Raw genomic sequence first — 49,887 nt, 5'->3', positions numbered from 1 at the left:
TTGCAGTTGACCATCACGGTCTCGTAGCCCGCGTCGCTCAGGGCGAAGGAGGCGTGGACGCAGGAGTAGTCGAGGGCCCCTCGTACACCGTGCCGTCCCGGACCCCACCCGGGACGGCACGGCCGTCAGGCCCCGGTCACCGCGATGGCGGCCACCGGGCAGGCCCGGGCCGCCTCGCGCACCAAGGGGCCCCGGCCGCCGGCGGCCTCCGGGAGCAGGGCGCTGAAGCCGTCGTCGTCCTGGGTGAACACCCCGGGCGCGGTCAGGGCGCACTGGCCGGCGCCGATGCACCGGTCGCGGTCGATCTCGATGTCCATCGCAGCAGACTCCTTCTCACCAGGTGGCGGGGAGTTCGAGCATCCCCTGGATCGTGTCCCCCGGCTTGAAGGCGATCTCCTCCGGCGGCGCCGCCAGCCGCAGCCCGGGCAGCCGCGCGAAGAGGGTGCCCAGCGCGATCTCCATCTCGGCCCGGGCGAGGTTCTGCCCGAGGCACTGGTGGATGCCGAAGCCGAAGGCGACGTGGTGGCGGGCCGGCCGGTGCCAGTCCAGGACGTCGGGGTCGGGGTAGACGGCGTCGTCCCGGTTGATCACCGAGGTGGCGAAGACCACCCCGTCGTCGGGCCGCACCACCACCCCGCCGACCTCGACCGGCTCCCGGGCCACCCGCAGCATCCCGTCCGCGATGGACAGGTAGCGCATCAGCTCCTCGACGGCGGCCGGCAGCAGCGCGGGGTCCGCCCGCAGCTCGGCCAGCTGCTCCGGGTGGTTGAGCAGGGTGAAGGTACCGAGGGAGATCATGTTGGCGGTGGTCTCGTGGCCGGCGATCAGCAGGATCGCGGCCAGCGACACCAGCTCCTCGACGTCCAGCTCGCCGGTGGCCAGCCGCTGCTGCACCAGCTCGTCCAGCAGCCCCTCGCCCGGCTCGGCGCGCTTGCGCAGGATCAGCTCCCGCAGGTAGCCGTTGATCAGGTCGCGGGCCTCCTCCACGTCGGAGGCGTCCGGACCGCGCAGCAGGCGGCGCGACTGCGCCTCGAAGAACTCGTGGTCCGCGTACGGCACTCCGAGCAGCGCGCAGATCACCATCGAGGGCAGCGGCAGCGCGAAGGCCGAGACGAGCTCGGCGCCGGGCCCCCGGGCCACCATGTCGTCGATCAGCCGGTCCACGGTCTCCTGGATGCGGGGCCGGAGCGCCGCGGTCCTCTTGAGGGTGAAGGCCGGGATCAGCATCCGCCGCTGCACGGCGTGTTCGGGGTCGTCGGCGCCCAGCAGGGCGGTGCGCCGGTTCGCGAGCCCCCGGAAGCGGGCCGTCGGCATCGGGAAGGCCGCCCGGGTGCGGTCCGCGGAGAGCCGGTCGTCGGCGAGCAGGGCGCGCGCCTCGGCATGGCCGGTCACCACCCAGACGGACCGGCCGTCGAAGAGGGTGACCCGGGAGAGCGGCCGGTCCTCGCGGAGCGGCTGGTAGGCGGTGGGCGGGTGGTAGGGGCAGGTGCGGTCCTGAGGGAAGGAGACGGGTTCCGGCATCGTGGCACCTCGCTGACGCTGACTTGGTTGCCTTCCGCCATTACATGCCTCAGGCACCTATCTGGCCCATAGCGCATTCGGCCAAACCGACCGAGTTCCCCCGAGCGGCCGCAAAGCACCCGTCCGCGCAGCCCGGACGGCGGGGCGCACGCGGGCGGAAAGGGGCGCGTACGCGAGGAGGTGCGCCAGCTTCCGGAGAAAAGCGAAAGACGCCCCGCACCGAAGGGGAGGTTTCCGGTTGGCTAGTACGTGAGAGCACAGCCACTCACCGGCTGCCGGACCTGGGGCCAGGCACGCCCGGCCATCGCACGCACCACCGGAAGGATTCGCGTCGTCGTGGATCTCCTCGAGAATGCCGCGTCCGTGCCCATAGCCGAACCCAGGGTCCGCTCGTTCGTCAGAGAGGTAGCCGCCGCGTCGGCCGGCGGTGACAGTGGTCAGCCGTGGGGGTGCGCATGAGCGAAGGCGAGTTCGACCCTTTCGGAGACCAGACGGTCTCCAACGAACTGTCGGGAGTCCTGCCGGTGGAGTACACCGCGTTCCACTCGCAGCACCACCGCGCCTACCTCTGCTACGCCCACCTCCAGTTGGGAACCCGGCAGGACGCCGTCGACGTCGTCGACGACGTGTTCACCTTCCTCCTCAAGGTCTGGCCCCAGGCCCTCCGGGAGTCCAGCCTGCACGGGTTCGCCTGGTCGGTCCTGCGCGAGCACGTCGAGCGCCGGCTCGCCCTGCTGTGCAGAACCCCGGCCATGGTGGAGACCGCCTGGCTGGCGGCGCTGCGCCGCTCCAAGCGGCAGCGGCTGGAACTGCACGGCGCCAGACTCGCCTTGTACGCGGCCATCGCCGAACTGCCTGAACGCGACTACGACATCGCCCTGCTCGCCTTCCTCGGCGGCTACAGCGAGGAGCGGGTGGCGCAGATGATGGGCATCAGCACCGCCGCGGTCCGTTCCAAGATCCGGGGCGCCCGCCGCGCCCTGTCCAGGAAACTCGGGCTCGACTGGGCCGCCGGAGAGGAGAAGGACCAGTGACGGACCAGACACGGGACCTGACGACCGTGCTGTGGGAAGTGACCGTGGCCCTTCAGGACGCCGAGGCCCTTGCCGACGAGTACGCCGGGTACGACGAGGACGCGGCGCGCCGCCGGATCGCCCGCCGGGTGGTGGCCGACCGCATCCGGGCCGCCTCCGGCGGCACCCCGCGCACCACCGGCCGCCCGCTGCCCGCCCGGCGCCGCTCCGGCGCCCCCCGCGGCGGCCGGCCCGCCACCGGGCCCGACCCGGACACCCTGGTCCTCGACGCCGCCTGCCACGTCCGGGCCGCCCGGGGGCTGGACGCGCTCGCCGGGCACATCGTCGACAGCCCGGAGTTCGTCGAGCTGGCCCTGGGCGCCGGCTGCTGGCCGCACGGCCAGGAGTCGGCCCTGCTGCTGGGCTCCCTGCTGCACCTGGGCGGGCGCCTCGAAGGCGCCCAGTTCTGGTTCCAGTACGCGGCCGGCGCCGGCTCGGGCACCGCCGCCCGATGTCTGTACCTCCTGCACCTCTCCCGGGCCGAGATCGGCACCGCCCGGCACTGGATGAGCCAGGCGCTGCTGCTGCCCCCCGACTCGGGCCTGCCGGCGCTGCCGGCGCTGCCCGACGGACTGGAGGAGGCCCTGGGCGCCTCGGTGATCTGGACCTCACCCCCCATCACCACCCAGGACCTCACCTTCCTGCCCTTAGACCTCGCCCCCACCGCCGCCGAGCGGCCCCGGCGGGAGCGGCCGCGGCTGCCGCTCGCGCTGCGCCGCGCGGTGGCCGCCCTGGTGCCCGAGGAGGACCCGGACCTCGGCGAGATCGTGCTGCCCGGTCCCGCGCTGGCCGTCGCCCTCGCCCGGCACGCCGGGCTCAACCCCCGGCACCTGACCGAGGAGGCCAGCGTCTGGGCGCCCGGCCCGCTGCGGGCCCCCGGCCTCACCCACGACGCCCAACAGGTCCCGGCCGCCGGCCCGGAGCCGACGGCCCTGGTCTCCGTCCACCGCGCGCTGCGCGTCCTGGAGGTCGTCCACCGCTTCTCGGGCGGCGTCAGCCAGGTGCAGATCGCCCGGCAGACCGGGCTGTCCTCGCTGCTGCTGGCCACCGTCCTGGGGCAGTTGGTGCGGGCCGACCTGGTCACCCCGCTCGGCCCGGACGCGTACGTCGCCGGCTCCGCGCTGCGGCTGACCGGGGCGGTCGCGGGTACCGGCATGGGACAGCTCCAGGACACGCTGGCCTGGGTCCGGGACGCGGTCGGCGCCGCCGTCTACGTCAGCCGGTACACCGACGGCGAGATCACCATCACCCAGTACGCCGACGGCCCCGCCGCGCCCGTGGTCGAGGAGTGGGTGGACTTCCGCGAGGCCGGACACGCCTCGGCGGTCGGCAAGGCCCTGCTCACCCAGCTCGACTACGACAGCCGGATGGACCACCTCACCCGGCACCGGATCGCCCGGCTGACCGCGCACACCATCACCAACGAGCGGGTGCTCTTCCACCAGCTCGACGACCGGATGCCCGGCGAGGCCCTGCTCGACCTGCAGGAGTACCGGCTGGGCACGGTCTGCGCGGCGGTGCCGATCACCTCGGGACCGAACGCCGAATGCGTGGCGCTGTCCCTGCCGGCGCCCGATCCGGAGCGGTTGCGCCAGGCCGCCCGGACGCTCCAGAGCGAGGCGGCGACGGTCCTGCTGGCCCTGCTGGTGACGGGCAGCGCGCCCACCGCCCCGGCCGGCGCCGCGGCCGGGCCCCGGGAGCACGAGCGGATCGTGCTGAGCGGCACCGGCCGGGGCTGAGCGCGCGGGCCGCCGGCCCCGGGTCAGTCCCGGAGCCGGCGGCCCAGTGTGTCCACCGCGGCGATCAGCCGGTCCCAGAAGAGTTCCGTCTCCAGGGTGACCGCCACCTGTGCGTTGACCGGCCGGCCGAGCACCCCGTGCAGGTCGACCACGGTCGCCCCGCGGGTCTGCGTCCCGTGCAGTTCCACCGCGACCGGCGCCGGTACGCAGTGCACGATCCCGGGGTCGATCACCCGCGCCACCGCCACCGGGTCGTGCACCGGCGGGGCCGCGAAGCCGAACACCCGCCGGTAGCGGGCGGTGAAGAAGGTCAGCAACTCCACGCACAGTGAGCCGAGCGGGGTGCCCAGGGCCTCGAGCCGGGCCAGCACCTCGGGGGTGGCCAGCGCCTGGTGTGTGACGTTCAGCCCGCACATGGTCAGCGGTACCCCGCTGCGGAAGACCACGTCCGCGGCCTCCGGGTCCACGTGGACGTTGAACTCGGCGGCCGGGGTGGTGTTGCCGCGCTCGGTGGAGCCGCCCATCAGGACGATCTCCCGGATCCGCGGGGCGACCTCGGGATAACGCGTCAGCAGCAGCGCGATGTTGGTGAGCGGGGCGGTCGGCACCAGCGTCACCGGCTCCGGATGCTCCGTCAGGATCCGGTGCATCAGCTCGACCGCGTGCTCCGGCGCCGCCGGTACCGTCGGTTCCGGGAAGCGGGGCCCGTCCAGCCCCGACTCCCCGTGCACCTCCGCGGCCACCCGCAGCGGCTCGATCAGCGGCCGGTCGCAGCCCGCCGCGACCGGCACGTCCCGGATCCCGGCGACCGTGCACACCCGGCGGGCGTTGAGGGTGGTCTTCGCCAGCGTCTGGTTCCCGGCGACCGTGGTGATCGCCAGCAGGTCCACCGCGGGATCCCCGGCGGCCAGCATGATCGCCAGTGCGTCGTCGTGCCCGGGATCGCAGTCGATGATGACCGGACGCGCCATGCCCCACTCCTCGCCGCCGGGTTCAGGAGCCCCAGTCTCACATCCGGGCGGGCCCGCCCGGCAGACAACCGCGCAGGAACTCCGGGTCCACCCGGTCCAGTCCGGCGGCGAAGGTACGGCCCGGCGATTCCGGTACCGCCATCATCGAGGGCACCACCAGCACCCCGCACCCGGCCGCCTCGGCGGAGGCCGCGCCGTCGGGGGAGTCCTCCACCGCGACGCACTCGGCCGGGGCCAGTCCGAACCGCTCGGCGGCGGCCCGGTACGGGTCCGGGTGCGGCTTGGTGAGCGCGGTGTCGTCGGCGGAGAGCGTGAAGGCGAACGGCACATGGGCCAGGGCGCCGCCGACGACGCTGTCCACCACCACCCGGGGCGAGGCGCTGACCAGCGCGAAGGGCACGCCGTCCCGCTCCAGCGCGGTCAGCAGCCGCTGGGCGCCGGGCCGCAGCGGGGCGCCGGCCTCGACCCGGCCGAAGAAGGCGGCCGTCAGGGCCTCGCCGACCGCGGCCACGTCCCCGCCCCCGGTGACCGAGACCAGGTGCGCGGCGGTGTCCGGGACGGCCCGCCCCACCACCTCGCCGGCGTCCGCCTCGGTCAGCGCGTACCCCAGTCCGGCGGCGATCTCCTCGGTGGTGCGCCACCACAGGACCTCGGTGTCGACCAGGGTGCCGTCCATGTCGAACAGGACGGCGCCGAGCCCGCTCATGCGGCCGTCCCCGCGGTCACGGCCGCCTCGGCGGCGACCACCAGGACCGGCCGCTGGGCCAGGGACATGGTGGCGCGGCTGCCCGGGGTCAGCGCCCCGGCGTCGCGGGACGGCAGGTCGGCCTTGATCCGGGTACCGCCGGGCAGTTCGAGCAGGACGCGGGTGACCGGGCCGAAGAAGGAGGTGCCGGCCACGGTCGCGGTGCCCTGCGGGTCCGCGGTGGCGGTGACGTTCTCCGGCCGGACCAGGACCTCCACGGTCCGGGTCGCGGGGACCGGGCCGTCCACGGGCAGCCGGGCGCCGGCCACCTCGACCTCGGCGCCGCCGTCCGCGGTGAGCCGGCCGGGCAGCCGGTTCATGGAGCCGATGAACTCGGCGACGAAGGGCGTGGCGGGCCGCTCGTACAGCTCGGCCGGGGCCGCGCACTGCTCCAGGCGGCCGGCGTTGAGCACCGCGACCCGGTCGGCCATGGACAGCGCCTCCTCCTGGTCGTGGGTGACGAAGATGGTGGTGATGCCCAGCGACAGCTGGAGGCGGCGGATCTCCTCGCGGAGGTTGGCGCGGACCTTGGCGTCCAGGGCGGACAGCGGCTCGTCGAGCAGCAGGACCCGGGGCCGCAGGGCCAGGGCGCGGGCGAGCGCGACGCGCTGCTGCTGGCCGCCGGACATCTGGTGCGGGTAGCGGTCGCCGTGCTCGGGCAGGCCGACCAGGTCCAGCAGCTCGGCGGCCCGCTCGCGGCGCCGGCCGGCCGGGACCTTGCGGACCCGCAGGCCGAAGGCGACGTTCTCGCGGGCGTTCAGGTTGGGGAAGAGGCTGTACGACTGGAAGACCATGCCCGCGTCCCGGCGGTTGGCCGGGACGCCGGTGATGTCCCGGCCGTCGACCAGCACCTCGCCGGAGTCGGGCTGCTCGAAACCGGCGAGCACCCGCAGGGCGGTGGTCTTGCCGCAGCCCGAGGGGCCCAGCAGCGCGATGAGCTCGCCCGGCTCCACGGTCAGGTCGAGGCCGTCGAGGGCCACGGTCTTGCCGAAGGCCCGGCGCAGCCCGCGGAACTCGACCCGCGCGCCGGGGGCGTCCGTCTCGGGCTTGCGGGCCGCGGGAAGGGTGGTGGACATCAGGACTGGCTCTCCTTGCGGGAGGTGGGGGTGGGGGTGCCGACGGCGGCCTGCGGGGCGGTCCCCGCCCGCGACAGCAGGAGCAGCAGCCCCCAGGTGATGACGAGGCTGAGGATCGAGACGGCCACCGACATACGGGCCTGGGCCCCGGAGATGGAGACGATCCAGACGGCGAAGGGCTGGAAGCCGAGCAGCGAGGCGATGGTGAACTCGCCCAGGACCAGGGCCAGGGTGAGGAAGGCCGCGCCGGCCAGGGCGGTGCGCAGGTTGGGCAGCAGCACCCGCAGGACGACGTACGGCCAGCTCGCGCCGCAGCTGCGGGCGGCCTCGACGAGGGTCGGTACGTCCACCGCGCGCAGGCCCGCGTCCAGCGACCGGTGGACGAAGGGCAGCGCCAGCACCGTGTACGCGAGGACCAGGACGATCGGGAAGTCCTCGTTCTGGATGGCGATGAAGGTCTGGTAGAGCGGGGTCTTCGACAGGTGCTCCGGCCCCCAGCGCAGGACCGTGCTCAGTCCGGTGACCAGCGCGATCGGCGGGACCACCAGCGGCAGCAGGCAGACCACCTCGACCACCGGGCGGAGCCGGGGGGAGCCGAGCCGGACGGCGAGCAGCGCGGGTACCGTCAGCAGCAGCGACAGCGCGATGGTGGCGGCGGCAAGTCCGAGGGAGAGCAGCAGGCTCTGGCTGAAGCCGTCGGCGGACAGCAGCTCGGTGTAGGCCTCGAAGGAGACGCCCTGGCCGGGCACGTGCACGGTGAAGACGAAGGAGGCGACCAGCGGCAGCAGGAAGTAGCCGCCGGCCAGGCCCAGCACCAGCCCGCGCCAGACGCGGGGCCGGCGCCGGGTCCGGCGGACCCGGCCGGTCCCGGCCGCGGCGGGTGCCGGGCCGGCGGTCGGGGCCGCCTCCGGGGCGGTCGGGGTCATCGCAGCCATCGGGCGCTCCGTCGCTGAAGGGGCAGGTAGACCGCCATGACCAGGCCGGCGATCAGGATCATGTCGAGGCCGAGGGCCAGCGCGACGTTCTCCTGGCCGGTCAGCACGTTGCCGGAGAGCGCGTCGGCGATCTTCAGGGTGACCAGCGGGACCGAGCCGCCGACCAGCGCCGCGGCGGTCGCATGGGCGGCGAAGGCGGTGCCGAAGAGCAGCACGAACCCGCCGAGCAGCGACGGGGCGAGGACCGGCAGGCCCACGTGGCGCCAGAACTGCCAGCTGCTCGCGCCGTTGTTGGCCGCCGCCTCGCGCCACTGGGGGCGCAGTCCGTCCAGCGCCGGGGTGATCACCAGGACCATCAGCGGGATCAGGAAGTACAGGTAGACCACGGCCAGTCCGGTGAAGGAGTACAGGCTCCAGCCCAGGTCCTCGAGGGAGGCGAGCTGGGTGACGACGCCGGAGATGCCGAGGGTCGCGATGAACGCGAAGGCCAGCGGGACGCCGCCGAAGTTGGCCAGCACGCCCGAGGCGGTCAGCGTGGCCTCGCGCAGGGTCCGGGACCGGGAGGTGACCACGGCCTGGGCGATCAGCACCCCGAGCACCCCGCCGATCAGTGCGGTGAGGGCGGAGAGCTTGACGCTGCCGACCAGGGAGTCGGCGTACGGGCCCTGGAGCGAGCGGGCCAGGTGCTCGGTGGTGAACCGGGTGGCCCCGGCCGGGTCGGTCTGGGTGACCGCGCCGTAGGCGATGGCGCCCAGCGGGACCCCGAAGCACAGGGCCGTGAAGACGAGGAGGGGGAGGGCGGCCGGCCAGGTGCGGGGGCCGCGCCGCCGACGGCCGGTGCCGTCGGCGGCTCCCCGGTGAGGGGTGGTGGTGGCGGACATCAGGAGAGGGCCTTGTCCCACTTCTGCGCGAGGGCGGCCTTGGCGTTGTCGAGCTGGGCCGAGGCCGGGAAGGACGGGGTGCCGGCGACCTGCGGGAGCTTGGCGACGAAGCCCTGGTCGGCGGTCTTGTCCTGGGTCATGACCGGGAGCAGGACCGGGCGGGCGTAGCCCTTGAGCCACAGGTTCTGGCCCTCGGCGCTGTACAGGAACTCCATCCACAGGCGGGCGGCGGCCGGGTTCGGCGCCTCCTTGTTGATGGCCTGGGAGTAGAACTGGGCGTAGACGCCGTCCGTGGGGACGGCGACCTTCCAGTCGACGCCCTTGTCCTTGAACTGGTCGGCGTAGCCGGCGTTCAGGTAGTCCCAGTCGATGCTGATGGGCGTCTCGCCCTTCTCGACGGTGGCCGGGGTGGACTCGACCGGGATGAAGTTGCCGGACTTCTTCAGCTTGGCGAAGAAGTCGATGCCGGGCTGGATGTCGTCGAAGGAGCCCTTGTTGGCGAGGGCCGCCGCGTAGACGCCGCCGAAGGCCGAGCCGGACTTGGTCGGGTTGCCGTTGAGCGCGACCTTGCCCTTGTACTCGGGCTTGAGCAGGTCGGCGAAGGTGGTCGGGCAGGTCTTGATGCGCTTGGCGTCGCAGCCGATGGAGACGTAGCCGCCGTAGTCGTTGTACCAGCGGCGGGCGGTGTCCTTCTGGCCGGCCGGGATCTTGTTCCAGGCGGCGACCTCGTACGGGGCGAACAGGCCCTCGGCCGCGCCGCTGCGGGCGAAGGCGATGCCCAGGTCCAGGACGTCGGGGGCGCGCTTCTGGCCCTTGCGGGACTTGACGGCCGCGATCTCGTCGGCGCTGGAGGCGTCCGGGTTCTCGCTCTTGACCTTGACCTTGTACTTGGCCTCGAAGGCCTTGATGACCTCGCCGTAGTTCGCCCAGTCGGCCGGGAGGCCGATGACGTTCAGCGTGCCTTCCTTCTGCGCGGCCTTGACCAGCGCGTCCAGCCCGCCGAGGTCGGCGGCGGAGGTGGCGGCGCCCGGCTGCACCTTGCCCTTGCCGTCGGCGCTGTCGTCGGGGGCGGCACCGCAGGCGGTGAGGGAGGTGAGGACGGCGGCGCCGAGCAGCGCGGCCACGCCGAGGCGAGCGGAGGAACGGAACACGGTCTCTCCCGGAGACGATGACTGGGGGGAATCAACTTGTCTGAACAAGTCGCCCTCAGTTCGCCCGGGCCCGCTATACGGATGGTGAACGGCGCATGTCATACGCGGCACGGCTCGAAGAAGACGCAGGGGTGGCCGAAACCGACCGTGACAGGGGGCCTCCGGGCCGGGACCGGACGTACTCTTCGAGCGTCGGCGGGAGGTTAGGGTGACGCCGGAACGATCTTCGAACGAGGGGTGAGGGGGCGTACGGATGGGGTCCACCCGGTACGTGGAGATCGCTGAGGAACTGCGCCGGGCGATCGTCGCCGGGCAGTACCCGGTGGGCGCGCAGCTGCCGTCGGAGAGCGCGCTGGGGGCCCGTTGGTCGGTCTCCCGGGGTACCGTCCGCGAGGCGCTGGCGCTGCTCGCGACCGAGGGCCTGATCGGCTCCCGGCAGGGCGCGCGGCGGATCGTGCTGCGGCAGGAACGGCGGCACAGTTTCGCCGAGTTGAACAGCTTCGCCCAGTGGGCGCAGGGCATGGGGCACCGGGTCACCAGCCGGTTCCTCAGCCGGGTCCGGCGACCGGCGGGGCCGGAGGAGGCCGAGCGGCTGGGGCTGGCGCCGGGTACCGGGATCCTCGTCGTGCTGCGGCTGCGCGACCTGGACGGGGAGCCCACCATGGTCGAGCGCACCGCGTACGCGGACTGGGTCGCGGAGGCCGTGGAGGCCCTGCCGGAGGACTGCCGGTCGGTGATGGACAGCCTCGCCGAGGAGGCGGGCATCGTGGCCCACTACGGCGAGCACCTGATCGACGCGCTGGCCGCCGGCAGCGAGGACGCCCGCCTGCTGGGCGTCCGGCGGGGTACCCCGCTTTTGCGCCAACGGCACGTCTCCAGCACCGCCGCCGGCCGCCCGATCGAGTGGACGGACGACCGCTACCGGGCCGGCAGCGTCACCTTCAGTGTGAGCAACTCGTCGGTAGCCGCGCCGCTGGAGCGGCATGCGGGGGAGGACCTGCCGCCGCGCCGGGGTGGCGGGGCGGGGTGAACGGGGCTCGATCCGGAGCGAGTTGGTCCGGATCGTCGGCCCGTCCTCGGGCGTGCCGCCGGGGTCCGGCCCTGGACCTGATCGCGGGGATCGGCCGTGCACCTGATCCCGGTAATCAGCCCTGGGCCTGATCCCGGGGGTTCAGCCGTGGATGTGAGCCCGCGGGTTCAGCCTTGCACGGACGTCTTGCGGTAGAGGTCCCGGTCCAGCTCGCGCACGTCCCACGACAGGTGCAGCAGGCCGCCCGGCGGCGGTGCGGCGTGCTCGGCCAGCAGGTCCAGCAGCGCCTCGCTCAACCGCGTGCGCAGCGCCGCAGGCCGGCCGGCCAGCAGCTCGATCACGCCGGCCGCCAGGGCCTGCCCCGGGGCGCCGTCCCCGACGTGGACGTCCTCGGCCCGCCGGAAGCGCGTCTTGCAGTCCTCCGGGGCGGCGTCGACCAGGGCGACGGTCAGCGCGTGGGCGGCGGCGGCGAAGGCCGGCCGGTCCAGGACCACCCCGTCCGAGAGGTCGACGATCAGCTGCGGCATGGGGGGATCCTTCCGGTGTCAACTGCGGCCGATCCTAGGATGACCGGGTCATACGCTTGTACCCGGGCCACAGGGGCCCCGCACGGCACGGAGGAGTCCCGATGAGCGACAAGGCGCGCAAGCTGTTCGACGCGCTGGACCTGAACCACGACGGCGTGCTGACCCGGGCGGAGGTGATCTCCGCCCTGCGCACCAAGGGCCCGACCCTGGCGGCCAGTGGCGACCTGCCCTTCTGGGGCCTGGGCGACGCAGACGCGTCCTCGGCGCTCTTCGACGCCGCGGACCTCAATGGCGACGCCGTGCTCAGCTTCGAGGAGTTCTCCCGCGAGGTCGACCGCCGCTTCGGCTGGTGACGGCGGCCGCTCGCGTACGCCCCGGATCCGTGCCCGGTCCCCTCAGACCACCGCCAGCGGGACGAGGAGGGCGTAGGCCACGTCCGCCTCGACCGCGTAGCCGTACATGTCGGGGTGCTGGATCGGGGCGGTGAGCAGGACCACGCTCTCGCTGGCCCGGGCCGCGGCCACCCACTCCTCGGTCGCGCCGAGCGAGCCCTGGTACCAGGCGGCGCAGCTGCCGGGGCCGCTGACGACGAGCATGTCGTCCTCGCAGCGGTAGGCCGCGCCCCAGGTCTCCGCGGGCACCGCCCAGGCGTCGTAGTCGGTGAACCGATGCCAGCCGCCCTCGCGTATCGCCTCGTGGAACGGCCAGCGGGCCAGCCCCTCGGGGTCGAGCGCGACCTCCTGGTCGTCGGTGGTGAAGTGCACCATCGCCAACGCGTCGGGCCCGTCGGCGGTCCCCGCCCACGCATAGAGCGCCGTGAGCGCCGGGCCCTCGTCTTCGGCCTCCGCGGTCTCCGGGTGGGGGTACGACGCGTCGTCGACGGGGGCGTACGGGTCCTGGGGGTACGGGGTGGGTCCCGCGGGGTCGTGCGCGTACGGGGTGGACCCTGCCGGGCCGTGGGCGTACGGGGCCGGGTGGGCCGGGAGCGGGCCGTCGAGGAAGGGGTCCGCGGGGAGCGGGCCGTCCAGGTACGGGTCCGCGGCGTACGGGGCCTGGTGCGGGGCCGCCGGGTGCTGGTCCGGGTGGGGGACGTGAGTGCTCATGCCCCGATTGTGGTCCATGGCCCTCGGGGTGCCGGAAAGGCCCCCTTGGTCGGGAAGGCCGGGGGTGCCTCGGGCTTGGTCGCGGGTGGCTCGGACCTGACCGCCCGTCGGCGGGTGCGGCCCGGGCCCTCCCTGACCGCCCGTCGGCTCGCTCCCGGGCAGGGCGGCCTCGCGGTGCGGCCCGGCCATCCCAGCCGCGCGGCGATTGAGCGCACCGGCGCGGAGCGTCGGTACGGGGTCCGGGGCTTGCCCCGGTTTCGGGAAGGGGCGGGGAGGGGACAGCTCCGCGCAGCGGCCAGGCTCCGCCCCGGCCCCCCCGCGCCTCAAGCGCCGGCGGGGCTGGGATGGCCACTCCCCGGCGGGGCGGGAGCGCAAAGGGTGGGCGCGGCCCAGGTTTCGGGGCGCTGCCCCGGACCCCGCGCCTCAATCGCCGGCGGGGCTGGATTTGCCGGGTCCCCGGGCCGGGATGCCAGGGGGCGGGCGGGAGATGCCCGGGGGTTACGGGGAGAACGTGCCGTGGCGGCCGGCGCCGGCGGTGAAGGCGGCGGCACCGGCTCGGGTCTCGCCGGAGGTCAGGGGGACCAGGCCGTGGCGGTGTTCGGCGGCCAGGGCGTCCGCCTCGGACAGGCCCGCCTGGTCGAGGACCGAGAGGCGGTCGTGCCGCAGGCACAGTTGGGGGAAGGCGGCGATCTCGCGGGCCAGCCGCTCGGCGGCCTCGCGGGCCGCCCCCGGCGGCACCAGCCGGTTGGCGAGGCCCATGGAGTGGGCCTCCGCGGCCCCGACGGGACGCCCCGTCAGGATCAGGTCCATGGCCCGGCTCTCGCCGATCAGCCGCGGCAGCCGGACCGTGCCGCCGTCGATCAGCGGCACGCCCCAGCGGCGGCAGAACACGCCGAAGACGGCGTCCTCCTCCACCACCCGCAGGTCGCACCAGAGCGCCAGTTCCAGACCGCCCGCCACCGCGTGCCCCGACACCGCCGCGATCACCGGCTTGGTGAGCCGGAGCCGGGTCGGCCCCATCGGGCCGTCGGCCCCCTCCTCCGGCGGCAGGACCGTGTTGCCCCGCTCGCCGCCGACCGCCTTGAGGTCGGCGCCGGCGCAGAAGGTGCCGCCGGCTCCCCACAGGACCGCCACCGCCGCCGCGTCGTCCGCCTCGAACTCCCGGAAGGCGGCGGCCAGCAGGGCGGCCGTGGGCCCGTCGACGGCGTTGCGCACCCCGGGCCGGTCGAGGACGACGGTGAACACCGGGCCGTCCCGCTCGATCCGCACCGCAGCTTCCTTCTCGCTCACCACGCACCCCTCCTGGCCGGTCGGATGCCCATTGTGCGGGGCGGCGGCGGCCGGCGCCATCACGTCTCGTGACGACGGGAATTCGCGAGGTGAAGGAAAAGGTGAACCCTTGACTGAATTCATGTCAGCAACGAATTCCGTAGATCTCGATATGGTAACGACGTCGCCCTGAAGGCCTGGACCATTCTGGGCTCGGATTGCCAACATGCGTACGGCATAAGGAAATTGACGGATCATCAAATTGAACCGCTTGGTAACGGATCGGAATATCCGCGCAGTTCCGGGGTGGTCTCCGCTTTGTCCGAATTTCTGGGCGGCCGGTATCTGGCAGGCTGCGGCGCACCCGGTTTCCGGACCCAAGATTGAGGTGTGCATGACCAGCCATCGCCGTGTGAGAGAGCAGCGCAATCGCCATCGCCGCCGACGCGGGCTCATATTCGGCTCCGGCGCCGCCGTGGCCGCGGCCGCCGTGATCGCCGCGACCTTCGTCTACGACGGGGGTCTCGAAGGCGCCCAGGCCACACCGCTGGCACAGCCCGTCCCGGGGGCGGTGTCGGGCCCCGCGGCGGCCCCCGCCCGCGACCGGGAGCCCGCCCCGCTGACCGTGGCCCCCGCCGACCAGCCGGCCCGCGGCATGGTCTACGACGGACTCAAGGTGGCGCCCAAGGGCGACCGCTGCGCCGGCGTCTACCGCACCGACGCCGGACTGTGCACGCACGGCCCGGACGCCCCGCCCGCCGGGGTGGACATCCACAAGGACACCCCGCCGGCCGTCCCCGCCCGGGCCCGCGCCGTCGATCCGGCCCGCAGTGCCAACACCCCCGCCGGCAGCGGTCGTTCTCAGGACGCGCCCGCCGCCGAGGCCAGGGCCGACGCCCGGTCCGCCACCTCCACCGCGCCCAAGGCCCCGGCCGCGACGACGGCCGGCGGTCAGGCCGCCGCGGGGCCGGCCGCCGCCGGACCGGCCGGCCAGACCGTGGCCTGTGACGGCGACGGCACCAGCGGCAACCGCGTGCAGGTGGTCTACGCGCACGGACCCGGTCGCGACCGGTACGCGAGCTACCTGGAGTCCTTCCGCAAGTGGGCCGCAGACGCCGACCTCATCTACTCGGCCAGCGCCAAGGAGACCGGCGGGGTCCGGCACATCCGCTACGTGACCGCCGCGGACTGCACGCCCAGCGTGCTGAACGTCGAGCTCTCCGACTCGGCCCTCGCGGAGTTCAGCGCCACCAACTCCGCCCTCGCCGCCAAGGGCCTGGGCCGGCGCGACCGCAAGTACATGATCTTCGCCGACACGCAGGTGTACTGCGGCATCGGCACCTTCAACGGTGACGAGCGGCCCGGCCAGGACAACCTCAGCAACTTCGGCCCCTCGTACGGGCGCTCCGACACCGGCTGCTGGGGCGGTCACACCGCGGCCCACGAACTGGGCCACAACCTCGGCGCCGTGAACAATAGCGCCCCCAACTCCAGCAAGGGTGCGCACTGCACGGACGAGTGGGACGTCATGTGCTACTCGGACACCCCGTACTACCCGAAGATGCGCAACGTCTGCACCGATCAGGCGAGCGAGAACATCCTCGACTGCAACCACGACGACTACTTCAACACCGCTCCGAAGCCGGGTAGTTACCTCACCACGCACTGGAACATCGCCGACAACCAGTTCCTGATGCGGGGCAAGGGCGACGGCGGCGGCACCGGCCCGACCCCGACGCCCACCCCGACCACCCGGCCGGGCGCCGGACCGGACGTGACGGTGGGCCAGATCCGCTCGGACTCGGCCGTGGCCAGCTGGCCCAAGGTCGCCGGGGCGTTCTGGTACCAGGTCCTGCTCGACGGCCGGCACCTCACCTGGACGCAGTCGACCGTGCTGCGGATCTACCACCTGGCCCCCGGGACCGCCCACAAGGTCGCCGTCTCGGTGCGCGACCGGGCCGGCAAGGACAGCGGCCCGGGCCGGGCCGCCTCCTTCCGCACCACCGCGGCGGGCGGCGGCACCACCCCGGGCGCCCGCTACCTGCTCGGCAACGGCAGCACCGGCACCGCCGCGGAGATCTGGGGCGGCCGCACCGCCGACAACACCGTGCTGGTCGGCGCCCAGGCCACCGGGTACGCCCAGCAGCAGTGGTACTTCGACGACGCGGGCAGCGGCACCGTCCGGATCCGGTCCGCCGTCTCCGGCAAGTGCCTGCAGCCCGGCGGGGCGCCGCGCGCCACCATGTGGGTGGCCCAGCAGCCCTGCGGTTCGGCCGCCGGCCAGCGCTGGCGGGTACGGTCCCGCTCCGGCGCGGTGACCGTGACCGACCGCAGCGGCGCCTTCGCCCTGTCCGTCAGCAACCGGCCGTACTACGGCGCCTGGCTGCTGGAGCTCCAGCCCGCGGACGGCCGGGCCGTCCAGACCTGGGCCCTCCAGAAGGCCTGACCCGCACTCCGGCCGGTCCTCCTCCCGGCCGGTCCCGGCCCGGCGGGCGGCACTTCCCCAGCCGCCGCCCGCCGGCCACCGGGCGAGAGGGGCCCGGCGTCCGCGACCACCGCCGGCGCGTCCGTCGCACGCGGGCGCACCCGTCCGGCGGGTACGGCTCACGCCGACCCGTACCGGTCCGACGTCGGGCCCCTTCCGCCACACCAGAACCTCCCGCACCATCCCGGAGCACCGCACCATGCAGATACGAAGAACCGGCCGCGCCCCCCTCACGGCCCTGGCCGCCGTCTCCCTCGCCCTGGCCCTGCCGGGCACCGCGCAGGCCCACGGCGACACCCTGAAGGTGGTGGTCACCGGCCATCGGCAGGGGCACGTCACCACCACCGTCACCTGGGAGAACGACGGCGACCCGGTCGGTTCGGAGGAGCCGCTGGCCGCCATGGTCAACGCCGTCAGCGCCGACGGCAGCCGGGTCGCCGGGCCCTGGCGGCTGGTCCACGACGGGACCGATCCCGCGGCCTGGACCACAGAGCAGGCCCTGCCGGCGGGGACCTGGCGGGTGACCGTCGAGGCCGGCTACCCGGCGCTGGGCCGGGCCGAGACCCGCCTGACCGTGGCCGCGCCGGCCGCAGGTTCAGGTCCGTCCGCCGGCCCGGGCGCGGCCACCCCTGCGGGTGCGTCCGCCGCCCCCGCGCTCCCGTCCGCCGCCGCCTCGCAGCGGGCGGTCCGTACGCCCGTCCCGCCGCCCGGGCGGCGGGAGGTGGTGACCGAGTCCCACGACCGGGCCTGGTGGACCACCGCGGGGGTGGCCGTGGCGGCCCTGCTGGGCGCCGGCGCCGGCGCGGCCTGGCGGCGCCGCCGGGGCGGCTCCCGCTGACCACCGGCAACGGCGCGAAAGCGAGCCGGAGTCGAGCACCGGGGGAGAGGATGTAACCACCACAGGTGCGACAAAGAGGGGTGCGATGAAGCTCACGGTATTAGGAGCCAGCGGCGGGGTCGGTCAGGAGATCGTCCTGCAGGCCCTGGCGGCCGGACACGAGGTCACGGCCGTGGTGCGCGATCCGGGCCGGCTCCGGGTGCAGGGCCCTGCGCTGCGGGTGCACCGCTCGGACCTGTCCGACCCCGGCCAGTTGGCCGAGGCGCTCACCGGCCGGGACGCGGTGCTCTCCGGGCTCGGCGCCCGGGGGCGGGCCGCGGCGGTCGCCGGGATGGCGGCCACCCTGACCCGGGCGGTGCTCGCCGGGATGGAACGCGCCGACGTCACGCGGCTGTTGGTGGTCAGCGCGGCGCCGCTGGGCACCGCGCCGCCGGGCGAACCCCTCTTCGACCGGATCTACATGGCCACCGTCAAGTCCGTGCTGGCCCCGGTCTACACCGACCTGGCCGCGATGGAACGCGACCTGGCGCGCAGCACGGCCGAGTGGACCGCGGTGCGCCCGCCGATGCTCCGCAACTCCCCGCTGACCGCCCGCTACCGCACCGCCGTCGGCGGCAACCCGCGCAGCGCCCGCTCCGTCTCCCGCGCCGACGTGGCCCACGCCATGCTCACCCTCATAGAAGACCGCTCCACCTACCGCCAACCGGTGGGCATAGCCACCTGACCCCCGGCCCGACCCCCCGCCCCGGGGCGGTCGGGCCTTCTTCCCGCCCCTCGCCCAGGCCGGCGATGACCTAGGCTTCGGCACAGTCACAGGGAGCCGGGGAGCGGGATGCACGGGGAAGTCGCCGGAGACCAGGTCCGGTTCAGGAGGCCCTGCCCGGCCTGCGGCGCGGCGGCTGTGGCGGACGGCGGCCAGGCCCTGATCGGCGGGCGGCTGGAGTGGAGCATCGAGACCGACTGCCCTGCCTGCGGCCCGGTCCTCGCCTGCGGGCGGGCCGGGATGCCCGCCGAGCTCCGTCGCCGGCTGCTCGCCGAGGGCGCGCACGGTCCGGTGCGACTCGAACTCGACGGTGCGGTGCGGCCGGCCGTGGTCATGAAGGTGCTGCGCGCCGAGCTGGCGCTGGACCTGGCCGGGGCGCGGGCGGCGCTGGCGGAGCTCCGCGCCGGGCGGTACACCGGCACGCTCGCCGAGGTGGCGTACCTCGTGGCGGCGTTCGGCGCGGTCGGCGCCGGGGCGCGGGCGGTGCGGGCGCGGGACTGCGGCTCCCGCCACGGCGTCGGCGAGCGGGGTGCGGTGGCTGAGGGCCTGTCCGGCGGATCAGGGGCGGACCGGCCCTAAGGGGTTCCGATGGGCTCCTTAAGGGGGGCTCAAGATCTCGGGGTGGGGAGTGGAAGCGGGCATTTGTCCGGATCGGGGTCGCTAGCGTCTGGCGGGTTCCCTCCCCGCACCCCAGAGGCAGGCACGTCATGGCTCGAAACACCCACCGTCGCAGGGCGAGCGGCACGGCGAAGGCGGTCGGGGCGGTCGCCGTCGCGGCGGCCGTCGGCGGCACCGCGGTCGTGCTGACCGGTACCGCCCAGGCCGCCGGAGTCGGCGCCGCCTTCACCCGGACCAGCAGCTGGGCCACCGGCTACACCGGCCAGTACGTCATCACCAACAGCGGGGACGCACCGCTGACGGACTGGAAGCTCGAGTTCGACCTGCCGGCCGGCACCGCGCTCGCCTCCCTGTGGAACGCCGAGCGGGCGGTCAGCGGCCGGCACGTCACGGTGACCCCGCCCCGCTGGGACACCGCGGGGCTCGCCCCCGGCGCCTCCCTGACCGTCGGCTTCGTGACCAGCGCCGCAAGCGCCCCCGGCGCCCCCACCGGCTGCCTGATCAACCGGCACAGGTGTTCCGTGGACGGCGGCGCCACCCCGCAGCCCACCGGCCGCCCGACCGGCCGCCCCACCACCGCGCCCACCCCCACCGCGAAGCCCACCGTGAAGCCCACGGCCACCGCCAAGCCGACCGCCAAGCCGACCGCGACGCCCAGGCCCACCGCGACCAGCACCCGCCCGCCGGGCGGCGGCAGCGGCCGTACCGGCTTCGCCCCGTACGTGGACACCTCGCTCTACCCCACGTACGACCTGCTCGACACCGCCGCGCGGACCGGGACCAAGGAGTTCACCCTGGCCTTCGTCACCTCCGGCGGCGGCTGCACCCCGCTGTGGGGCGGCACCACCGCGCTGTCGCAGGACCGGGTGGCCGCCCAGATATCCGCGCTGCGCGCCAAGGGCGGGGACGTCCGGGTCTCCTTCGGCGGCGCCGCCGGCTCCGAGCTCGCCCTGGCCTGCTCCTCCGTGGACGCGCTGGCCGCCGCGTACGGCAAGGTGATCGACGCGTACGGGCTGACCAAGGCCGACTTCGACATCGAGGGTGCGGCCCTGCCCGACACCGCCGCCAACACCCGGCGCGCCCAGGCCGTCGCCCGGCTCCAGCAGCGGCACCCGGGGCTCGACGTCTCCTTCACGCTGCCCGTGATGCCCGAGGGCCTGACCCAGCCCGGCGTGGACCTGCTCGCCAACGCCAAGCGCAACGGCGTCGCGGTCGGCGCCGTGAACATCATGGCCATGGACTACGGCCCGGCCTACAGCGGCGACATGGGCGGCTACGCGATCAGTGCCGCCACCGCCACCCAGGCGCAGATCAAGGGCGTCCTGGGCCGGTCGGACGCGGCGGCCTGGAAGACCGTCGCCGTCACGCCGATGATCGGCGTCAACGACGTGAGCAGCGAGGTCTTCACCCTCCAGGACGCCACCCAGCTCGCGTCCTTCGCCCGCGGCAAGGGCCTGGCCTGGCTGGCGATGTGGTCCGGCGCCCGGGACCGCGCCTGCCCGGGCGGCCCCAAGTCCTCGGCCGACCCGACCTGTTCCTCCATCGCCCAGTCCCCGCTGGCCTTCACCAAGGCCTTCACGGCGGGCTGAGCCCCGGGTCGTACGACCGCGGGGGACGGGCCGGCACCGGTCCCGTCCCCCGCGGACGGTCACGGCTTGGGCAGCACGCAGCCCGGACGGCTGAGGTCGATCTTGTTGCCGGCGCCGACGCAGGCGACGATCTGGTAGGTCTCCTCGGCGTAGTTGATGCCCGGGTGGATCGTCACGTGGCCGGCCTCGTCCACCTCGCACGGGTTGTTGACCGTGCAGGTCTCGCCGTCCTCGTTGCCGGTGTTGTTGACCGCGACCACCTTGCCGGTGGTGGTGTCGATGACCGGGGAGCCCGAGGTGCCGCCGATGGTGTTGCAGGACGAGGTGTAGCGGAGCGAGTCCTTCCAGGTCCAGTCGCCCTCCTTGAGCCGGTAGGCGAAGGCGTCCACGTTGCAGCTGTAGGTGCGCTTCCAGTACCCCGACACCACCTTGATCGCGGACCCCTGGACGGGGTGCGTGTCGTTCAGGGTGAGGGCGGCGATCCCGTACTGGCTCTGGATCTGCGCGTACGTCTTGGTCAGCTGGTAGATCGAGACGTCCGTGTCGGTCATCGTGCCGTACGCGATCTTGCTCGCGCGTACCGTTCCGGCCCGCGCCCCGGAGGCGGTGAGCAGGGTGAACGACCGGCTGGACGGGTAGTCCTTGACCACTTCCCCCGGCTCGGGGAAGCCGGTCTCGAGGCAGTGGCCGTTGGAGAGCACCAGCGCCGGGTCGCTCGCGAGCGAGTTCGGTACGCGCACCAGCGAGCCGGAGCAGTTGCTGAGCGCGACCGTGCCGGCGTAGGTGATCGTGACGGCCTTGGCGGCCGGGGTGCGGGGGGCGGCCGCCCGGGCGCGGGCCTGCGGGGCCGCGTCCTGGGGTACGGAGGCCATGGCCGGCGCCGCCGCCGCTCCGGTCAGGAGCAGGGCGAACAGCGCGCTGGCGAGAGGCTTGTTCATGTGGGGGTTCCCCTCTGATGGCGGAGCAACCGAACGATCCTTCGGTTGTCATGCGCATTGTTGGGGTGCGCACGTCAACTGACAAGAGGGCGTGTGGAGTTGACGGGCGGGGTGGGTGGGGTGCGAGTGACGGCCGCACCCCCGGGGTGCGGCCGTCGGGCGGGTGGGCCGGGGTCTCCCGGCCCGGCTCAGGAGCGCCGCGCGCCGGTCCCCGGCAGCCCGGCCCGCCGCAGCTCGCGCTCGAACACGTGGTCCGGTACGTACTCGGAGGGGCCGGTCCACGGCGGCCGGCCGGCCGCGTCGGCCAGCTGCAGGGCCGGCTCCTGCGGGGCCTCGCCGAGCTGCCCGGCCACCTCCTCGCGCAGCCGCGGCAGCAGTGCGTACAGCCGGTCGCCCGGGCAGTCGGTCTGGTTGAAGTCCCGGTGCCCGTAGATCTCCGCCGGGGAGAGCCCGTACTGGCGGCAGATGTGCGCGCAGAGCGCCACCAGGCCGGCGAACTGCGCGGCCGGCGGCGCCACCTTCATGTAGGTGCCCTCGTTCTCGATGCCGATCGCGCTGCTGTTCTGGCCGACGCAGTGCGCCGCGCGGACCATCCGGGCACCGCCCTCCAGCTCCTCCAGGCTGGCGTGCCGGCCCTCCGTCACGAAGGCGCCCCGGCTGACCGTGAAGTGCTGGCCGGTGTCGATCCAGCCGTGGGTGTCCATGTGGTAGTTCTGGATCGCCCGGGACAGGGCGAGGGCGCGCTGCCGGGAGTAGTCCGTCACGTTGGCCGTCGCCGTGTGGTGGACGACGATCCGCTGCGGGGGAGCGTCGAGCACCACCACCGGCTCCAGGGGCGGGCGGGCGCCCCACTCCCCGCAACCGATGATCTCCAGGTCGGTCCCGCGCGTCCGCAGCCGGACGCCCCGCGCCCCCGGCCCGGCTCCGGTCGCCGCGCGGGCCGGGGCGGCGAGCGCCCCGGTGGCGGCCGTCACCCCGATCCCTAGCGCGCCCGCCAGGAGCCTGCGCCGGTCGAAGGTCGGGTGGGTGTACGACGCCATGGATGCGCCCCGTTTCCGTCGGGTGTAGGGGGCTCCCTGGATATGCGCGCCGTGCGCGCCGGGCGCGCAGCCACTCCGCGGCCGCTGAGTAGATCAACCGTTTCGTACGATCCGCGCCCGGCCGATCGGGGGGTGCCGGCGACCGGCCGGGACGGCGCCCCGGCGGCCCGATGGTTCGGTCGGGCGACCATCGGCCTCGAGGACGGTTCAAGTGGACGAACATTTACTTGACTAAGTGAACTATCTGCCGCTACCTTCGTCCAAGTAGTTAAGGCCATGAAACATTCGTGTCTTGAAGCAAGTCTTGAAGCAATGAGAAGGTCCTGCCTCCCATGAGTCACCCCACCACCCCGGCCACCGCGTCCGGCTCCCGGAACGAGACGGTCATCGTCTTCGCCCTGAGCCTGGCCGCCATGGTCGTGTCGATGATGCAGACGCTGCCCGTGCCGATCCTGGGTCTGATCCGCAACGATCTCGGCACCACCACCGCCAACGTGAGCTGGGTGACCACCGCCACCCTGCTGTCGGCGGCCGTCTTCACCCCGCTGCTCGGCCGCTTCGGCGACCAGCACGGCAAGAAGCCCACCCTCGTCGCCGTCCTCGGCGTGATGGTCGCCGGCTCCGTGATCGCCGCGCTGGCCACCTCGCTGCCCCTGCTGATCCTCGGCCGGGTCCTCCAGGGCGCCGCCACCGCGATCTTCCCGCTGGCCCTCTCGGTGCTCCGCGAAGAGGTCCGCCCGCAGAAGCTGCCCGGGGCGATGGCGCTGGTCAGCGGCACCCTGGCGTTCGGCAGCGGCCTGGCCCTGGTGGCCACCGGCCTGCTGACCTCCGGCTCCGACGCGGACTACCGCAACGCCTTCTGGATGGCCACCGGCTTCGCCGTGCTCGCCCTCCTCGCGGTGCTGTTCCTGGTCCCCGCCACCCGCACCAAGACCGGCGGCCGCACCGACGTGCTCGGCGCGCTCACCCTGGGTCTGACCCTCCTGCTCCTCCTGCTGCCGATCTCGCAGGGCCATGAGTGGGGCTGGTCCTCCGCCCGCACCCTGGGTTCCTTCGCCGGCGCGGCCGTGATGACCGCCGTCTGGGTCCTGGTCGAGCTGAAGGTCAAGGAGCCGCTGGTGGACATGCGGATGTTCGTCCACCGCCCGGTGCTGATGGCCAACCTGGCCGGCATCCTCGTCGGCTTCGGGATGTTCGCGAACTTCCTGGGCGTCTCGTACCTGGTGCAGATGCCGAAGGCGCTGACCGGCTACGGCTTCGACGCCTCGATCCTGCGGGCCTCCGTCGAGTTCCTGCTGCCCGGCGCGATCGTCTCGCTGCTCGCCTCGCCCATCGGCGGCCAGCTGGTCCGCCACCGCGGCCCGCGCATCACCCTGGGCCTCGCGGCCGCGCTCGGCACGCTCGGCTTCGGCTGGCTGGCCCTGGACCACTCGCACGCCGCCTCCGTCATCGGCGCCGGCCTGATCGTCGGCGCAGCGGTGAGCTTCGGCTACGCGGCCATGCCCGCCGTGATCATGTCCAGCGTCCCGCCCCACCAGAGCGGCATCGCCAACGGCATCAACTCGATCTCGCGCTCCACCGGCAGCGCCATCGGCAGCGCCGTGGTCACCACGATCCTGGCCTCCAAGACCATCGAGCACCTGCCCCCGGGCGTGCCCGCACTGCCCGCGGAGTCCGGCTTCACCGTCACGTTCACCGTGGCCGCCGTCTCCTTCGCGCTGGTCGCCCTGATCGGCTGGCTCGGCCTGCGCACCCACGGCCACCCGGCCGCCGCCGTGGCCGGCGGCACCCCCGCCCCGGCCGCGGAGACCGCCGCGACCGAGGCCCCGGCCGTCACCGCGGACGCGGCGAAGACCGCCTGACCGACCCGTACGCACACACCGGTGGCGCCCCGCTCCCCACGGAGCGGGGCGCCACCGTCGTCTCCGCCCCTCCGGCCCCCTCCGGGCCCGGCCTCACCAGGGGATCGGCCCGTCCTCGGACAGGAAGGCGCCGGTCGGGCCGTCCGCGCCCACGGTCGCCAGGCCGACCGCCACGGCCGCGCCCTCCTGCGGCGTCCGCACCCCGGTGCGGCGGTTGAGGTCGGTCGCGCAGTAGCCCGGGCTCACCGCGTTGACCAGGATCCCCTCGGCGCGCAGCTCCTCGGCGTAGAGCACGGTGAGCGCGTTGAGCGCGCTCTTCGAGGAGCAGTAGGGCAGCAGGACCGAGGAGTAGGGCGACCACGGGCTGTCCGGGTCGGCCAGGTGGGCCAGCGAGCCGAGTTCGCTGGACATGTTGACGATCCGGGCGGCCCCGGAGTGGCGGAGCAGGGGGAGCATGGCGTTCGTCACCGCGATCACGCCGAACACGTTCGTCTCGTAGACCTGCCGGACGGTGGCTGCCGGGGCCTCGCTCGGCTTCTGCGGTGCGGCGGCGACCGCGGCGTTGTTCACGAGGATGTCGAGGCGGCCGAACGCGGCGTCGATGTGGCGGGCGGCGGCCCGGACCGAGAGCTCGTCGGTGACGTCCAGGGCCACGAAGTGCGCGTCGGCGCCCTCGGCGCGCAGCTCCTCGGCCGCGGCCCCGCCGCGCCCGGCGTCGCGGGCGCCGATCAGGACGGTGATGCCGAGGGCCCCGAGCCGGCGCGCCGTCTCCTTGCCGATGCCCTTGTTGGCGCCGGTCACCAGAGCGGTCTTCTGTGAAGTCGTCATGGCCCCCACCCTCGCCCCGCCCACGGGCGGCGGGGAAAGACCGGATCCCTCTGGATCTATAGTCCACGGATATGAGTGAGCTGGAAGTGCGGGAGTTGCGGTACTTCATCGCGGTCGCCGAGGAGCTGAACTTCAGCCGCGCCGCGCAACGCCTGGGGATGGCGCAGCCCCCGCTGTCCAAGGCGATCGCGCAGATGGAGTCCCGGCTCGGGGTACGCCTGCTGGAGCGCACCACCCGCCAGGTGAGGATGACCGACGCCGGCCGGGTCCTCCTCGACCAGGCCCGGATCGCGGTCGACGCGGTGCACGCGGCCGCCCTGCGTACCCGCCGGGCCGGGCAGCCCGCACCCCGGCTCGTGGTGGCGGTCAAGCCCGGGGGCGATGCCGGGCTGCTGGGGGAGATCCTTGCCGCCTACCGGGAGACCGATCCGCAACCGCCGCCGCCCGAGGTCGTCGTCGGCGGCAGCGGCGAGCCGATCGCCATGCTCCGGGACGGCCGGGCCGACGTGGCGCTGTTGCGCAGCCCGTTCGACGGCCGGGGCCTGGACTCCGAGACGCTGGTGGTCGAGCCGCGCCTGGCGGTCCTGCCCGCCGGGCACCGGCTGGCCGGCCGCGACCGGCTGGGGCCGGCCGACCTCGACGGCGAACCGGTCCCGCGCTGGCTGGGCGCCGACCCCACCGACGCCGACCCCGACGACCCCACCGGACGCGACGGAGCGGACGCGGACGCCGGCCGGCCGGGCCCGGCGCCGGCCGGCACCCCCGGGGGCCCGCTCGTGGCCAGTGTCGAGCAGCTGCTGGAGGTGGTCGCGCTGGGCCAGGCCGTCGGCTTCCTGGCCCTGTCCACCACCGAGCGACACCGGCGCCCCGACCTCGTCTACCGGCCGGTCACCGGCCTGCGCCCCAGCGCGGTCGTGGTCGCCTGGCCGGAGACCTCCCGCTCGGCGGCCGTCGCCGCCTTCGTCCGGGCCGCCCACGACGTCGCCGACCGGCACCCCGGCCGGATCACCGCACTGGCCCGCTGACCGGGGGCGCCCACCCCCGCCGGGAGCGTCCGCCCCCTCCGCGCCCCCCGCCCGCCTCCGGACGCCCCGAGCGCCCCTGCGAGGGCACTGGCACGCGGGGTCCCCGGCGCCAAGAGTGGGCGCCATGGACGATCAGGGCACGGTGAGCGACACCCGCGAACCCCACGGATCCCACGAACCCCACGGATCCCACGACCGGACGCAGCGACCGCACGACGACCCACCACCGGATCCCCCTCCCGCCCCCAACGCCCCTCCCGCCCCTGCGAAGGTCTCCGAGCGCGACCACGCCGTGGTGCTCGGCGCCGGCATGGCCGGGCTGCTGGCCGCCCGGGTGCTGGCCGGCCGTTTCTCCCGGGTGACCCTCGTCGAGCGCGACGCGCTGGGCGAGCCGGCGCCCGCCCTCCGGCCCGGCCTGCCGCAGTCCCGGCACGCCCACGTGCTGTGGTCCAAGGGCCTGGCCCTGATGGAGGGGCTGCTGCCGGGCGTCCGGGCCGACCTCGAGGCCGCCGGGGCCCGGGTGCTGGAGACCCCGCGGGACTTCCTGTGGCTGAGCCCCGCCGACTGGTTCGGGCAGGTCCCCGGGGACCACGTCCTGATCGGCAGCCGGGAGCTGCTGGACTGGACCGTCCGGCAGGCCGTGCTGCGGCACCCCCGGATCCGGCTGCTGGCCGGTGCCGAGGCCACCGGGCTGCTCGGCACCTCCGACGGCCGGGCCGTCCGCGGGGTGACCCTGCGCGCCCGCTCCGGCGCCGGCCCCGACGCGGTGCCCGAGACGCTGTCCGCGGCCCTGGTCGTGGACGCCGGCGGGCGGACCTCCCGCGCCCCCGCCTGGCTGGAAGCGCTCGGCTTCCCGGCCCCCGAGGTGACCCGGTACGACTCCAAACTCGGCTACGCCAGCCGGTACTACGGCCCGCTGCCCTCGGCCGGCCGCGCCTGGCAGGGCATGTACGTGCAGGGCCGGCCGGACGCGCCCCGGGGCGGGGTGCTGCTGCCGCTGGAGGACGGCCGGTGGATGGCCACCCTCATCGGCAACGGCCGGCACGCCCCGCCGGTCGGGGACGCGGAGTTCCTGGCCTTCGCCAAGGAGCTGCGCAGCCCGGCCCTGTACGAGGCGCTGTGCGCGGCCGAGCCGGTCTCGCCGGCCACGGCCTTCCGCAGTACGGCCAACGAGTGGCGGCACTACGAGAAGCTGGACCGGCGGCCGGACGGCTTCGTGGTGGTGGGCGACGCCACCTGCCGCTTCAACCCGGTCTACGGGCACGGCATGACGGTCGCCGCCGCTGCCGCCGAGGCGCTGGGGGAGGCGATCCGGGCGCTGCCGGTGCACGCCGTGCCGGCCGCGGTCGGGGAGATCCAGCGGCGGATCGCCGGGTCGGCCGAGGTGGCCTGGCAGATCGCCACCAGCGAGGACCTGCGCTACCCGGAGACGGAGGGGCCCCCGCCGGGCCGGGCGACCAGGGTCATGCAGGGCTTCATGTCCCGGGTGATGGCCGCCGCCAACCGCGATCCGGCGATCGCCCGCCGGTTCTTCGGCGTGCTGTCGCTGACCGCCCCGCCCAACACCCTGCTCAGCCCCGCGGTGCTGGTCCGCGTCCTCTCCCACCGCCGCCTCCCCACCGCCCCGGTGGCCCCGGCCTACCCCGCCCACCACGGCCCGCTGCCGGGCGGGTCCTGAGCCGGGTACGGCGGAGGGCCGGTCCGCGGAGGTTCCCGCGGACCGGCCCTCCCGGTCATCCGGTGCCGGGTATGGCTACCCGTTGATGCCGGGGATCTTGAAGAGCGACCAGAAGACGTCGGACTGGGTCATCGGGCGCTGGACGTAGTCCCTCAGCCGGTTGCCCATGAGCCACCACGAGTAGTCCGCGATCCCTCCCTTCACGCCGGCGAATATCAGGGGGTTCGACCCGGTGGAGTCCCCCCGTTGCTGCATGAACAGGTGGCCGTCCTTCTCCGAGGCCGTGAAGGTGATCACCGAACCGGGGTCGTCGAAGTAGCTCTCGGAGACGACGACGAAGGCGACGCTGGTCGATGTGGTGTGCACCTTGACCACCCCGTTCCCGCCGGCGAGCATGCCGCCCGGCAGGAGCTCACCCGGCTTGAGCCGGCATTCGGCTCCCTCGACCAGGGCCGAGCAGTTTTCCACGGGGAAGGGGAAGAAGCGCGTCGGGTCCGACTTGAACGTGTCCATGAGCTTCTCCGGCGTCAGCCCGTATCCCTTGCCGAGGTCTTCCTTGTGCGTGTAGCCGTGGTCGAGCGTGATCCACTTGTTGCTCGGCGGGATCGAGTCTCCGTACGGCCCCGGCTTGGGCCCGGGGGCCGTTCCTGGTTCCAGCCCGGCGGGCGGTTGCGGTTTGGCCCCGGGGGACGGCTTGGGTGTGGGGGTCGGCTTCGGCGTGGGTGACGGTGCCGGCTTGGCCTGGGGGTTGGCCGGGCCGTACGGCTTGAGCGAGTGCCAGTAGCCGTTGTAGTCGGTGATGCCGCCGCCGTCCGAGTCGTAGCAGCCCGAGTTGGTGCAGCCCGGGCCGCTGCCCTCGCCCCAGGCGGAGCCGGGGTTGTCCATCGAGCAGCTGTCGCAGTAGAGGCCGCTGGGGTCGCTGCCGTTGACGGGGTCGTTGTCGCTGTAGGCGTAGCCGTTCCAGGACTGCGGGTCGTCCGGGTCCAGGAGCGGGTCGGGGCTGATGAAGCGGGCCGTGGCGGGCAGGTACTCGCGGGCGCCGAGCAGGGTGAGCCCGGTGCCGGGGTCGAGCTGGCCGCCGACGAAGCCCTTGTCACCGGCCCAGGCGGCGGGCCGGGTGCCGCGCGGGTCCCCGAAGGGGTCCTGGGTCCGCCGGTCCACGGCCCCCGAGTTGAGGTCGACGCCGAGGGTGGCGGTGCCGTGCTGGTCGCCGCCCTGGACCACGAAGGCGCCGGGGGCGGTGCCCGCCCCGGTGCGGACGACGGTCAGGCCGCCGGGGATCGGGTAGTACCGGGTGCCGGTCTTCACCCCCGTGGCGTTGTCCACGGTGATCACGTCGTCGCCGAGGTTCAGCGTGGTCCTGTCCGCCGTGCGGCGGACCAGCAGCTTGCCCTCGGGGTCGTAGACGTACGTGGTCGTGGTGTCCGGGACGGTCCACTTCTGGCCGGCCGGCACCGTCAGGGTGCAGTCGGCCAGGGCCAGCCTGGTGCCGTCGGCGGTGGCGTTGCCCGGTACCGCGAGGCAGCGCGCGGACGCCGGGTTGTACAGGGTGCCGTCGACCCGGGGCGTCCAGGTCTGGCCGGCCGAGCCCGTGCAGGCGCGCAGCTCCACGGCGGACCCCGCGAGGGTGCCCGCGGCGGTGACGCACTTGCCGTCCTGGGTCAGCTTGTTGCCGGCCGCCAGGTACTTCTGGGTGGCCGCGCCGCCGCAGCCGGCGATCTGCAGGGCCGTCCCGTCGGCGGTCGAACCACCGGCCAGGTCCAGGCACTTGCCGGAGCCGCCCTTGATCTGGGCGGCGGCGGTGACCGTGGCCGGCTTGCCCTCGCTGTTCCAGGTCAGGCTGGTGCTGCCGGAGCCGCCGGCCCGGTACGCCGTGGTGTTGCCCGCGGCGTCGTACTGGTAGGCGTCGGTGCCGGTGAGGGTGGTGCCGGTCCTGGTCTCGGCGGACAGCAGCGCGTGCGGTCCGCCGGTGCCGCCGTCCGTGCCGGCGGCGCCGGTCGGGGCGTTCTGCGTGCCCGGGGTGCCGAAGGCCTGGGTGAGGGTGACGTCCTTGGAGGTGTCGCCCGCCGGGTCGTGCCGGACCAGCTTGGTGCGGTTGCCGGTCGGGTCGAAGGAGTAGTCGTGCCAGTAGGGGGCGGGGCCGCCGACCGTCGCCGCGGACGGCGTCCGGTTCGCGCACTCGCCCTGGTCGAGGGTCTGGTACGCGGTGGCCGGCTGGGTGCTGATGCCCCCGGTGTCCGTCCAGGCCGACCCCAGCCGGCCCAGCCAGTCGTACGTGAAGCACTGCCGGTCCCGCAGCGCGGGCTTGTTGTCCGGCAGGTTGGTGATCGAGGTGATGTCGCCGGACGGGGCGTAGGTGTAGTCGGTCTGCTGGAGCGAGCCGGTCAGCGCGGTCTGCTGGTCGGTGAAGACCGACCGGACCCGTCCGGTGGCCTGGTCGTAGACCGTGGACTGGACGACCTGCTTGCCCCACGGGTTGACGGTGGAGCGGAGCACCCGGCCGAAGGCGTCGTACTCGGTCTGCACGTCGTAGGTGGTGGCACCGGCGTACCGGAACATCTGGCCGTAGTCGTTGAGCATGTACGCGATGTCGTCGCGCGGCAGCCCGCCGACCGCGGGGAGCCCGATACCGACCGGCTGCCCGGTCAGGGCGTCGAAGGAGGCGTCCTTGGTGTAGGTGAAGGTGGTGCCCGCGGCCTGGCCGGCGTCCGGGCCGGGCAGGGTGAGGGTGCTGCCGGTGGGCCGGTAGCCGTCGTCGTAGCCGGTGACGGCCGAGGTGTAGGACCTGCTGCCGGAGCCCGCGGCGCCGCCGACGTAGCGGGTGGCGCTCGCCGGCTTGCCCTTGCCGTCCGGGACGGAGTCGAAGGTCCAGGCGGCCAGCTGGTTGGCGGTGGTGGCCGCGCCCTCGTACAGACCGGTCTTGCGGCCGATCAGGTCGTACGCGTAGGTGAGGGTCCGGCCCCGGGCGTCGGTGGTGCTCGCCAGTCGTGAGGCGGAGTCCCAGGTCTGGCTCGAGTCGCCCTTGTCGGGCTCGTGGTACGCGATCTGCCGGCCGCGCAGGTCGTACCCGATGGACCAGGTGTTGCCCGCCGCGTCGGTGCGGGTCAGCGGCTTGCCGTCGGGCGTGTAGGTGAAGCGGCTGACGGTGGCGTCCGCGCGGTCGCCGGTGGCGGTGGGGGTCTTGTACTGCCACAGCTCGGTGCGGTGGCCGCGGGCGTCGGTCAGGGTGCCGGCGGGCCAGGCGCCCTTGGGCGGCACCACGTCGGTGCGGTCCGCTCCCTTGTACGTGGTGGTGGTGCGGTTCTGCTCCACGCCCAGCGACCACTGCGCGGCGACCGTCTTGCGGCCCCGGCCGTCGTACGAGAGCCGCTGCTGCGCGGGGATGTCGCTCTCCGCACCGGTGACCAGCGACTGCGCGGGGGCGGAGGCGTTGTTGTAGTACGGGGCGTCGGTCAGGCCGACCCGGCCCTGGGAGTCGTACACGGTGTCGGAGATCAGCCGGCCGGCCTTGTAGGCCGGGTTCTTCGGGGTCTCCTGCACCTGCCGGGTGCGGCCGAAGCCGTCCAGCAGCTGCACGGAGCGGGTCCACACCGGGGTGTCGTCGTCCTTGACGAGCGTGGCGGTGGTGACCGCGGACGGCACGCCGGCCTGGTCGGAGACCTTGTAGTCGAAGGTCTTGCTCGGGTTGGTGACCCCGTCCTGGGCGCGGCCGGGCAGCCAGACCGCGGTGACGCGGCCCAGCGGGTCGTAGGTCAGGGAGGTGACCTTGGAGTTGGCGTCGGTGACCGTCAACGGCACTGCGCGACGGGGGTCGTTGACGGTGACGGTGTCCCAGTGCTCCGAGGCGGGCGCGCCGGGCACCGGTGCCGAGACCGTGGTCCGGTCGGGGAGTTCACCCGCGGCGGCCGAGGAGTAGGCCGTCGTGGTGGTGGCCCCGCCGGTGTGCGTGTCGTCCTTGGCGTCGGGGTCGGTGGCCGACAGCACCCGGCCGTACGCGTCGTACGTGCTGACGGCGGTGGCGGCGAACTCCGGGGTGCCGTCGCCGGCGTACCGGTCGAGGACTTCGGTACGGGTGACGTCACCGGGGCCGCCGGTCTGCTGGTACGGCCTGCCGTCGTAGAGGGTGCGCTCGCGCTCCACGGTGTTGGCCGCGGTCGCGGTGGCCGTGCAGGCGTTCGCCCCGGAGACCACCAGGCGTTCGGCCGGCAGGTCGGTGCGCTGGGTGTCCGGGCCGGTGGCGTAGGCCGTGCGGGTGCACAGGTCCACCAGCCCGTCGGCGGTGTCGAGCGAGGTGAGGATCCGGTTGTTGTGGTCCTTGTCGGTGGTCGTGGTGGTGGTGGCGGTCTGCCAGGTGCCGTCCGCCTTCACCTCCTGCCGGGTGCTGGAGACGACGGTGGAGGGGTAGCGGGCGACCAGGTCGGGGAGTCCGCCGCCGCGCACGTGGGTGGCGGTGTCCTGCTCGCCGGAGGCGCTGGTGACGGTCCGGGCCGCGACGGAGCCGCCGGCCGCGTCGAAGGTCTCCTTCTGGAGGACCTGTCCCGCCAGCCAGTCGACGTCCACGACCGGGCGGCCCAGGGCGTCGTCGAAGCGGACGTCACGGGCGGAGCCGTTCTTGCGGACGTCGCCGTGCATGCCCTGCCGGTAGGTGGTGCGGGTCTGCGCGCGGGGGCCGTCGTTGCCGTTGCCCGTGGTGGCGGTGACCGTGGCGAAGCCGCGGAACTCCCCCCAGGTGCGGTACTTGGCCTCGGTGAACTCGCTGTCGTCGCGGTGCCAGGCGGCCGGGCCGTAGCCGTAGCTGGTGATCTTCTGCGGGGCGCCGGTGACCGGGTCGTTCTCGGTCAGCGACTTCACCCGGTAGTGGTTGAACCAGTCGAGGACGGGGTCGGAGCCGGCCACCGCGCCGGGCGCCAGCCAGCGCACCGGGTAGCAGGACGTGGTGTTGTCGTCCTCGGCGGTCGGCATGACGTGGTTCACCCGCGAGCAGAGCGGGAGTTCGTAGTCGACGTCGACGATCGCGCCGGTCTCGTTCTTGATCTGCTGGATGCGGGCGCGGTTGATCCGCGGCGGGGCCGGGACGAGGTCGGTGCCGTCCACCCGGTTGGGCAGCATGGCCGGGGTGAAGGTGACGGCCGGCAGGTCCTTCGAACCGCCGGTCTTTCCGGTGCGCCGGACCGAGTCCAGCCACAGGGCCTTCTGGTTGGTGGTGTCACCGGGGTTGGGGAAGGACTGGCCGAGGGTGTACGTGTCCACGTCCTGCCAGGCGTTGTTCACCCGCACCTGGGTGGTGACCGAAGCCAGCCGCCTGGTGCTGAAGTAGGTGGGCGCGTAGGTGGTGCAGTCGCCGGAGCCCTTGCACTCCTGGTCCACCGGTACGTCCGGCCAGTTGGACTTGTTCGCCGCCGTCCGCTGGGACGGGTCGCACACCGCCTGGTTCTCGCACCGTTCCTGGGTGGTGAAGTTCACCCGGGCGGCGGGCTGGAGGGTGCCCTTGGCGGCGAGCTGCTCGGAGAGCCGCTGTCCGTAGTCGATCCGGGCGACGGTGGTGGCCCGGGTGTAGGCGGTGAGGGTCCCCGTGCCGCCGTCCTGGACGGCGCCGCGCCGGTAGTGGTTGGTCTCGGGCGCCCAGGTGAAGGTGGTGAGGTTGCCGTGCGCGTCCACGATGTAGTCCAGCGAGAGCCGCTGCCACATCTGGCACCACGACTTGTTGCCCTTGGCGCCGTCGTAGCAGGGGTCCCCGCTCTTGGGGGAGTAGACCGGGACTGAGGAGACCGAGCCGGTCGCCGGGTCTGAACCGTCGCCGCCCGGCAGGTGGTTGGCGCCGAAGTAGTAGGTGGTGCCGCCGCTGTCGGTCAGCTTGGCGTACGCGCCGCCGGCCACGCCGTTGTCCGCACCGGAGCCGAACTCGATCCGGGAGCCGTCGTCGTTCCTGAGCCGCCAGGTGCCGGTGGCCGCGTCCGTGGTGGCCGAGGGCGAACCGGCGTTCTTGTCGCGGACCAGCACGCCGCTGTGCGAGCCCATGGCCAGGACCGCGTTGAAGCCGCTCCAGCACTGGTCGCCGGAGTTCTTGATGCCGGCCTTGTCGCAGGGCTTGTAGACCCGCTCGAGGTAGCCGGGGTTGTAGTCCCAGCCGTCGCCGATCCAGGAGGCCTGCGCATTGGTCGCGGAGGTCCTGCCGTCGACCGAGGAGGAGTCGTAGCCGAAGGCCACCTGCGGTGCCGTGCCGCCCAGCGAGGGCGGCAGCACCAGCGGGTACTGGTAGGTGAACCCGCCGGAGGAGCCGCCGGCCGCCCAGCCCGAGGACGGGGTGAGCGCGGTGGCGGCGTAGGAGCCGCCGCCACCGGAGGGGCCGTCCTCGGCGGCGAGCAGGAGGGCCGGCGCCGCGGCCGGACCGGCCGCGGCGCGCGTGCCCGGGGCGGGCGGCGCGGCGAGGGTGAGGTCGGCGACCAGCCGCCGGGTGGCCGTGTCGTAGTGCGTGGCCACCGGCGTCCGCAGCCGGCAGGCCGGGGCCTTCGGGGTGGTCAGGGCGCAGGCGGGCAGCCGGACCAGCCGGCCGCGGGCGGCGAAGGAACCGCCGGTGGCGCGGTCGAGCTCGGCGGGGTCGAAGGCGACCGTGACCTTGCCGGGGCCGGTGGTCCGCCGGGCCGCCGGGGCCCGGGCGACGGTCGGCTCCAGCGAGAAGAGGGGGCCGTCCACCCCAGCCGCGCGGGCGGTGGCCTCGGCGGCGCGGGTCACGGTGACGGTGCGGGTGCCGGCACCGGCCGCACCGCGCTGCGGGGCGATCCAGAGCGGCAGCGCGCCGGCCTTGAGCCCGGCGGCAGGCGTGGCGGCGGTGAGTCCCACCACTGCAGTGGCCGCCCGGGCCGGTGGCCGGGGCGCGGTCCGGGTCCGGCCCGGCACCGGGTAGTGCGGTCGGGGCGTGGCGGGCTTGGCTGCGTGCCGGGCCGTGACGGAGGCGGTCCGGGGCACGGGGGTGCCGTCCGGCGCCCACACCCGGTCGAAGTCCGGTGCGGCGGCACCGGTCGCGGGCACGGCGGGGGCCAGCACGGATGCGGCCAACGCCAGTGCGAGGGATACGGCCAGTCTCGGCGCGAGGCGGCGCACCGAGGCAGGCCTGAATCTGACGGTCACAAAACCCCCGTTGGGTAGCGAAGGGGGGCACGGTCAACATCCGTGCCCAGAAAGGGAATTCGGGCCGGAACGTAAAACCGGAAACTAGAGCGCGCCTGGCGTTTACGCGGACCCTACATATCCGATCCAGGTCGCCTCGAACGAATAGTCGATCTTCCCTGACAAGCCGGACATGCCCGCCCTGGCGTGGATTGACCCGCCGTGACCGTGGCTGAAACCGTACCCGCGTAGAGACTCGCCAGGGCGCCAACTGGCGTCCGAAATCGGGGGTGTTAGTTGTCCGTACGACCATCCGGACCGATGTCCGGAAACAGAACCCCGGTGCTCCGGGCAGGCCGCTCCGAGCACCGGGTCCGGCACCGAGCCGGCTCCGTCGCCACCCTCCTCACCCTGGCGCTCGGCCTCTCGCTGACGCCCGGCACCGCGGGAGCGGCAACTCCGGCCGGAACCAAGCCCCTTGACGTCGCCGCCTCCGCCAGGGCGGGCGACGCCAAGAACGTCAAGGCCGCCCGGGACGCAGCGCAGGAGAAGAACGGCGGCCCGACGGCCGCCGGGAACGCGGCCGGGCGCCCCCGGGCCCTCGTCGCCGCGGCCGCGGCGCAGGCCGGGCGCACCAGGAAGAACGTGCCGGTGCCCGAGCTCACCGACGAGTTCAGCACCACCTCCGTCACCCCGGCCGGCCGGCTCCGCACCGAGCAGCACACGGACCTCCAGCGGGTCCGCAAGGCCGGCGCCTGGCGCACGCCCGACGCCCGGCTGACCCGGCGGGCCGACGGGACGTACGCCCCCGCCGCGGCCCTGGACGGCCTGGTGCTCTCCGGCGGCGGCAAGGGCCCGCTGGCCACCATGACCACCCGGGACGGCAAGCAGCTGTCGGTGGGCTCCCCCTTCCCCGGAGCCCTGCCCAAGCCGGTGGTCTCGGGCGCCGGCGTGCTCTTCAAGAACGTGGCCAAGGACACCGACCTCAAGGTCACTGCCACCGAGACCGGCGGCTTCACCACCATCGTCGTCCTCAACTCGCGCGCGGCCGCCGCCAATCCGCTGGTGCGCAGGCTCTCCTTCCCGACCGACGCCAAGGGCGTCGTGCTCACCGCCGACAAGGCGGGCGTGCTGCGCGCCCGCAGCGGCAAGGAGACCGTCTTCACCGCACCCGCCCCGCGCATGTGGTCGGCCGCCGCACCCGCGGGCAGCCGTCCCTACACCGGCGAGCGCTCCGCCGCGGCCCTCGCGGCAGCCGTCAAGGGCGCCAAGTCGGCCACCGGCCCGGCCTGGCGGAGTACCGCCGAGGGCCCGGCCCCCGGCGCGGCCACCGCCGCCCTCGGCGTGCGCACCAGCACCGCCCTGGCCCGCACCACCGGCCCCCGCCGCTCGGGCGCGGTCACGCTCACCCCGAGCTCCGCCCTCCTGGACGCCGAGAGCACCGTCTACCCGGTCTACATCGACCCCAACTGGTCCAACGACGGCCGCGGCAAGAGCCACCACGCCTGGGTCCAGCAGGCCTACAACAACGGCAACTTCGACCGCACCGGCAAGAACGACACGGACCGCCCCGGCATGGGCTACCAGGGCTGGGAGACCAAGAAGGGCATCGAGCGCACCCTCTTCGAGTTCAACCTCTGGGGGTACGCCGGCGCCCACGTCAACTCGGCCAACCTGCGCGTCAGCCAGTACATCTCCTCCGACCACTCCTGCACGCAGACGTACCCGGTGAACCTCTACCGTGCCGACGCCTTCGACAGCGGCCTCAACTGGGGCAACCACCGCACCCGCGAGTGGGTGGACGGCAAGTGGGTGCCCGGCAACGGCACCCTGTCCCAGTGCTACTCCGACATCCCGATCGACTTCAACATCACCGCGCCCCTGCGCAACGCCCTCGGCGACACCAACACCCCGCTGGCCTTCGCCCTGGTCGGTGCCGAGGGCACCGGCGACAAGATGGGCTTCAAGCGGTTCTCCTACGACGCCACCTTGACCTCGGAGTACGACTTCCCGCCGAACCGGCCGGAGAACACGCACCTCACGCCCACCCCGCGACGGGTCAACGGCGGCGGGGGCGACGCCTGTTGGGACGCACCCCTGGGCTCGTACGGCTGGGTCACGGACAGCCGGGCCACCTTCACCTCCAAGGTGTCCAGCCCCAACCAGGGGCAGCTCACCGAATACCTCACCCTGTGGGACAACGCCAACGGCGGCGCGGTGCGCGTCAACGACTGGTCCGGCTTCGTCGGCAACGGCCAGGAGGCCAGTTACCAGGTCGGCTACGGAACCCTGGAGGACGGCCACTACTACGGCTGGCAGACCCAGGGTGACGACGGCCTGCTGCGCGGACCGGGCGGCGACGTCTGCCACTTCGCGGTCGACCTGACCCCGCCGGTCTTCGGCTTCGGCAACTTCACCGACCCGGCGACCCAGTTCCCGCCCTCGGGCAACGGCCAGACCACCGACCTGCGGCTGGGCATGACGGGCAGCATCCCGATCGCCGCCTACGACCCGAACCCCTCGGGCAAGCTCGCCTCCGGGCTGGCCTGCGTCCGCTGGAGCTTCGACCCGCAGTTCGCCACCTACGACCAGCAGTGCGGCGGAGCGCTCAGCAAGAACGAGATCACGGTGACCCCCACCCACTGGGGCACCAACACCCTCTACGCGAAGGCCTTCGACGAGGCGGGGCTCAGCTCGCAGACCGCCGCCTACTCCTTCTACGTGCCGTGGGCCCCGGGCCCGGTCGCCTTCGGCGACACCACCGGCGACGCACGTCCGGACCTCCTCGTCCCGGACGAGGCCGGCAACCTGGTCACCCACGGCCGGGCCACCGAGGCGGGCAACCCCAGCGTCCCGGCCACCGGCACCGCCGCGCTCGCCGGCCAGGTCCCCGACGAGGGCAAGACCTGGAAGGACTACCGGGTGAGCCACCGGGGCGCCCTCGACCCGGGTCTGAACACCGACGACCTCTTCGTGCACCGGGACGGGGCCAACGGCAGCGGCGGCAAGGCCCTGCACTACTACGCCAACCAGCTCTCCGCGCCCGGCCGCTTCTCGCTCGCCACCAAGGCGACCCTGGCCCGCACCAACTGCACCGGCGGCGCCGCGGCCTGCCCCGGCTTCCACCCCGGCACCGGCTCGGCCTGGCAGTGGACCAGCCAGATCACCCCGATCGGCTCGGCCCTCGACACCCGCACCCCGGACCGCGACGTCACCGGCGCGACCGGCTTCCTCGCCGTCGAGGCGGACAACCTCTGGTACTACCCGGCCAACACCAACGGCACCCTGGCCGCGCCGAACCTGGTCGCGCAGGGCGGCTGGGACAACGTCGACCTGATGGTGCCCGGCAACACGCTCGACCTGAACGCCGCCGCGGCCACCGCCCCGGCGCTGTGGATCCGCGCGAGGACCGACGCCAACGGCCGCTCCTTCGGTGACGTCTTCCAGTACCGGCTCACCGCGACCGCCCCGACGGACGGCACCCCGCCCCGGATCACCGGCGCCACCGCGAGCCCGGCCACCAGGATCGGCTGGGGCTTCACCACCTCCCGGCAGGTGGGCTCGGACGGCGACCTCACCGGGGACGACGTCCCCGACCTGTGGGGCGTGACCGACAACGGCCAGATCCTGGTCTTCCCGTCGGTCGCCGAGAACGGCGCCGTCACCGGCTTCGGCGGCGCGCGCTTCAACGGCACCACCCGGGCCGCGGCCGCGCACTGGCCGCTGGCCGGCACCGCCGACGCCAACCCGGCCACCCAGAAGGGCACCGAGAGCGGCGTCGCATGGGTGACGGACACCGTCGACGGCCGCCCGGGCACCACCGTCGCCTCCTTCGCGGGCAACGGCGCCATCACCACCCCGGCCCCGGCCGCCGACCCGCACGACAGCTTCACCGTCAGCGTCTGGGCCAACGTCCACCGCAGCGGCAGCGTGGTCATCAGCCAGGACAACAACCGGGCCAGCTCCTGGAGCCTGTACGGCGAGGACGCCGGGTGGCGGTTCGGCATCGCCCGCGCTGACGACGACACCTGGCCCTACGACCTGACCTGGACCTCGGGCCCGGCGAACGTCTTCCGCAAGGACACCTGGACGCAGCTGACCGCCAGCTACGACGCGCCCACCGGGCAGATGAACCTGTACGTCGACGGCCGCCTGGCCAGCACCGGCTACCACAAGGCCTCCGACACCCCCGCGGTCTCGGGCGGCGTGGTCATCGGCCGGTACAAGTACCAGGGCGCCACCAGCGGCCCCGGCGTCGGGCAGCTCGAGGGCAAGGTGAGCAACGCCGCGGTCTTCGCGGGCTCGGTGGCCCCCCAGGTCACCGGTGAGATCCAGTACGCCGCCGCGGACCGCTGCCTGGACCTCCCCAACGGTGACGCGGCCGCCGGCGTCCAGCTGTTCCCGTGCAACCGCACGGCCGCGCAGCAGTTCACCATCAACCCCGACGGCACGATCACCGCGGGCGGCCGCTGCCTGGACGTGGGCGGCGCGGCCACGGCCAACGGCTCGGGCGTGGGGATGTGGTACTGCAACGGCGGTGGCAACCAGCAGTGGCTGCCCCGCGCCGACGGCAGCATCCTCAACCCGGCCTCCGGGCGCTGCCTGGACATCGCCCAGGCCGATGCGGGCATCGGCACCCGCCCGCAACTGTGGGACTGCAACGGCACCCCGGCCCAGCGCTGGTCCGCCGCCGGCTACCAGAGCCCGGTCCTGCCGATCGTCAACCCCTGACGCGCGGCCCGTACGGACCCGGGGCCCCCACCGCAGCCCGCGGTGGGGGCCCCGGCCGTCGTGGGGGCAGGATACGGGGATGGACATGGCGGATCTGGAAGAGCGGGCGCGGGGGCTGGCGGCGGCGGGCGGGCGGCGGATCCTGGGGATCGCCGGGCCGCCGGGGGCGGGGAAGTCCACGCTCGCCGGGGAGTTGGCCGGCCGGCTCGGGCCGGGGCTGGCGGTGGTGGTCCCGATGGACGGCTTCCACCTCGCCAACGCCGAACTGGCCCGGCTCGGCCGGGCCGACCGCAAGGGCGCCCCGGACACCTTCGACGCCGCCGGGTACGCGGCGCTGCTGCGCCGGCTGCGCGAGGACACCGCGGCGGTCGTGTACGCGCCCGCCTTCGACCGGGCGCTGGAGGAGCCGGTGGCCGGCAGCGTCCCGGTCGCCCCGGAGGTCCCGCTGGTGATCACCGAGGGGAACTACCTGCTCCACCCGCGGGGCGACTGGGCCGCGGTCCGGCCCCTGCTGGACCAGGCCTGGTACCTGGCGCCGGACGACGGGCCCCGGGTACGGGCCCTGATCGCCCGGCACGTCCGGCACGGCAGGGACCCGGCGGCGGCCCGGGCCTGGGTGGAACGCTCCGACGAGGCCAACGCCCGCCTGATCGCCCCGGGCCGGGCCACCGCGGACCTGGTGGTCGGCTGGTAGCGGTACCGGTCAGGCCTCGAGGCAGCTGAAGGTGCGGACCGCGCCCTGGACGCGAGCGGGGTTCAGGGGCGCGGGGTCAGCTCCGCCATCTCGCTCCAGCCGTCGGCGGGCAGCTCGGCGTGGATGATCTGCGGACGGGTGGCGATGGCGCCGGCCAGGGTCTCCATGCCGGCCTTGAAGTGGTCGGAGTTCACGTGCGCGGCGCCGGCCGCGGCGTCCGCGAAGCCCTCGACCAGGACGTACCGGTTCGGGTCCGCGACGTCGCGGGACCAGTCGTAGAAGAGGTTGCCGGGCTCGTTGCGGGTCGCCTGGGTGAAGTCGTCCACGATCGTGAGCCAGTTGTCGCTGTGCTCCGGGCGGACGTCGAATCGTACGACGATGAAAATCATGGGATCGAGGATGGCAGCCCCGCGGCGCCCCGGCACGCCCGCCCCGCGGGTTTTCCGGCAGGGCCGGAAAACCGGGCGCGGTCAGGCGCTGCCGGCCGCCGCCGCGGCGAGCGCGTCCCGGAAGAGCGCCGGGCGGCGCCGGTACTCGGCGGTGGGCAGCGAGACCGAGAGCGCGTGCACCGCGCCGGCCGGTCCGTGGTCCGCGGCGGGTGCCGGCAGCACCAGGGCCAGGCAGGTGTAGGCCGGGTCGGCCTCGCCGACGGAGACCGCGAACCCCTGTCCGCGCACCCGGTCCAGCTCCGCCTCGAACCGCTCGGCGCTGGTGATGGTGGCCGGGGTGAACCGGGCCATGCCGTGCTCGGCGAGGTATCGGCGGCGGGCCGGCCGCGGTAGCGCGGCCAGCAGCGCCTTGCCGTGCGCGGTGGCGTGCGCCCGGGTCTCGCGGCCGGGGGCGAAGGGGTTGGCGGTGTCGGTGACCGGCGCCGTGGTGTCCACGACGGTGATCAGACCGCCCCGGTACGCGGTGTGGTACGCCTCGCCCCCGGTGGCCCGGCGCAGCCGGGACAGGGCGTCGCCCAGCCCCGGCTGCGGTCCCCAGTGCCGCCGGAACTCCCGGTGCAGACCGGGGATCCGGGGGCCGGGGACGTACCCCCGCGCGGTGCGCGCCAGGTAGCCGCGCGCGGTCAGCGGCCCGAGCAGGTGGTACGCCGTGGAAAGCGAGCAGTCCAGCCGGCGGGCCAGGGCCTTGGCGCTGACCGGCCCCGGCTGGCCGGCCACGGCTTCGAGGATGTCGAGGGCGCGGTCGACCGACTGGGGGCCGTGCGGGGGAACGGGCACGCTACTGCGCGTCCTGCGGGTACCAGCGCAGCTCGACGGTGTTGCCGTCCGGGTCCTGGACGTACACCGACTGGGCCGAGCCGCGGGCGCCGAAGCGCGGCACCGGGCCCTCCAGCACGGTCTCGAAGCGGCCGGAGTCCAGCACCTCCTGCCAGTCCAGCGGGTCCACCGTCAGGCACATGTGGTCCACGTTGGACTCGCCGCGGGGCCGCAGGAACAGGTCGATGATGGTCGACTCGTTGACGCGCACGGAGGGGAAGGGCACCTTCCCCTCGCGCCACTCCTCGACCCGCACCGGCTCCAGGCCGAGCGGACCGGTGTAGAAGGCCAGAGACTTCTCCACGTCCTGCACGTTCAGCACAAGGTGGTCGAAGGCCTTGACTCGCATGAATCCCCCTTTGTTCCGGCCGTTGCGGGCCGGGACCGACAGTAGGCCGATCTGATCAGCCGCCCGCGACCTTCGTCAAGAAAGCCCGGCCGGGGCCCCGTGTCGCGTCGGGGAGGGGTGGCGCCGCGCCCCGATAGTGGGGCGTTGTGAACAGTCTTCCCTGGTCGGGACCTGATGGCGCGGAGGCCTTTGACGCGGTGGTGGCGGCCACCGACCGGATGCTCGGATACCCCTTCGTGCTAAGGGAGTTGGCCGGTCACCTCGGCACGGGCGGGGTGCTCGTGGACTACGGCTGCGGGCCCGGGCGGGTGGCCGGACAGGCCGCCCGCGCCCTGGGCGCCCGGGTGATCGGGGTGGACACCTCGCCCGAGATGCTGACCCTGGCGCGCCGGACGGCCCCCGAAGTGGCCGAGTACCACCTGGTGGCCGACGGGCGGGTGGACGCGCTGCCGGACGGCTGCGCGGACGCGGTGATGTGCAACCACGTGCTCCCCTCGCTGCCCGCCGAGGAGGTGGTGCTGGAGGTGTTCGCCGAGATCCGCCGGCTGCTGCGGCCGGGCGGTCCGGTGGTGCTGCTCACCACCGACCCGGCCTGCACCGGACTCGACTACGTGTCCCTGCGGGTGACCGGCGGCGGGGCGGCGCTCGCGCCGGGGGAGCCGCTGACGGTACGGCTGCTGCGCACCGACGGCAGCTGGCAGGAGGTGCCCAACCACGCCTGGCCGCCCGCGGTGCTGCCGGGGCTGCTGGAGCGGGCCGGCTTCCGCGGTCCGCGGCAGCACCGGCCGACCGTGGCCGAGGCGCTGCCGCTGGCCGACCCGGCCCTGGCGGCGGCGCACGTCTGGGCCGCCGAACGCGCCGCGCCGCCGCTGGTGGTCACCACGGCCTTCGCGGGATGAGCGGGCCACGGGTGCCGGACGGCCGGTAGCCGGGCCCGCGGGGGCGGTGCCTCAGGCGCCGCCCCCGGCCGGGACCACCACCGGCAGCAACCCCGGGCGCTTGGCCGTACGCGCGTCCCCCGAGGAGCGGCCGCGCAGCCGCCGCCCCAGCCAGGGGCCCAGGAACTCCCCGGCCCAGCGCAGCTCCCGGGGCACCGCCCGCCAGCCCACCGCCGGCGGTACCGCGGGCGGCGGCAGCGGCCGGGTCCAGCCGTCCCCGCTGCCGGGCAGCGCCAGGGCCTGGGCGACCGCCTCCGCGATCCGCTGGTGCCCCAGCGGGCCGGCGTGCAGCCGGTCGGTGCTCCACAGCCGGGGGTCGGTCACCACGGCCGGCCCCGCGGTCTCGGCCACGATCACGCCGTGCCGGCCGGCGGCCCGCCGGATCCGGTCGTTGAGGGCGGTGACCCGGGGTGCCAGCGGCCTGGCCAGCGGCGTGATGCGGGCGACGTCGGGGAAGGTGACGGTGGCGACCACGGCGCCGGCGCCGGTCAGCGCCTCGAACATCGCCTCGAGGTGGCCGACGACCGCGTCCGGGTCGAAGGAGGGCCGCAGCAGGTCGTTGACCCCGGCGACGACGGTGGCCAGATCCGGCTCCAGGGCCAGGGCCGGCGCCAGCTGCTCGGCGCGCACCTGCCCCGCGAGCCGCCCCCGCACGGCCAGGTTCGCGTACCGCACCCGCGGCTCCTGGCGGGCGAGCTGTTCGGCGAGCCGGTCGGCCCAGCCGCGCAGGCCGCCGCTGCCGTCGGGATCCCCCAGCCCCTCGGTCTGGCTGTCGCCCAGCGCGGCGTACCGCAGGAAAGGGCCGCCGCCCGGGACGGCGGACGGGTCGCTGCTGGTCATGGGTCTGCCTTTCGGGCGCCGGGCGGTACCCGATCTCACCAGTGGTGTCGGTGGACCGTCAAGCGCCCCGGGTACCCGCCCCGGGGCCGCCGGCGGGACGGCTGGGCAGGCGCACGGGGGCCGACGGGTGAGCCGGGGCACGCCGAGCGGGCGACGCCGCGGCCGCCCGCCGTGTGCGGCGCCGGATCCGGGCCGCGGCATGGTCCCCTGGACGCTGCCGATCTTGCCCGTCCACCACAGGAGAACACGTGACCTGCACCGCCGTGACCCGCCCGGCACCGCCCGGGAGACGCGCATGACGCCGGAGGGCGCCGGGACCGGGGGCGGGCCCGGGCTGGCGCGCAAGATCGGGGTGCGGCCCGGTGACGCGCTGCATCTGCACCACGCCCCGGGGGACTGGTCCGTACCGGATCTGCCCGAGGGGTGCACCGTGGTCCACGGGGGGCCGCGTGGCGCGGACGTGACGGTCTCCTTCCACCGCTCGCTGACCCGGCTGGCCGCCGGGGCCCCGGCGCTGGCGGAGCAGTTGGCGGATCCGGCGATGCTCTGGATCGCCTGGCCGCGCCGGGCGGCCGGGCACGAGAGCGACATCCGGGAGGACGACCTGCGGACCGTGTTCCTGCCGCTGGGCCTGGTGGACGTCAAAGTGGCGGCGCTGGGCGAGGACTGGTCCGGCCTCAAGTTCGTCCGGCGCACCGAGAACCGGAGCTGACCGGGCCGCCGCGCCGCGGTGCGCGCGGCGGCCCGGGTGCTCAGTGGAACTGCAGCGAGGCGTCACCGGCGTTGGTGGTGACCGACCCCGGGCACAGGAAGCTGCCCGAGGTCTTGGTGGCGGTGAAGGCCCGGTTGACGTACCTGCGGGTGGTGCCGTCGCGGTTCCACAGGATGTTCGTCGCCTTGTAGCGGCAGGAGATGAAGCTCTGCTGCCCGGTGATGTCGATGGCGTCGGCCTTGGCGGTGCCGGCGGTGTCGTCGAAGGTCACCGCGGGGTTGTTGTTCAGGCTCGCGGTGATGCTCCCGTTGCAACTCAGGTTGCCACCGGGCTTGTTGATGGTGCTCCGGTCGATGGTGAGGGCGGCCGGCGGGTTGGCGCTGGTCTTCGCGCCGGTCCAGGTGCAGGTGTTGCCCGCGACCACGATGACCCCGTCCACCCGCTGGTCGGCGGTGGGTCCCGGCGCGGCGGCGGTGGCGGTACCGGTGGCGGCCGCGACGAGCAGGGCGGTGACGCACGACAGTTTCTTGATCGGTCCCATGTCGCTCCTTGGTTGGCACGTCCTTGTGGGGGTGTGCGGAGCCCTGGAACCGGGCCGACCGGCGGAGTCGGCGCGGCTCCGGGTGCGTCAGGGAAGGTCCCACAGGGATGTTCAATTGTCAGGTCCCGGTCAATTCATTGGCCGGAACGCGCCTGCTCGTGCCGGATCCCGTCGGCCCCGGCCGGCCGGACGGCCCCGGGCCGCACCCCTGCGCCACTACGGAGAATCGAGCGAGCGGGGCGAGAGTATCCCCGGTGCGCCGATCCAGGGCGCCTGGAAGCCGGCGAAGGGAAGCGACCGAACCGTGAAGACCCTGAAACGAACCTTTCGTTCCCTGTCGGTCCGTAACTTCAGGCTGTTCGCCTTCGGTCAGCTGCTGTCCGTGACCTGCACCTGGATGATGGTCATCGCACAGGACTGGCTGGTGCTGGACCTCTCGGGCAACTCGGCCACCGCCCTGGGCACCGTGACGGCGATGCAGTTCGCCCCGGTCCTGCTGCTCACCCTGTACGGCGGCCGGCTGGCCGACCGCTACGACAAGCGCACCATCCTGATCGTGGCCAACCTGGCCCTGGGCTCCCTCGCCCTGGGGCTCGCCCTCTGGGTCAGGACCGGGGAGGTCCAGCTCTGGCACATCTGGCTGTTCGCCCTCGCCGACGGCGCCGTCAAGTCCATCGAGGCCCCGACCCGGATCTCCTTCGTCAGCGAGATGGTCGGCGCCGAACTGCTGCCGAACGCCTCGGCGATGAGCGCCGCGTACTTCAACGCGGCCCGGGTGGTGGGTCCGGCGGTGGCCGGTGTGCTCATCGCCCACCTCGACGTCGCGACCGTGATCACGATCAACGCGGTCAGCTACCTGGCGACCGTGCTGAGCGTCGCGGCCATGCGGCCGGGGGAGTTGTACCGGGCCGCGGTGCGTCCCCGGGCCGCCAAGGTCGCGGACGGGCTGCGCTACACCGTCAGCCGGCCCGACCTGATGCGCCCCATCATCCTGACCGGCGTCCTGGGCCTGGTCGGCTTCAACTTCCAGCTCACGCTGCCGCTGCTGGCCAAGGCGGAGTTCCACACCGACTCCGCCTCCTTCGGCCTGCTGAGCAGTTCGCTGGCGGTGGGCTCGCTGGTCGCGGCGCTGGTGACCACCGCCCGGCGCGGGCGGCCCACGGCCCTGGTCGTCACCGGATCGGCGCTGGGCTTCGGGGTGTTCGAGTTCCTGACCGGACTGGCGCCGGGGCTGCCCGCGGCCTGCGTCCTGCTGGCCGGGACCGGTTTCGCGATGATGTACTTCACCCAGGCCTCCAACCACCGCGTCCAGCTCGGCTCGGACCCCGAGTACCGGGGCCGGGTGATGGCCCTCTACACGGTGATCTTCCAGGGCACCACCCCGCTCGGCGCGCTGCTCACCGGATGGACGGCCGGCGCGTGGGGCGTGCGGTGGGCCCTGTACGCGGGCGGCCTGATCTCGGTGCTCGGCGGACTGGCGGCGCTGACCACCTGCCCGCGCTCGGCCCTGACCGCGACGGGCCAGCCGGTGGCCCAGCCGGCCGGTGCGCCCGCGGTGCCGGCCGCCGACGGGCCGGACCGGCCGGTCGTCCAGCCGGCCGGTGCGCCCGCGGTGCCGGCCGTCGACCGGCCGGCCGGGCCGGTCGCCGTGGCCGTGCCCGAGGGGCGGCCGGTGCGGTAGCGGCGCCGGACTATAGCAGCCGCACGGGGGGTTGCCCGGACGTTTATCCGATGGTGATGCAGTTGCCGCGCGACCACCACACAGGGCACTAGCGTCCCATCGCACCCGGGACCGCGGGCGCCCCACCGAACGGCGGTGGTCGCACAACCCCCGCACCTCGCCCGGGACTTGAGCGAGGAGGGCACTGTGCTGCCACTGCGGCGACGGTCCATCAGCAGTCTGCCGGACGCCACCCGGCACGCCCTGGCCGGCGGGGTCGTCATCGGAGCCCTGGCGCTCACCCTGCTCGCCCTGCTGGTCCCCGTGAACGCCTTCGGGGCCCGGTCCCCGGTGCCGGCCGCCGGCGCCCTGCCGGGGGACGACGGCGCCGGTACGCTGAGCACCCCCTACGGGCCCCTGACCGCGCAGGACCGGGACTTCGTCCGCAAGGTGCGGCTGGCCGGCCTCTGGGAGCTGCCGGCCGGCCGCCAGGCGCAGCAGCGGGCGAGCCGGGAGAGCGTCCGGATCGCCGGCGAGCACCTGGTCGAGGGCCACACCGAACTGGACCGCAGGGTGATCGAGGTGGGCCAGGCGCTCGGCCTGGACCTGCCCAACCAGCCCAGCGAACAGCAGCAGGGCTGGCTCACCGAGCTCGACCGCGCCCAGGGCGACCTCTACGAACGGCGCTTCATCCAACTGCTGCGCCAGGCCCACGGCAAGGTCTTCGCCCTGGTCGCCCTGGTCCGGGCACAGACCCGCAACTCGATGGTCCGGGCCCTGGCCACCGACGCCAACGCCACGGTGCTGGACCACATGACCGTCCTCGAGGACAGCGGGCTGGTCGACTTCGACGCGCTCGCCGACGCCACGCCGCCCACCGGCAGCGGGTCCCCGGCGGCGCCGTCCGCCCCCTCAACCGTCCCCCAGACGAAGTGAAGTGATCGCATGAGCCGACAACAGGGCCACAAGCGCCCGCTGTTGACCCGCAAGGCCCTGGCCCTGGTGGCCGTCCTGGCGGTGGGGGCCGGCGGGGCCACCGTCATCGCCCAGCAGGCCTCCGCCGGGATCACCGGCCAGGACCGCGGCGCCGCCGCCCCGGTGACCGCCACCATCGACTGCCCCGACGTGGGGGACCGGCTGACCGTGGTGCCCGAACAGGCCCGCGCGGAGGTGGACCGCAACCTCGCCGGCATGGACAGCCAACTCGCCGACGCCTACGCCGCCCTGGCCGACGGACGGGCCTCCTCCGGCACGCTCCTGGGGCAGCTGGAGCAGCAGCGCAGCCGGTCCATCGGCCGGGTGAGCGAGGCGATCGGCCGGTTCACCACGACCCCCGACGACCTGCGCGACCTGAGCCGCTGCACGATGCAGCAGGCCCCCGCGGGGGACGCCCCGGGCGCCGGCACCGCGGTCGTGGACAACACGAGCGGCAGCCAGGACGGCAGCCAGGACGGCGGTCGGAGCGGTACCGGCGCGGCGGACCCCGGGTCCCCGGCCGGCCGCGGCTCCGGCACCAGCCGCGGCGGCCCCGCCCGCAGCGACTTCGTCGCCATCACGGCGGTCCGGCCGAACGTCCGCCGCCCGGCCCCGGGCCGGGGCGCCTCCACGGGATCCTTCGCCGTCTTCTGCGGACGCAACGAGAACGGCCACTTCAACCCCGACAACGTCATCGTCGCCCCGGGCGTCAGCAACGGCGCCCACCACATGCACGACTACGTCGGCAACCTGGCCACCGACGCCTTCTCGGGCAACGACACCCTCGCCGCGGCCGGCACCACCTGCACCAACGGAGACCAGTCGACCTACTACTGGCCGGTGCTGCGGCTGCGCGACGGCCGCGCCGAACAGGACGCGAACGCCCCCGGCGGCGGCCAGGACGGCAACGTCGGAAGCATCCAGCGACCGCGCCAGGTCACCCTCCAGTTCCAGGGCAGCCCGGCCTCCCGGGTGACCGGCATGCCCCGCTTCCTGCGCATCATCACCGGGGACGCCAAGGCCTTCACCAACGGCCCGGCCAACGCCAACGCCTCCTGGAGCTGCACCGGGTTCGAGAACCGCCAGCTCAAGGACAAGTACCCGATCTGTCCGCGCGGCAGCGACGTGGTGCGCTCCTTCACCTTCCAGAGCTGCTGGGACGGCCGCAACACCGACAGCGCCAACCACCGCACCCACGTGGCCTTCCCGGACCGGGCCGGGCGCTGCCCCAACGGCTTCCGGGCGGTCCCGAAGCTGGTGCAGCGGATCGTCTACCGGGTCCCGCCGGGCTCGCGGTTCGCCGTGGACAGCTTCCCCGAACAGCTCCACAAGCCCGTCACCGACCACGGGGACTTCATCAACGTCATGTCCGACCGGCTGATGGCCTCCATGGTGCGCTGCATCAACGGCGGTCGCGCCTGCCGGTGACCCCCCGGGGCCCGAACGCCCCCACCCGCCACCGGGTCCGGCCGCCGCACCGGCCCGCCACCCCCCGAGCCCCCGGGGCGGACGCCCTCCCCATGCCCGTCCGCCCCGGGAACGGTGCCGGTCCGAAGCCGACTTCGGGCCGGCGCCGCCGCCTCCCTGGAGTGTGATGTCCCACCCGATCGCAACCCGCGACACCCAAGGCCCCGCAGACCGGGAGCTCACCCGCCGGCTGCGGGCCGCCTACCGGGCCGGGGTGGTCAACCCGGCCGTGGGCGACCTGCTCTACCGCCGCCACCGCGCGGCGCTGCTGGCGTACGCGCGCACCTGCTGCCGTACCCCGCAGGACGCCGAGGACCTGGTCTCCGAGGCCTTCACCCGCACCTTCCAGGCGGTGCGGGGCGGCGCCGGGCCGGACGGCTCCTGGCGCGCCTACCTGCTGGCCGTCGTCCGGAACACCGCGATCCAGTGGAGCGCCTGCGACCGGCGCACGCTGCCGCTGCCGGACTTCGAGGGCCGGCCGCTCGCCGCCGGCCCGGGCGAGGAGGACCCGCAGGGCCGCTTCCTGGCCTCCGAAGACCTCCGGCTGGCCGCCCGGTCCTTCCGGATGCTCCCCGAGCGCTGGCAGGTGGTGCTCTGGCACACCCTGGTCGAGGGTGCCGCCCCGCACCAGGTGGCGGCGGTGCTCGGGATCACCCCCAGCGCCGTCGCCTCCCTGGCCTTCCGGGCCCGGGAAGGGCTGCGCGAGGCGTACCTGCGCGCACACCTGGACGCCGCCGCCGACCTGCGCTGCCGGCGCTTCGGCCCGCTGCTCGGGGCGGCCGCCCGGCGCGGCGGGGTGCGCCGGGCCCCGGCCCTGGCCCGGCACCTGGCGGGCAAGGACAGGGACGGGGACGACCAGAGATCACCGCACCAAATCGAGAGCACTGCTCTTGCTTTGGTGCGGCGATCCGTGCACACTGTTC

At 74.2% G+C, this 49,887-nt stretch carries 40 protein-coding genes; 20 read left to right on the top strand and 20 right to left on the bottom strand.

Going from position 1 to position 49,887, the window contains the following annotated elements; translation table 11 throughout:
* Positions 1-125: 125 nt before the first annotated feature.
* Positions 126-317, bottom strand: a complete 192-nt coding sequence (locus tag AB0O40_RS22635) for a ferredoxin (protein ID WP_365044526.1) — start codon at positions 315-317, stop codon at positions 126-128.
* A 16-nt stretch (positions 318-333) separates the two neighbouring features.
* Positions 334-1,521, bottom strand: coding sequence for a cytochrome P450 (locus AB0O40_RS22630; RefSeq protein WP_365044523.1), 1,188 nt, complete (start codon positions 1,519-1,521; stop codon positions 334-336).
* A gap of 455 nt (positions 1,522-1,976) precedes the next feature.
* Between AB0O40_RS22630 and AB0O40_RS22625 the strand changes: the two genes are divergently transcribed.
* Positions 1,977-2,555: a sigma-70 family RNA polymerase sigma factor gene (locus AB0O40_RS22625; protein WP_365044520.1), complete on the top strand. Its 579-nt coding sequence runs from the start codon at positions 1,977-1,979 to the stop codon at positions 2,553-2,555.
* A gap of 905 nt (positions 2,556-3,460) precedes the next feature.
* Positions 3,461-4,333: an IclR family transcriptional regulator C-terminal domain-containing protein gene (locus tag AB0O40_RS22620; protein ID WP_365044529.1), complete on the top strand. Its 873-nt coding sequence runs from the start codon at positions 3,461-3,463 to the stop codon at positions 4,331-4,333.
* Between the two features lie 23 nt (positions 4,334-4,356).
* On the opposite strand, the gene AB0O40_RS22615 is transcribed toward AB0O40_RS22620, so the two are convergent.
* From AB0O40_RS22615 to AB0O40_RS22590, 6 genes are read right to left on the bottom strand one after another with little or no spacing between them, the layout of a single operon-like run.
* Positions 4,357-5,304: a nucleoside hydrolase gene (locus tag AB0O40_RS22615; protein ID WP_365044517.1), complete on the bottom strand. Its 948-nt coding sequence runs from the start codon at positions 5,302-5,304 to the stop codon at positions 4,357-4,359.
* Positions 5,305-5,341: 37 nt separating this feature from the next.
* Positions 5,342-6,010, bottom strand: coding sequence for an HAD family phosphatase (locus AB0O40_RS22610; protein ID WP_365044514.1), 669 nt, complete (start codon positions 6,008-6,010; stop codon positions 5,342-5,344).
* Positions 6,007-7,125 carry an ABC transporter ATP-binding protein gene (locus tag AB0O40_RS22605; RefSeq protein WP_365044511.1) on the bottom strand — a complete coding sequence of 373 codons (1,119 nt, stop codon included), beginning with the start codon at positions 7,123-7,125 and terminating at the stop codon, positions 6,007-6,009. The genes AB0O40_RS22610 and AB0O40_RS22605 overlap by 4 nt, the downstream gene beginning before the upstream one ends.
* Positions 7,125-8,060, bottom strand: coding sequence for an ABC transporter permease subunit (locus AB0O40_RS22600; protein ID WP_365044508.1), 936 nt, complete (start codon positions 8,058-8,060; stop codon positions 7,125-7,127). Before AB0O40_RS22600 ends, AB0O40_RS22605 begins: the two co-directional genes overlap by 1 nt.
* On the bottom strand, positions 8,048-8,941 hold the full coding sequence (locus AB0O40_RS22595) for an ABC transporter permease subunit (RefSeq protein ID WP_365044505.1): 894 nt from the start codon (positions 8,939-8,941) through the stop codon (positions 8,048-8,050). The genes AB0O40_RS22600 and AB0O40_RS22595 overlap by 13 nt, the downstream gene beginning before the upstream one ends.
* A complete protein-coding gene (locus AB0O40_RS22590; RefSeq protein WP_365044502.1) occupies positions 8,941-10,092 on the bottom strand; it encodes an extracellular solute-binding protein in 1,152 nt (383 codons plus the stop codon). Before AB0O40_RS22590 ends, AB0O40_RS22595 begins: the two co-directional genes overlap by 1 nt.
* Before the next feature lie 253 nt (positions 10,093-10,345).
* Between AB0O40_RS22590 and AB0O40_RS22585 the strand changes: the two genes are divergently transcribed.
* Positions 10,346-11,122, top strand: coding sequence for a GntR family transcriptional regulator (locus AB0O40_RS22585; protein WP_365044499.1), 777 nt, complete (start codon positions 10,346-10,348; stop codon positions 11,120-11,122).
* Between the two features lie 167 nt (positions 11,123-11,289).
* Here AB0O40_RS22585 and AB0O40_RS22580 read toward each other — a convergent pair whose 3' ends face one another.
* Positions 11,290-11,649 (bottom strand): isomerase, encoded by a 360-nt coding sequence (locus AB0O40_RS22580; protein WP_365044496.1) that lies wholly within the window; start codon positions 11,647-11,649, stop codon positions 11,290-11,292.
* A gap of 101 nt (positions 11,650-11,750) precedes the next feature.
* Here AB0O40_RS22580 and AB0O40_RS22575 point away from each other — a divergent pair, with 101 nt between their 5' ends.
* Positions 11,751-12,002 carry an EF-hand domain-containing protein gene (locus tag AB0O40_RS22575; RefSeq protein WP_365044493.1) on the top strand — a complete coding sequence of 84 codons (252 nt, stop codon included), beginning with the start codon at positions 11,751-11,753 and terminating at the stop codon, positions 12,000-12,002.
* A 42-nt stretch (positions 12,003-12,044) separates the two neighbouring features.
* On the opposite strand, the gene AB0O40_RS22570 is transcribed toward AB0O40_RS22575, so the two are convergent.
* Entirely contained in the window at positions 12,045-12,752 is a 708-nt protein-coding gene (locus AB0O40_RS22570) for a hypothetical protein (protein WP_365044490.1), read from the bottom strand.
* A 498-nt stretch (positions 12,753-13,250) separates the two neighbouring features.
* The gene (locus AB0O40_RS22565) at positions 13,251-14,042 is read right to left on the bottom strand and encodes a crotonase/enoyl-CoA hydratase family protein (RefSeq protein ID WP_365044487.1); all 792 of its coding nucleotides are present in this window, start codon (positions 14,040-14,042) and stop codon (positions 13,251-13,253) included.
* Positions 14,043-14,415: 373 nt separating this feature from the next.
* Here AB0O40_RS22565 and AB0O40_RS22560 point away from each other — a divergent pair, with 373 nt between their 5' ends.
* The 5 genes from AB0O40_RS22560 (at position 14,416) to AB0O40_RS22540 (ending at position 20,314) form a co-directional block, all read left to right on the top strand.
* Positions 14,416-16,467: an RICIN domain-containing protein gene (locus AB0O40_RS22560; RefSeq protein ID WP_365044484.1), complete on the top strand. Its 2,052-nt coding sequence runs from the start codon at positions 14,416-14,418 to the stop codon at positions 16,465-16,467.
* 238 nt (positions 16,468-16,705) lie between these two features.
* A complete protein-coding gene (locus AB0O40_RS22555) occupies positions 16,706-17,344 on the top strand; it encodes a hypothetical protein (RefSeq protein WP_365044481.1) in 639 nt (212 codons plus the stop codon).
* 85 nt (positions 17,345-17,429) lie between these two features.
* Positions 17,430-18,068 (top strand): NAD(P)H-binding protein, encoded by a 639-nt coding sequence (locus AB0O40_RS22550; RefSeq protein ID WP_365044478.1) that lies wholly within the window; start codon positions 17,430-17,432, stop codon positions 18,066-18,068.
* A 108-nt stretch (positions 18,069-18,176) separates the two neighbouring features.
* The gene (locus AB0O40_RS22545; RefSeq protein WP_365044475.1) at positions 18,177-18,686 is read left to right on the top strand and encodes a hypothetical protein; all 510 of its coding nucleotides are present in this window, start codon (positions 18,177-18,179) and stop codon (positions 18,684-18,686) included.
* A gap of 128 nt (positions 18,687-18,814) precedes the next feature.
* Positions 18,815-20,314 (top strand): cellulose binding domain-containing protein, encoded by a 1,500-nt coding sequence (locus AB0O40_RS22540; protein ID WP_365044472.1) that lies wholly within the window; start codon positions 18,815-18,817, stop codon positions 20,312-20,314.
* Positions 20,315-20,373: 59 nt separating this feature from the next.
* On the opposite strand, the gene AB0O40_RS22535 is transcribed toward AB0O40_RS22540, so the two are convergent.
* Positions 20,374-21,252 (bottom strand): serine protease, encoded by an 879-nt coding sequence (locus tag AB0O40_RS22535; RefSeq protein ID WP_365044469.1) that lies wholly within the window; start codon positions 21,250-21,252, stop codon positions 20,374-20,376.
* A 188-nt stretch (positions 21,253-21,440) separates the two neighbouring features.
* Complete coding sequence (locus AB0O40_RS22530; protein ID WP_365044466.1) at positions 21,441-22,292, bottom strand: peptidoglycan recognition family protein; 852 nt, start codon at positions 22,290-22,292, stop codon at positions 21,441-21,443.
* A 332-nt stretch (positions 22,293-22,624) separates the two neighbouring features.
* Here AB0O40_RS22530 and AB0O40_RS22525 point away from each other — a divergent pair, with 332 nt between their 5' ends.
* Positions 22,625-24,154, top strand: coding sequence for an MFS transporter (locus AB0O40_RS22525; protein ID WP_365044463.1), 1,530 nt, complete (start codon positions 22,625-22,627; stop codon positions 24,152-24,154).
* Between the two features lie 93 nt (positions 24,155-24,247).
* Here the strand turns inward: AB0O40_RS22525 and AB0O40_RS22520 are convergent, their stop codons facing one another.
* Positions 24,248-24,982, bottom strand: coding sequence for an SDR family oxidoreductase (locus AB0O40_RS22520; RefSeq protein ID WP_365044460.1), 735 nt, complete (start codon positions 24,980-24,982; stop codon positions 24,248-24,250).
* A 71-nt stretch (positions 24,983-25,053) separates the two neighbouring features.
* On the opposite strand from AB0O40_RS22520, the gene AB0O40_RS22515 reads away from it, so the two are divergent.
* Both AB0O40_RS22515 and AB0O40_RS22510 read left to right on the top strand, forming a co-directional pair.
* Complete coding sequence (locus AB0O40_RS22515) at positions 25,054-26,007, top strand: LysR substrate-binding domain-containing protein (RefSeq protein ID WP_365044457.1); 954 nt, start codon at positions 25,054-25,056, stop codon at positions 26,005-26,007.
* 124 nt (positions 26,008-26,131) lie between these two features.
* Positions 26,132-27,685: a hypothetical protein gene (locus tag AB0O40_RS22510; protein WP_365044454.1), complete on the top strand. Its 1,554-nt coding sequence runs from the start codon at positions 26,132-26,134 to the stop codon at positions 27,683-27,685.
* A 75-nt stretch (positions 27,686-27,760) separates the two neighbouring features.
* On the opposite strand, the gene AB0O40_RS22505 is transcribed toward AB0O40_RS22510, so the two are convergent.
* Positions 27,761-34,813, bottom strand: coding sequence for a ricin-type beta-trefoil lectin domain protein (locus tag AB0O40_RS22505; RefSeq protein WP_365044451.1), 7,053 nt, complete (start codon positions 34,811-34,813; stop codon positions 27,761-27,763).
* Positions 34,814-35,113: 300 nt separating this feature from the next.
* On the opposite strand from AB0O40_RS22505, the gene AB0O40_RS22500 reads away from it, so the two are divergent.
* Both AB0O40_RS22500 and AB0O40_RS22495 read left to right on the top strand, forming a co-directional pair.
* Positions 35,114-39,523: a ricin-type beta-trefoil lectin domain protein gene (locus AB0O40_RS22500; RefSeq protein WP_365044448.1), complete on the top strand. Its 4,410-nt coding sequence runs from the start codon at positions 35,114-35,116 to the stop codon at positions 39,521-39,523.
* A 79-nt stretch (positions 39,524-39,602) separates the two neighbouring features.
* Positions 39,603-40,217, top strand: coding sequence for a nucleoside/nucleotide kinase family protein (locus AB0O40_RS22495; RefSeq protein WP_365044445.1), 615 nt, complete (start codon positions 39,603-39,605; stop codon positions 40,215-40,217).
* A 62-nt stretch (positions 40,218-40,279) separates the two neighbouring features.
* On the opposite strand, the gene AB0O40_RS22490 is transcribed toward AB0O40_RS22495, so the two are convergent.
* The 3 genes from AB0O40_RS22490 to AB0O40_RS22480 form a co-directional block, all read right to left on the bottom strand.
* Positions 40,280-40,606 (bottom strand): putative quinol monooxygenase, encoded by a 327-nt coding sequence (locus tag AB0O40_RS22490; RefSeq protein ID WP_365044442.1) that lies wholly within the window; start codon positions 40,604-40,606, stop codon positions 40,280-40,282.
* An 81-nt stretch (positions 40,607-40,687) separates the two neighbouring features.
* Positions 40,688-41,443: an IclR family transcriptional regulator C-terminal domain-containing protein gene (locus AB0O40_RS22485; RefSeq protein ID WP_365044439.1), complete on the bottom strand. Its 756-nt coding sequence runs from the start codon at positions 41,441-41,443 to the stop codon at positions 40,688-40,690.
* Position 41,444: 1 nt separating this feature from the next.
* The gene (locus tag AB0O40_RS22480; protein WP_365044436.1) at positions 41,445-41,831 is read right to left on the bottom strand and encodes a VOC family protein; all 387 of its coding nucleotides are present in this window, start codon (positions 41,829-41,831) and stop codon (positions 41,445-41,447) included.
* Between the two features lie 146 nt (positions 41,832-41,977).
* On the opposite strand from AB0O40_RS22480, the gene AB0O40_RS22475 reads away from it, so the two are divergent.
* Positions 41,978-42,730, top strand: coding sequence for a class I SAM-dependent methyltransferase (locus AB0O40_RS22475; RefSeq protein WP_365044433.1), 753 nt, complete (start codon positions 41,978-41,980; stop codon positions 42,728-42,730).
* A 51-nt stretch (positions 42,731-42,781) separates the two neighbouring features.
* On the opposite strand, the gene AB0O40_RS22470 is transcribed toward AB0O40_RS22475, so the two are convergent.
* Complete coding sequence (locus AB0O40_RS22470; protein WP_365044430.1) at positions 42,782-43,609, bottom strand: SGNH/GDSL hydrolase family protein; 828 nt, start codon at positions 43,607-43,609, stop codon at positions 42,782-42,784.
* Between the two features lie 295 nt (positions 43,610-43,904).
* Here AB0O40_RS22470 and AB0O40_RS22465 point away from each other — a divergent pair, with 295 nt between their 5' ends.
* Positions 43,905-44,321, top strand: coding sequence for a DUF3052 domain-containing protein (locus AB0O40_RS22465; RefSeq protein WP_365044427.1), 417 nt, complete (start codon positions 43,905-43,907; stop codon positions 44,319-44,321).
* Between the two features lie 40 nt (positions 44,322-44,361).
* Here AB0O40_RS22465 and AB0O40_RS22460 read toward each other — a convergent pair whose 3' ends face one another.
* On the bottom strand, positions 44,362-44,862 hold the full coding sequence (locus tag AB0O40_RS22460; protein WP_365044424.1) for a hypothetical protein: 501 nt from the start codon (positions 44,860-44,862) through the stop codon (positions 44,362-44,364).
* A gap of 304 nt (positions 44,863-45,166) precedes the next feature.
* Here AB0O40_RS22460 and AB0O40_RS22455 point away from each other — a divergent pair, with 304 nt between their 5' ends.
* The 4 genes from AB0O40_RS22455 to AB0O40_RS22440 form a co-directional block, all read left to right on the top strand.
* Entirely contained in the window at positions 45,167-46,543 is a 1,377-nt protein-coding gene (locus AB0O40_RS22455; RefSeq protein ID WP_365044422.1) for an MFS transporter, read from the top strand.
* A gap of 186 nt (positions 46,544-46,729) precedes the next feature.
* Positions 46,730-47,458 carry a DUF4142 domain-containing protein gene (locus AB0O40_RS22450; RefSeq protein ID WP_365044420.1) on the top strand — a complete coding sequence of 243 codons (729 nt, stop codon included), beginning with the start codon at positions 46,730-46,732 and terminating at the stop codon, positions 47,456-47,458.
* A 9-nt stretch (positions 47,459-47,467) separates the two neighbouring features.
* Entirely contained in the window at positions 47,468-48,925 is a 1,458-nt protein-coding gene (locus AB0O40_RS22445) for a DUF1996 domain-containing protein (protein WP_365044417.1), read from the top strand.
* A gap of 166 nt (positions 48,926-49,091) precedes the next feature.
* A partial coding sequence (locus AB0O40_RS22440) for a sigma-70 family RNA polymerase sigma factor (RefSeq protein WP_365044414.1) occupies positions 49,092-49,887 on the top strand: 796 nt, incomplete at its 3' end.

Origin of the sequence: Streptomyces sp. NPDC089919, from assembly GCF_040684615.1 — a bacterium.
Lineage (GTDB): Bacteria > Actinomycetota > Actinomycetes > Streptomycetales > Streptomycetaceae > Streptomyces.
The sequence above is the reverse complement of the archived record's forward strand: the minus strand, read 5'-3'. Positions and strand labels throughout refer to the sequence as shown.

Bases quoted from the DNA above. Each gene is read 5' to 3' on its own strand.
- AB0O40_RS22560 (WP_365044484.1), top strand. From the start codon at position 14,416: ATGACCAGCCATCGCCGTGTGAGAGAGCAGCGCAATCGCCATCGCCGC.
- AB0O40_RS22445 (WP_365044417.1), top strand. From the start codon at position 47,468: ATGAGCCGACAACAGGGCCACAAGCGCCCGCTGTTGACCCGCAAGGCC.
- AB0O40_RS22600 (WP_365044508.1), bottom strand. From the start codon at position 8,060: ATGGCTGCGATGACCCCGACCGCCCCGGAGGCGGCCCCGACCGCCGGC.
- AB0O40_RS22545 (WP_365044475.1), top strand. From the start codon at position 18,177: ATGCACGGGGAAGTCGCCGGAGACCAGGTCCGGTTCAGGAGGCCCTGC.
- AB0O40_RS22605 (WP_365044511.1), bottom strand. From the start codon at position 7,125: ATGTCCACCACCCTTCCCGCGGCCCGCAAGCCCGAGACGGACGCCCCC.
- AB0O40_RS22520 (WP_365044460.1), bottom strand. From the start codon at position 24,982: ATGACGACTTCACAGAAGACCGCTCTGGTGACCGGCGCCAACAAGGGC.
- AB0O40_RS22480 (WP_365044436.1), bottom strand. From the start codon at position 41,831: ATGCGAGTCAAGGCCTTCGACCACCTTGTGCTGAACGTGCAGGACGTG.
- AB0O40_RS22615 (WP_365044517.1), bottom strand. From the start codon at position 5,304: ATGGCGCGTCCGGTCATCATCGACTGCGATCCCGGGCACGACGACGCA.
- AB0O40_RS22465 (WP_365044427.1), top strand. From the start codon at position 43,905: ATGACGCCGGAGGGCGCCGGGACCGGGGGCGGGCCCGGGCTGGCGCGC.
- AB0O40_RS22525 (WP_365044463.1), top strand. From the start codon at position 22,625: ATGAGTCACCCCACCACCCCGGCCACCGCGTCCGGCTCCCGGAACGAG.
- AB0O40_RS22575 (WP_365044493.1), top strand. From the start codon at position 11,751: ATGAGCGACAAGGCGCGCAAGCTGTTCGACGCGCTGGACCTGAACCAC.
- AB0O40_RS22530 (WP_365044466.1), bottom strand. From the start codon at position 22,292: ATGGCGTCGTACACCCACCCGACCTTCGACCGGCGCAGGCTCCTGGCG.
- AB0O40_RS22515 (WP_365044457.1), top strand. From the start codon at position 25,054: ATGAGTGAGCTGGAAGTGCGGGAGTTGCGGTACTTCATCGCGGTCGCC.
- AB0O40_RS22535 (WP_365044469.1), bottom strand. From the start codon at position 21,252: ATGAACAAGCCTCTCGCCAGCGCGCTGTTCGCCCTGCTCCTGACCGGA.
- AB0O40_RS22580 (WP_365044496.1), bottom strand. From the start codon at position 11,649: ATGCCGCAGCTGATCGTCGACCTCTCGGACGGGGTGGTCCTGGACCGG.
- AB0O40_RS22595 (WP_365044505.1), bottom strand. From the start codon at position 8,941: ATGTCCGCCACCACCACCCCTCACCGGGGAGCCGCCGACGGCACCGGC.
- AB0O40_RS22585 (WP_365044499.1), top strand. From the start codon at position 10,346: ATGGGGTCCACCCGGTACGTGGAGATCGCTGAGGAACTGCGCCGGGCG.
- AB0O40_RS22570 (WP_365044490.1), bottom strand. From the start codon at position 12,752: ATGAGCACTCACGTCCCCCACCCGGACCAGCACCCGGCGGCCCCGCAC.
- AB0O40_RS22625 (WP_365044520.1), top strand. From the start codon at position 1,977: ATGAGCGAAGGCGAGTTCGACCCTTTCGGAGACCAGACGGTCTCCAAC.
- AB0O40_RS22610 (WP_365044514.1), bottom strand. From the start codon at position 6,010: ATGAGCGGGCTCGGCGCCGTCCTGTTCGACATGGACGGCACCCTGGTC.
- AB0O40_RS22500 (WP_365044448.1), top strand. From the start codon at position 35,114: ATGTCCGGAAACAGAACCCCGGTGCTCCGGGCAGGCCGCTCCGAGCAC.
- AB0O40_RS22470 (WP_365044430.1), bottom strand. From the start codon at position 43,609: ATGACCAGCAGCGACCCGTCCGCCGTCCCGGGCGGCGGCCCTTTCCTG.
- AB0O40_RS22630 (WP_365044523.1), bottom strand. From the start codon at position 1,521: ATGCCGGAACCCGTCTCCTTCCCTCAGGACCGCACCTGCCCCTACCAC.
- AB0O40_RS22540 (WP_365044472.1), top strand. From the start codon at position 18,815: ATGGCTCGAAACACCCACCGTCGCAGGGCGAGCGGCACGGCGAAGGCG.
- AB0O40_RS22490 (WP_365044442.1), bottom strand. From the start codon at position 40,606: ATGATTTTCATCGTCGTACGATTCGACGTCCGCCCGGAGCACAGCGAC.
- AB0O40_RS22510 (WP_365044454.1), top strand. From the start codon at position 26,132: ATGGACGATCAGGGCACGGTGAGCGACACCCGCGAACCCCACGGATCC.
- AB0O40_RS22460 (WP_365044424.1), bottom strand. From the start codon at position 44,862: ATGGGACCGATCAAGAAACTGTCGTGCGTCACCGCCCTGCTCGTCGCG.
- AB0O40_RS22635 (WP_365044526.1), bottom strand. From the start codon at position 317: ATGGACATCGAGATCGACCGCGACCGGTGCATCGGCGCCGGCCAGTGC.
- AB0O40_RS22555 (WP_365044481.1), top strand. From the start codon at position 16,706: ATGCAGATACGAAGAACCGGCCGCGCCCCCCTCACGGCCCTGGCCGCC.
- AB0O40_RS22495 (WP_365044445.1), top strand. From the start codon at position 39,603: ATGGACATGGCGGATCTGGAAGAGCGGGCGCGGGGGCTGGCGGCGGCG.
- AB0O40_RS22550 (WP_365044478.1), top strand. From the start codon at position 17,430: ATGAAGCTCACGGTATTAGGAGCCAGCGGCGGGGTCGGTCAGGAGATC.